Annotated in this window: 47 protein-coding genes and 3 pseudogenes (1 of these 50 running past the window's edge); 16 read left to right on the plus strand and 34 right to left on the minus strand. The window is 70.4% G+C overall.

Annotated elements, in window-relative coordinates; translation table 11 throughout:
- Positions 1-99 precede the first annotated feature (99 nt).
- Positions 100-2,397 carry an FAD-dependent oxidoreductase gene (locus ABT025_RS19805; protein WP_350995779.1) on the minus strand — a complete coding sequence of 766 codons (2,298 nt, stop codon included), beginning with the start codon at positions 2,395-2,397 and terminating at the stop codon, positions 100-102.
- Between the two features lie 433 nt (positions 2,398-2,830).
- On the opposite strand from ABT025_RS19805, the gene ABT025_RS19810 reads away from it, so the two are divergent.
- The 4 genes from ABT025_RS19810 to ABT025_RS19825 all read left to right on the plus strand — a co-directional run bounded on the left by ABT025_RS19810 (position 2,831) and on the right by ABT025_RS19825 (position 7,618).
- Positions 2,831-3,760 carry a carbohydrate ABC transporter permease gene (locus ABT025_RS19810; RefSeq protein WP_350995781.1) on the plus strand — a complete coding sequence of 310 codons (930 nt, stop codon included), beginning with the start codon at positions 2,831-2,833 and terminating at the stop codon, positions 3,758-3,760.
- Entirely contained in the window at positions 3,757-4,677 is a 921-nt protein-coding gene (locus tag ABT025_RS19815) for a carbohydrate ABC transporter permease (protein ID WP_350995783.1), read from the plus strand. The genes ABT025_RS19810 and ABT025_RS19815 overlap by 4 nt, the downstream gene beginning before the upstream one ends.
- 100 nt (positions 4,678-4,777) lie before the next feature.
- Positions 4,778-6,085, plus strand: coding sequence for a sugar ABC transporter substrate-binding protein (locus ABT025_RS19820; RefSeq protein ID WP_350995785.1), 1,308 nt, complete (start codon positions 4,778-4,780; stop codon positions 6,083-6,085).
- 231 nt (positions 6,086-6,316) lie between these two features.
- Positions 6,317-7,618 (plus strand): BNR-4 repeat-containing protein, encoded by a 1,302-nt coding sequence (locus ABT025_RS19825; protein WP_350995788.1) that lies wholly within the window; start codon positions 6,317-6,319, stop codon positions 7,616-7,618.
- A 28-nt stretch (positions 7,619-7,646) separates the two neighbouring features.
- Here the strand turns inward: ABT025_RS19825 and ABT025_RS19830 are convergent, their stop codons facing one another.
- Together ABT025_RS19830 and ABT025_RS19835 are read right to left on the minus strand one after the other, a co-directional pair.
- Positions 7,647-8,597 (minus strand): sugar ABC transporter substrate-binding protein, encoded by a 951-nt coding sequence (locus tag ABT025_RS19830; RefSeq protein ID WP_350995791.1) that lies wholly within the window; start codon positions 8,595-8,597, stop codon positions 7,647-7,649.
- A gap of 150 nt (positions 8,598-8,747) precedes the next feature.
- Positions 8,748-9,887 (minus strand): FAD-dependent monooxygenase, encoded by a 1,140-nt coding sequence (locus ABT025_RS19835; protein ID WP_350995793.1) that lies wholly within the window; start codon positions 9,885-9,887, stop codon positions 8,748-8,750.
- Positions 9,888-10,439: 552 nt separating this feature from the next.
- Here ABT025_RS19835 and ABT025_RS19840 point away from each other — a divergent pair.
- Positions 10,440-11,432: an Lrp/AsnC family transcriptional regulator gene (locus ABT025_RS19840; protein ID WP_350995796.1), complete on the plus strand. Its 993-nt coding sequence runs from the start codon at positions 10,440-10,442 to the stop codon at positions 11,430-11,432.
- Positions 11,433-11,526: 94 nt separating this feature from the next.
- On the opposite strand, the gene ABT025_RS19845 is transcribed toward ABT025_RS19840, so the two are convergent.
- From ABT025_RS19845 to ABT025_RS19870, 6 genes are read right to left on the minus strand one after another with little or no spacing between them, the layout of a single operon-like run.
- A complete protein-coding gene (locus ABT025_RS19845; RefSeq protein WP_350995799.1) occupies positions 11,527-13,266 on the minus strand; it encodes a CocE/NonD family hydrolase in 1,740 nt (579 codons plus the stop codon).
- Between the two features lie 13 nt (positions 13,267-13,279).
- On the minus strand, positions 13,280-14,221 hold the full coding sequence (locus ABT025_RS19850) for an MBL fold metallo-hydrolase (RefSeq protein ID WP_350995802.1): 942 nt from the start codon (positions 14,219-14,221) through the stop codon (positions 13,280-13,282).
- A gap of 43 nt (positions 14,222-14,264) precedes the next feature.
- A complete protein-coding gene (locus ABT025_RS19855; protein ID WP_350995804.1) occupies positions 14,265-15,188 on the minus strand; it encodes an alpha/beta hydrolase in 924 nt (307 codons plus the stop codon).
- A 4-nt stretch (positions 15,189-15,192) separates the two neighbouring features.
- On the minus strand, positions 15,193-16,308 hold the full coding sequence (locus ABT025_RS19860; protein WP_350995807.1) for an FAD-dependent monooxygenase: 1,116 nt from the start codon (positions 16,306-16,308) through the stop codon (positions 15,193-15,195).
- Between the two features lie 11 nt (positions 16,309-16,319).
- Positions 16,320-17,273: a phosphotriesterase family protein gene (locus ABT025_RS19865; RefSeq protein WP_350995810.1), complete on the minus strand. Its 954-nt coding sequence runs from the start codon at positions 17,271-17,273 to the stop codon at positions 16,320-16,322.
- Between the two features lie 50 nt (positions 17,274-17,323).
- Positions 17,324-18,298, minus strand: coding sequence for a phosphotriesterase family protein (locus ABT025_RS19870; RefSeq protein ID WP_350995815.1), 975 nt, complete (start codon positions 18,296-18,298; stop codon positions 17,324-17,326).
- A gap of 230 nt (positions 18,299-18,528) precedes the next feature.
- Here ABT025_RS19870 and ABT025_RS19875 point away from each other — a divergent pair, with 230 nt between their 5' ends.
- From ABT025_RS19875 to ABT025_RS19890, 4 genes are read left to right on the plus strand one after another with little or no spacing between them, the layout of a single operon-like run.
- Positions 18,529-19,701: a cytochrome P450 gene (locus tag ABT025_RS19875; protein WP_350995820.1), complete on the plus strand. Its 1,173-nt coding sequence runs from the start codon at positions 18,529-18,531 to the stop codon at positions 19,699-19,701.
- Complete coding sequence (locus ABT025_RS19880) at positions 19,698-19,886, plus strand: ferredoxin (protein ID WP_350995823.1); 189 nt, start codon at positions 19,698-19,700, stop codon at positions 19,884-19,886. The genes ABT025_RS19875 and ABT025_RS19880 overlap by 4 nt, the downstream gene beginning before the upstream one ends.
- Entirely contained in the window at positions 19,883-21,028 is a 1,146-nt protein-coding gene (locus ABT025_RS19885; protein WP_350995825.1) for an NAD(P)/FAD-dependent oxidoreductase, read from the plus strand. The genes ABT025_RS19880 and ABT025_RS19885 overlap by 4 nt, the downstream gene beginning before the upstream one ends.
- Positions 21,029-21,038: 10 nt before the next feature.
- Positions 21,039-21,965 (plus strand): LysR family transcriptional regulator, encoded by a 927-nt coding sequence (locus tag ABT025_RS19890; protein WP_350995828.1) that lies wholly within the window; start codon positions 21,039-21,041, stop codon positions 21,963-21,965.
- Between the two features lie 57 nt (positions 21,966-22,022).
- On the opposite strand, the gene ABT025_RS19895 is transcribed toward ABT025_RS19890, so the two are convergent.
- The 7 genes from ABT025_RS19895 to ABT025_RS19925 form a co-directional block, all read right to left on the minus strand.
- Positions 22,023-22,631, minus strand: coding sequence for a TetR/AcrR family transcriptional regulator (locus ABT025_RS19895; protein WP_350995831.1), 609 nt, complete (start codon positions 22,629-22,631; stop codon positions 22,023-22,025).
- 125 nt (positions 22,632-22,756) lie between these two features.
- Positions 22,757-23,440 carry a 3-oxoacid CoA-transferase subunit B gene (locus ABT025_RS19900; protein WP_350995834.1) on the minus strand — a complete coding sequence of 228 codons (684 nt, stop codon included), beginning with the start codon at positions 23,438-23,440 and terminating at the stop codon, positions 22,757-22,759.
- Positions 23,440-24,132 carry a 3-oxoacid CoA-transferase subunit A gene (locus tag ABT025_RS19905; RefSeq protein ID WP_350995837.1) on the minus strand — a complete coding sequence of 231 codons (693 nt, stop codon included), beginning with the start codon at positions 24,130-24,132 and terminating at the stop codon, positions 23,440-23,442. Before ABT025_RS19905 ends, ABT025_RS19900 begins: the two co-directional genes overlap by 1 nt.
- A complete protein-coding gene (locus ABT025_RS19910) occupies positions 24,129-25,484 on the minus strand; it encodes an FAD-dependent oxidoreductase (RefSeq protein ID WP_350995840.1) in 1,356 nt (451 codons plus the stop codon). The genes ABT025_RS19905 and ABT025_RS19910 overlap by 4 nt, the downstream gene beginning before the upstream one ends.
- Before the next feature lie 128 nt (positions 25,485-25,612).
- Positions 25,613-26,320 carry a maleylpyruvate isomerase family mycothiol-dependent enzyme gene (locus ABT025_RS19915; protein WP_350995843.1) on the minus strand — a complete coding sequence of 236 codons (708 nt, stop codon included), beginning with the start codon at positions 26,318-26,320 and terminating at the stop codon, positions 25,613-25,615.
- Positions 26,320-27,168 (minus strand): fumarylacetoacetate hydrolase family protein, encoded by an 849-nt coding sequence (locus tag ABT025_RS19920; protein ID WP_350995846.1) that lies wholly within the window; start codon positions 27,166-27,168, stop codon positions 26,320-26,322. Before ABT025_RS19920 ends, ABT025_RS19915 begins: the two co-directional genes overlap by 1 nt.
- On the minus strand, positions 27,165-28,334 hold the full coding sequence (locus ABT025_RS19925) for a cupin domain-containing protein (protein WP_350995849.1): 1,170 nt from the start codon (positions 28,332-28,334) through the stop codon (positions 27,165-27,167). The genes ABT025_RS19920 and ABT025_RS19925 overlap by 4 nt, the downstream gene beginning before the upstream one ends.
- 129 nt (positions 28,335-28,463) lie before the next feature.
- On the opposite strand from ABT025_RS19925, the gene ABT025_RS19930 reads away from it, so the two are divergent.
- A complete protein-coding gene (locus ABT025_RS19930) occupies positions 28,464-29,240 on the plus strand; it encodes an IclR family transcriptional regulator (protein ID WP_350995852.1) in 777 nt (258 codons plus the stop codon).
- Positions 29,241-29,753: 513 nt separating this feature from the next.
- Entirely contained in the window at positions 29,754-31,391 is a 1,638-nt protein-coding gene (locus tag ABT025_RS19935) for an MFS transporter (protein WP_350995855.1), read from the plus strand.
- Positions 31,392-31,581: 190 nt separating this feature from the next.
- Here ABT025_RS19935 and ABT025_RS19940 read toward each other — a convergent pair whose 3' ends face one another.
- The 10 genes from ABT025_RS19940 to ABT025_RS19985 all read right to left on the minus strand — a co-directional run bounded on the left by ABT025_RS19940 (position 31,582) and on the right by ABT025_RS19985 (position 42,329).
- Positions 31,582-32,691, minus strand: coding sequence for a peptidase C39 family protein (locus tag ABT025_RS19940; protein WP_350995858.1), 1,110 nt, complete (start codon positions 32,689-32,691; stop codon positions 31,582-31,584).
- Positions 32,692-32,796: 105 nt separating this feature from the next.
- Positions 32,797-34,899 (minus strand): iron ABC transporter permease, encoded by a 2,103-nt coding sequence (locus ABT025_RS19945; protein WP_350995861.1) that lies wholly within the window; start codon positions 34,897-34,899, stop codon positions 32,797-32,799.
- Entirely contained in the window at positions 34,896-35,960 is a 1,065-nt protein-coding gene (locus ABT025_RS19950) for an iron-siderophore ABC transporter substrate-binding protein (RefSeq protein WP_350995866.1), read from the minus strand. The genes ABT025_RS19945 and ABT025_RS19950 overlap by 4 nt, the downstream gene beginning before the upstream one ends.
- A 189-nt stretch (positions 35,961-36,149) precedes the next feature.
- Entirely contained in the window at positions 36,150-37,013 is an 864-nt protein-coding gene (locus ABT025_RS19955) for an ABC transporter ATP-binding protein (RefSeq protein WP_350995870.1), read from the minus strand.
- 166 nt (positions 37,014-37,179) lie between these two features.
- A complete protein-coding gene (locus tag ABT025_RS19960; RefSeq protein WP_350995873.1) occupies positions 37,180-38,055 on the minus strand; it encodes a helix-turn-helix domain-containing protein in 876 nt (291 codons plus the stop codon).
- 227 nt (positions 38,056-38,282) lie between these two features.
- Positions 38,283-39,437, minus strand: a complete 1,155-nt coding sequence (locus ABT025_RS19965; protein ID WP_350995876.1) for a serine hydrolase domain-containing protein — start codon at positions 39,435-39,437, stop codon at positions 38,283-38,285.
- Complete coding sequence (locus ABT025_RS19970) at positions 39,434-40,357, minus strand: DUF6895 family protein (RefSeq protein WP_350995878.1); 924 nt, start codon at positions 40,355-40,357, stop codon at positions 39,434-39,436. The genes ABT025_RS19965 and ABT025_RS19970 overlap by 4 nt, the downstream gene beginning before the upstream one ends.
- 49 nt (positions 40,358-40,406) lie before the next feature.
- Positions 40,407-41,435: a DUF6895 family protein gene (locus ABT025_RS19975; protein ID WP_350995881.1), complete on the minus strand. Its 1,029-nt coding sequence runs from the start codon at positions 41,433-41,435 to the stop codon at positions 40,407-40,409.
- Positions 41,432-42,142, minus strand: coding sequence for a hypothetical protein (locus ABT025_RS19980; protein ID WP_350995884.1), 711 nt, complete (start codon positions 42,140-42,142; stop codon positions 41,432-41,434). The genes ABT025_RS19975 and ABT025_RS19980 overlap by 4 nt, the downstream gene beginning before the upstream one ends.
- Positions 42,143-42,152: 10 nt before the next feature.
- Positions 42,153-42,329: a hypothetical protein gene (locus ABT025_RS19985; RefSeq protein ID WP_350995886.1), complete on the minus strand. Its 177-nt coding sequence runs from the start codon at positions 42,327-42,329 to the stop codon at positions 42,153-42,155.
- Positions 42,330-42,777: 448 nt separating this feature from the next.
- Between ABT025_RS19985 and ABT025_RS19990 the strand changes: the two are divergent.
- Together ABT025_RS19990 and ABT025_RS19995 are read left to right on the plus strand one after the other, a co-directional pair.
- Positions 42,778-43,169, plus strand: a pseudogene (locus ABT025_RS19990) (helix-turn-helix transcriptional regulator); the annotation flags it as partial.
- A gap of 301 nt (positions 43,170-43,470) precedes the next feature.
- Entirely contained in the window at positions 43,471-44,226 is a 756-nt protein-coding gene (locus tag ABT025_RS19995) for an Atu4866 domain-containing protein (protein WP_350995889.1), read from the plus strand.
- Positions 44,227-44,263: 37 nt separating this feature from the next.
- Here ABT025_RS19995 and ABT025_RS20000 read toward each other — a convergent pair whose 3' ends face one another.
- Together ABT025_RS20000 and ABT025_RS20005 are read right to left on the minus strand one after the other, a co-directional pair.
- The gene (locus ABT025_RS20000) at positions 44,264-44,566 is read right to left on the minus strand and encodes an SDR family NAD(P)-dependent oxidoreductase (protein ID WP_350995892.1); all 303 of its coding nucleotides are present in this window, start codon (positions 44,564-44,566) and stop codon (positions 44,264-44,266) included.
- 40 nt (positions 44,567-44,606) lie between these two features.
- Positions 44,607-45,446, minus strand: coding sequence for an SDR family oxidoreductase (locus ABT025_RS20005; RefSeq protein WP_350995895.1), 840 nt, complete (start codon positions 45,444-45,446; stop codon positions 44,607-44,609).
- A gap of 175 nt (positions 45,447-45,621) precedes the next feature.
- Between ABT025_RS20005 and ABT025_RS20010 the strand changes: the two genes are divergently transcribed.
- Entirely contained in the window at positions 45,622-46,530 is a 909-nt protein-coding gene (locus tag ABT025_RS20010; protein ID WP_350995898.1) for a helix-turn-helix transcriptional regulator, read from the plus strand.
- 81 nt (positions 46,531-46,611) lie between these two features.
- Here ABT025_RS20010 and ABT025_RS20015 read toward each other — a convergent pair whose 3' ends face one another.
- The 5 genes and pseudogenes from ABT025_RS20015 to ABT025_RS20035 all read right to left on the minus strand — a co-directional run bounded on the left by ABT025_RS20015 (position 46,612) and on the right by ABT025_RS20035 (position 54,895).
- Positions 46,612-47,334 (minus strand): hypothetical protein, encoded by a 723-nt coding sequence (locus ABT025_RS20015; RefSeq protein ID WP_350995901.1) that lies wholly within the window; start codon positions 47,332-47,334, stop codon positions 46,612-46,614.
- A 954-nt stretch (positions 47,335-48,288) separates the two neighbouring features.
- Entirely contained in the window at positions 48,289-49,047 is a 759-nt protein-coding gene (locus tag ABT025_RS20020; RefSeq protein ID WP_350995904.1) for a hypothetical protein, read from the minus strand.
- 13 nt (positions 49,048-49,060) lie between these two features.
- Positions 49,061-53,826: pseudogene (locus ABT025_RS20025) on the minus strand (putative T7SS-secreted protein).
- 2 nt (positions 53,827-53,828) lie between these two features.
- Complete coding sequence (locus ABT025_RS20030; protein ID WP_350995906.1) at positions 53,829-54,485, minus strand: hypothetical protein; 657 nt, start codon at positions 54,483-54,485, stop codon at positions 53,829-53,831.
- The gene (locus ABT025_RS20035; RefSeq protein WP_350995909.1) at positions 54,482-54,895 is read right to left on the minus strand and encodes an SseB family protein; all 414 of its coding nucleotides are present in this window, start codon (positions 54,893-54,895) and stop codon (positions 54,482-54,484) included. The genes ABT025_RS20030 and ABT025_RS20035 overlap by 4 nt, the downstream gene beginning before the upstream one ends.
- Positions 54,896-55,291: 396 nt before the next feature.
- On the opposite strand from ABT025_RS20035, the pseudogene ABT025_RS20040 reads away from it, so the two are divergent.
- Positions 55,292-55,660 (plus strand): annotated as a pseudogene (locus tag ABT025_RS20040) (ATP-binding protein); the annotation flags it as partial.
- A 65-nt stretch (positions 55,661-55,725) separates the two neighbouring features.
- Positions 55,726-55,893: an ROK family protein gene (locus tag ABT025_RS20045; RefSeq protein ID WP_350995911.1), complete on the plus strand. Its 168-nt coding sequence runs from the start codon at positions 55,726-55,728 to the stop codon at positions 55,891-55,893.
- 767 nt (positions 55,894-56,660) lie between these two features.
- Here ABT025_RS20045 and ABT025_RS20050 read toward each other — a convergent pair.
- A protein-coding gene (locus tag ABT025_RS20050) for a class I SAM-dependent RNA methyltransferase (RefSeq protein ID WP_350995913.1) crosses the window boundary here: on the minus strand, positions 56,661-57,671 show its 3' portion. Its footprint extends 423 nt past the window's final position; only the last 1,011 of its 1,434 coding nucleotides appear in the window; the start codon falls outside the window, past its right edge — the gene reads right to left on this strand; its stop codon occupies positions 56,661-56,663.

The raw sequence follows: 57,671 nt of genomic DNA on the forward strand, positions 1-57,671 counted from the left end.
GGGGCGCGCTCGGCCGCGCTCCTCGCCCCGCTCTCTCTCCCGGGGGGGTTCGGGCGGCGCCCGGCCCCCGTGAAGCCCCACCCCCTCTTCGCCGCGCTCCTACGCGCCGTACGCCTTGAACGCGACCACGTGCGCGTGCGGCGCCCCGTGCGTCGCGTCCACCACGAGACGCAGGGCGCCGGTACTCACGGGACCGCCGTCCGGACCGCGCAGCTCGTGCACGCGGTGGCGGCGGCGGTTGTCCGTCACCGTCAGCAGCGTGCGCCAGGTGCCGTCGGGCTCGCGGCTCTGGACGCGGTAGTCGCGGACCAGCTCCGGCATGACCTCGAAGGGGGTGCGATGGCGGTGCAGGTTGTTGAGGTACTCGTCGACGTCGTCGTCGAACACCACACGCGCCTCGCCGATCCGGCGCTCCTCGTCCCAGTCGAGGCGCAGCCACTGCTCCGCCCGGTCCGGGTCGGCCAACGCCTCCGACGACCACATCTGCGGCCCCCCGTAGGGGCGCTGGAACCCTCCGACGGCCCGCTCGGGCAGGAACGCCGCGGTCTCCGGGGCCGCACGGAATCCGAAGGTCCGCCGGCGCAGTCCGCGGGCCTGCCACTCCAGGACCAGCTGGCCGTCCTCCTCGGGAATGTCGTGGTCGACGGCCACATCGCCCTCGACCCTGCTGCGCAGCGCGAGAACACCGTCGGTGCGCACGGGGACGAGGACCAGTGCCGTGTCCGGACAGGCGCGCACGATCAGGACGACGTTCTCCGGGGCGTCCGGGCGGTGGCCGAGACGGGCCGTGACCCAGTGGGGACCGTCGGCCGGTACGGTCACCGCGGTCGTGAGCAGATGGTCGACGGGGACGGCGTTCTCGGGGCGGCCGGTGCCCCACAGCTCCACGGTGAGCTCTCTCGGCTCGCCCGGAGCGCCGTGGACCAGCAGGTCGACCGTGTCTAGCGCGGGGTCGACCGGCAGCAGCAGCGCGAGGTCGCGGGTGAGCGGGTACGGCTCGCCGGGCGCGTCCCGCGTCGGCTCCGCCGCCAGCCGGCTCAGGTACGAGGAGGCGCTCACCCGGGCCGCACGGGCCAGGTTGTGGGGGTCGTCGTCGCCCAGGCCGATCACCGAGGCGTCCTGCCGCAGCAGGGCGCGGCGCACCAGCTCGGGACGCTCGGCGGCGAGCTCGCGCGGGCCGATGCCCTCGGCGACGCACAGTGCGGCGGCCGTGCCCGCGGCCTCGCCGAGTGTGGCGCAGGTGGCCATCACGCGGGTGGCACCGAACGCGATGTGGGTGGCGGATATGTTGCGCCCGGCGAACAGGAGGTTCGTGACGTTCGCCGAGTACAGGGAGCGCAGCGGGATGTGGAAGATTCCGTCCGCGTAGCGCTGGCGGGCCCCGGGCTCGTCGGCGTACATCCCCTGCACCGGGTGGAGGTCGACGGACCAGCCGCCGAAGGCGACGCGGTCGTCGAACTGCCGCTGCTCCAGGACGTCCTGCTGGCTCAGCATGTGGTCGCCGAGGAAGCGGCGGTACTCGCGCTTGCCCGGGAGGCTGCCGACCCACTCCAGCGTCATGTTCTCGGCGTCGGGGAACTCGCCGGAGTTCTTGATGTGGTCCCAGATGCCCATGATCACGGCCTGGAGTTCGTCACGGATGCGTTCGTTGTCGTGGACGGTGTCGTGCTCTCCGCCCCACTCGATCCACCAGTAGTCGCAGCCGTTGTCGCCGGTGCGCAGCACACGGTTGCGCAGGATGGGCGTGGTCGTGAGGTCACGGGCGTACGCGGGCGGAACGAACTTCACCGGCCGGCCGGCGTCCTTGGTGTGGAACAGGATGGTCGAACCGAGCAGCGCCTCGTCCTTCTCCTCGGGCGCCCAGGGCTCACCGAACTCCTCGCGCGCCTCGCGGCCGATGCGGTGGTGGGCGCCCGCGAGGTGGCCGAGCAGGCCGTCCCCGGTGCAGTCGAGGAACTGACGGGCGTGGAAGGTGATGCGCCGCTCGGAGCCCATCATCCAGCCGGTGCAGGAGTGCACCTCGCGCGCGTCGTCCGGGCCGCTCGCGTCGACCTCCCGTACGTCGGTGTTGAGGTACAGGTCGATGCCCGGTTCCGCCCGGACCGCGTCGAGGACGACCTGGTCCCAGTAGTACGGGTTCCCCTCGGGGTTGCGGTACTGGTTCTCGGTGTACAGCTCGCCCATGATGCCGGTCTCCCGGGCCCAGCGGTGCACGCCGTGGGCGGTGGCTCCGCAGACCCAGACGCGGACCTCGCTGCTGGCGTTGCCGCCCAGCACCGGCCGGTTGTTGACCAGCGCGACGCGCCGGCCGAGCCGGGCCGCGGCGATGGCTGCGCAGGTCCCCGCCAGGCCGCCGCCGATGACGGCGATGTCGTAATGGACCTCTTCTTCCCGCACGGGGCGGCCTCCTCGGTGTGAAGCACGGATTCTCTCCGCCACAGCGGAGCGACCATGAACGTACATCACATCCATATTGTGCAACTACTGTTCAGTCAGTGGGATGTGTTGTAAGTTTCCGGCGCAGCCAACGATGCCGTCGGCAAGGGTCACCGCCTGAGCCCGCGGCAGGTCATCGACCTCGTCGGTTCTGCACAGAACCGACGATTCACCGACCAAAAGGGTTGACGTCTTCGCACCATATGGAGAACGATCCCGCATGCTGCAACTTGTATTCAGTGCGGCAGCATGACCTTCACACAGGGCCTCGGCCGGCGCACGGGACGGCGCGGCTCACGGCTCACGTCCGGCCGCATCGACTCCGCCCTGCGGAACGCAGCCACCGTGGCACGCCCTGCACCACCGCTCCCGCCCCGTTCGAGAGGACTGATCCATGAGTACGGCCGCACCTCCACGGAAGGCCGCTCCACGACGCGAGCGGACCGGTGGACGACTCTCCAACGGCGCGTTCGCACTGCTGCTGACCGCACCGGGGCTCGCCCTGTTCGCCGCGATCATCTTCTATCCGCTGCTGTCTGCCCTGTTCACCGGCTTCTTCAAGCAGGATCTGCGACTGCCGGGCCGTGAGTTCGTCGGCCTGGAGAACTTCGCCTACTGGCTGGACGGCGACTTCCTCACGATCTTCAAGCAGACGATGGTCTTCACCGTCGGCGCGACGATCGTCCCCTTCGTGCTCGGATTCGCGCTCGCGCTCGCGCTGAACTCCGGACTGAAGGGCAGCGGCTTCCTTCGCGGCCTGTTCCTGTTCCCCTGGGTGATCCCGGGCGTGGTGGTCTCCTTCCTCTGGATGTGGATCTTCAACGCGAACTACGGCGTGCTGAACGGCGTGCTCATGAAGGCCGGGTTCATCGAGGAGTCCGTGTCCTGGCTCGGCCAGCCGGGCACCGCCATGCTCGCCGTCATCGTGACCAAGACCTGGGCGAGCTTCCCCTGGATGATGGTGATGCTCCTGGCGGGTCTGCAGACCGTGCCCAAGGAGCTGCACGAGGCGGCCTCGATCGACGGGGCGGGCTCGGTCCGGCGCTTCTTCGCCGTCACCTGGCCGCAGGTGCGCGGGGTCGCCTCGATCGTGCTGCTGCTGGAGTTCATCTGGAACTTCCAGCACTTCGACACCATCTACGTGCTCACCGGCGGCGGCCCGGCCGGCGCCACCGAGACCTTCGCGACCGCCGTGTACCAGACCGCCTTCAAGGGCTTCGACATCGGCCGGGCGACCGCGCTGGGCGGTCTGTGGATGCTGCTCCTGCTCATCCTTGTCGCCGTCTACCTCAGGATCACCGAGCGGAAGGGCGACGCCCGATGACGTCCACGACCTCCACCCCGTTGCCCGGCACCGACCGGCTGAAGACGTCCGCCTCGTCCGCCGGACGCATCGCACGGCCCCGGATGCGCAAGGACCTGCTGCGCTCGCGGATCGTCGCCTGGACCGCCGTCGTGGTGATCGGCGCCTTCGGGCTCCTGCCGGTCTACTGGCTGCTGGCCACCGCCCTGAGCAGCCCCGAGCAGGCCTTCCAGTTCCCGCCGAAGCTGATCCCCACCGAGATCACCTTCAGCAACTTCACGGCGCTCGCCGAGAACGACCAGCTCATCAAGTACCTGCTCAACTCGCTCATCGTGGCCTCGATCACCGCGGTCCTGAGCGTGGTCGTCGCCACGTACATGGGTTACTCGTTCTCCAAGTTCCGCTACCGCGGCCGGCGCTCGCTGATGCACATGGTGCTGGCCTCCCAGATGTTCCCCCAGGCGCTCCTGCTGGTGACGCTGTACGCGGTGTTCTCCAGCTTCGGCCTGCTGAACACGTACACCGCCCTGGTGCTGTCCTTCACCACGTTCACGATGCCGCTGTGCGTCTGGATGCTGAAGGGCATCTTCGACACCATCCCGGACGCCCTGCTGGAGGCCGCTTCCATCGACGGCGCGTCCCGGTGGCGGACGCTGCACTCCATCGTGGCCCCGCTGGCCGCACCCGGGATGGTCGCCGCCGGGCTGTTCGCCTTCGTCCGCGGCTGGAACGACTTCATCTTCGCGGTGACGCTGGCCGACAAGGAGAAGCAGACCCTGCCGCCCGGCCTCGTCTCCACCTACATCGGCGAGTTCCAGGCCGCCTGGCCCGAGCTCATGGCCGCCTCGCTCGTGGTGTCCATCCCGGTCGTCGTCGCCTTCATGTTCCTGCAGCGCTACCTCGTCGGCGGCATGACCGCCGGCTCGGTCAAGAGCTGAGACCGCGGAACCCTCCGGCCCGGTCCTGAGCCGGGTCCGCGGTTCCCGCCCGCACCCTCCCCCCGCACCTCCCCGTCCGTACACTCCCCATGGAGACACCATGACCACCTCTGGCATCAGCCGCCGCGGCGCGCTGCGCATGTTCGGCATCGGCGCCCTCGGTGTGGCCGGCGTCGGCGCGCTGGGCGCCTGCGCGCCGTCCCCGGCCGGCTCCGGCAGCTCCTCCAACGGTGGCGACACGAAGTCCAAGGACTTCGACTTCACCTCGTGGTCGCTCAACGAGGAGGCCGCCAGACCCTCGATCGAGAAGATCGTCGCCGCTTGGGAGAAGGCCGAGAAGTCCAAGGTCCGCGCGGTCTCGTACCCGTACAACGAGTACCTGAGCCAGCTGACCCTCAAGCTCGGCGGCGGGGAGACGACCGGCGCGGTGCACCTCGACATCGCCTGGCTCGCCGCGGTGGCGCAGATGGGCAAGCTCGCCGACCTCGGTTCCGTGGCCCCGAAGGGCGGCTACACCGATGTGGCGCTGAAGAGCGGCGTGTACGACGGCAAGCAGTACGGCCTGCCGTGGAACACCGGCTCGATCGGCGTGATCGCCAACTCCAAGCTCCTGGAGAAGGCCGGCGTCAAGAAGCACCCCACCACCATCGAGGAGTTCGAGGACGCGCTGCGGGCACTGAAGGGGCTCGGCGGCGGTGTCGTGCCCTACGCTGCGGCCACCAAGGTCGCGCAGCTCAAGGACATCTTCCCGTGGATGCAGACCTTCGGCTGCACGCTGATGGACGGCGAGAAGGTCACCATCGGCGACGACGCGTCCGTGGACGCGGTCACCTGGTACAAGAAGCTGCACGACGCGAAGCTGATAGCCGCCGACGTGGACCGCTTCGACGCGCGCGCCCTGTTCGGCCAGGGGAAGGCCGCCTTCTACGACGACGCCGTCATCGGCAAGGGTGTGACCGCGGCCCAGTCCAAGGACAGGACACTGGCCGACGCGATGCAGCCGATGCAGCGCCCGGTGCTGCGCTCCGGTGACACGCCGCAGGCACTGCTGTGGGGTGGCGTGATCGCGATCGTCAACGGCAAGGGGCAGGAGGCGGCCACGCAGTTCGCGCTGCACACCACCTCCGACCTCGCCACCACCACCGAGTACTTCGCGTCGCGGGCCCTGCCGCCGTCCACCACGGCGGGCCTGGCCGACCCGAAGGTCGCCGAGGACACCTTCACCACCGAGTGGACCGAGAAGATCACCAAGACGGCGACGGGCAGCCCGTTCTGGCAGTTCGCCCAGAACGCGCAGATCGAGGAGGCCGTGGCCAAGCAGGTCCAGGCCGTCCTGGTCGGCAAGTCGAAGCCGAAGGACGCGATGAAGAAGGCCGGCGAGGAGGTCGCCGCGCTCATCAAGCGCTGAGACGGCGCAGGGCTGCAAGGGGCCCGGTGAAGGCGGAACGGCCTTCACCGGGCCCTTCGCCATGCCCGCAATTCCCGCACTCTGCTTCCGTCACGCGTATTCAGAATCCTCATTGTGCAATCTCTATTCACGATATGGGATCTGTTGTAAATTCCGGTGCGCAGCGGAGGAGCGGACCGGCCCGCGGGGCCGAACCGCTCCCCCACCATCCCGCCCGCGAAGGAGTTCACCTTGCGACGTCCCACGGCACGCGCGTACGCCGCCTCGGCAGCGGTCCTGGCCGCCCTGCTCACGCCCGGCCCGATCGCCCAGGCCGACAGCACGGACCGTGCGGCGGCAGCGGCGACGGTGATCGAGAAGGTCCCGTACACGATGGACACCTCGAACCAGGCCGCCTGGTGGACGCCTGCCGCCACCTACAAGGGCCGCGGCCAGTACACGTACTTCGCCTTCAACGAACCCGGCGCGACGGCCGCCACGCACCGCCCGGCCATCGCGCGGCGCGACCCGGACGGTGTGTGGAGCCGTCTGCCGCTGCTCGCCGGGAGCGGGCAGCAGGCCGAGTTCCCCGACGACAACGGCCACAACCAGCCGTCCGTCGCGCGCGACGGCAGCGGCCGTCTGCATGTGTTCACCTCCATGCACGCCAACCCCTGGCGCTACTTCCGCACCGAGGCCCCCGGCGGGGACGTCACGGACCACTCCGCCGAGCTGCCCGACCAGGGCGTGGCCATCACGTACCCGGTCGTGACCACCGCGCCCAACGGCGACCTGTACCTGGCCGCCCGCGTCGGCGCCGGGGCGGACCAGCGCCCCGGCCGGCTGTACCGCTGGGACAACGCCGCCGCACAGTGGAGTGTGGTCGCCACCTTCGCCGGCGCACTGAACCGCTCCGTGTACCCCGACGACCTGACGGTGGACGCCGCCGGGCGGGTGCACCTCCTGTACGAGTGGGCCAAGGCGCCGGCGACCGCCTTCCGGCACCAGCTCTCCTACCTGCGCTACGACCCGGCGACCGGCGCCTTCGCGGACAGCACGGGCGCGGCCGTCACCACTCCGGTGACACCGGCCACGTCCGATGTGATCCAGGAACTCACGGCCGGTGAGGAGTGGAGCATCGACAACGCCTACACGGGCCCGGCGGTACAGAGCGCCAAGCTCACCCTCGACGGCTCCTCCCCGAAGGTCGCCTACCGCTACCGCTCGGCCGACAGCGCCGGCGACTTCCGCGTGTACTACGCGTCCCCGAGCGGCGGCGACTGGGCCCGGCAGACCGTGTACGCCGGTGGCCAGACCGCTGCCGCCCTCGGCATCACCTGGGACGCGACGGACGCCGGGCGGGTGTACTACGTGACCGGCTCCGGTACCGACCGCGTCTTCGCCGCGACCGGTTCGGGCGGCACGTGGACCTCGCAGTCCGCCGCGCCGGGCGTGAGCGCGGACCGGCTCGCGGTGCGGCAGGACTCGGACGGGAAGGACGTACTGTACCTGCCGGACACCGCGCACAACTCGCTCTACTACGGGCTTCGTTGAGAGCTCGCGGGGCCTGACCTCCCAGGGTCTACGCGGAACAGTACGGGGGCGCTTCGTCCAGGTTCTCCTTCGTGATCAGGGCGAGGGGGATCTGGGCGATCCTGTCGGCCGGCTCGGTGCCCTTCCACTGTGCGAGCGCGTTCGTCACCGCCGTCTCGCCGATCACCTGGGGTGAGTTGGCCACGGTGGCGGAGAACCGGCCGTCCTTCACTGCGGACAGCCCCTTGTCCGTACCGTTCTCCGTCACGATTCGGACGTCCCGGGCACCGGCGGCGTCGAACGCCTTGCGGACGGCGAAGGCCATCTCCTCGTTGGCGACGAAGGCGTAGTCCAGGTCGGGGTGGGCCTCGATCATGTTCTCGGCGACGTCCTGGGCCTCCACCGGGTTGAACATCCCGGGCTGGTTCGCCACGACCTTCGCGTTGTCGGGCAGGGCAGCGGTGAAGCCGGAGACCATCAGGTCCGAGGCGGCCCCCGGCGCCCCCGCCACGATGCCCACCTCGACCTGTTTCCCGGCGGCGTCCTTCGCGATCCAGCCGGCGTCCAGCGCGCCGAGGCGCTCGAGGTCGACGACTGCCGCGCCGAGGATGCCGGAGATGTCGTCGGTGGCGACGGATGTCAGGAAGATGGGCACGTCGGCGGAGTCGGCCTTCGCGATGCCGCCTTCGAGCGCGTCGACGTTGACCGTCTGCACGACCAGCACGTCGACGTCGCGCGAGATCATGTCCTCGATGTTGGACAGTTCCCTGCCGGGATCCATCCGGGAGTTGGCGAGGTAGAGCTCGGCGCCCGCCGCTTTCGCCGTCTTCTCGACGGCCTTCTGCAGACAGGTGGCGAACTCGCTGGTGTCGCCGTTGACGAAGCCGAGGGTGACGGAGCCGTCGCCGCCGGAACCGGCACCGCAGCCGCTCAGTGCGACGGAGGTGCCGACGGCCAGCGAAGCTGCGAGGTCCCGGCGGAGACGGGCGGAGAAGGGCATGGTGAACCGCCTTTGCTTGCGGGTGAGCAGGTGGGGTGACGGCCCTGCCGTCAGGGGTGCGGGCGAACGCCGGCCAACTCACGCGGGGAGAAGTCCCTGCGCCGGTGGGAAGCGTGCCGGCCCGGCGGTCACCGGCCCGGCCTTCCGCGATCAGATCGGCCGGGCCATCGCCTCCAGAACGCGCTGGGTCAGTCCGGCATGGTCGAAGTCCGGGTGACTCGCGGGGTCCATCTCGTACTCGCCGATCTGCACCGACGACTCCACGACGAGCTTGCAGCGCTCGTAGCGGCGCTCGGTGTATGCCGCGAACGCCTCTTCATGACCGCTGTGGGACGACAGGCACTGGGCGAGAACGACACCGTCCTCGATGGCCTGCGCCGCCCCCTGTCCGAGGTGCGGGGTCACCGCGTGCACCGCGTCGCCCATGAGCACGATGCGGCCGTTGTGCCACGGCCCCGGTGCGATCAGCCACTCCTCCGGGCGGAACACGATCTGGGAGGAGTCGTTGACGTACTTGTCACGGACCCGCCCGGTCAGACCGCCGAACGGCGCGAGACGCTTCCGCAGTTCGTCCGCCATGCTGTCCTGGTCCAGCCAGCGGCCCTCTTCCCACGTGGTGTTGTAGAAGAGGTAGGCGAGGTCGGGACCGATCGGCACGAACCCGGCGAGGCCTTCCGGACCGTGCTGCAGGATGATCCGGTCGATCTCCGGCTCCCGGGGGATGTTGAGCCGGAAGGCCGACTGGCCCAGATAGACCGGCTCGACGTCCTCCGCCAGGACATAGGGCCGGACCTTGGAGTAGACGCCGTCGGCACCCACGACGAAGTCCACGACGTTCGCGGAGCCGTCGGTGTAGGTGACCTCGACACCGCCCGGCCCGTCGGTGAGCGTCGTGAAGGTCTTGCTGTAGTCGATGGTGACGCCGGATCCGAGGGCCTTGTCCGTCAGGATCCTGTGCAGCTGCGGCCTGGTGAGGCCGTTCATGGGCGGCAGTTCTGACCCGGGGATCCTGGCTCCCGGCATCTCGCGGACGAGGTTGCCGTCCACGTCGAGCATCTGGCCCCAGGCCGTGGTCGCGTACCCGACGGCCATGCACGCCTCGGCGCAGCCGATCGCGTCCAGCGCCCGCAGCGCGTTCACCGGCTGGATGATTCCCACGCCGTAGACCGACGAGTGGAGGTCCTCCTGGATCTCCACGACATTGACGTCGTAGCCCGCGTCACTCAGCGCGATGGAGGCGGACAGCCCACCGATCCCGCCGCCGACGATCAGAACAGTGCTTCCGTTCATTGCAACCACCCGGGTTCGTCGCCTTGGCCCCGGTGCGGGAACGCACGGGGGCCGGATTCGAGGTGAACGTAACGGCCTTTTCACAGAGCGGGAACCAGGCAGGAACGCACCTATAGCTTGCGTACCCGGATACTTGCGCCCTCGCGGAAAATGCTCTCTCGGAGAACGTCGATTCCCGACGACCCTTTCGTCTGGGATCGACGGATACGGGGAAGAGGAATCGACACCGGATCGATTCCGGACGCCGGAATCCCTCACTCACCAAACGGCCATGAGCTGGCAGTTCACCGAATCGAGGCCCTCCCGTCAGCGAACGCGTGACGGGAATCCATTATTTGCCCGATGCCGATGTCGGATTTCCCCGGCCGTCGCATTATGACCGGCCGACGGCAGGGGACACGACCCACTTCGGGGCGAAGAGAATCAATCACCGGGCCGCCGGATAATTTCCCTGAAACCTTGGGGGCGGAATGGGAGGACGCCCCGTACGATGTCATCGCCCAGCCGCGTCACGGGATGGCGCCGCCCCTTCAGCTCACACGGGAGAACCCTGTGGCGCACCAAGCCCTCGACGTACTCGACCTGAAGCTGCTTCAGGCGCTGGAACTCGACGGGCGTGCGCCGTTCAGTCACATCGCCCAGGTGCTGGGCGTCTCCGACCAGACCGTCGCGCGCCGGTTCCGTCGGCTGCGCGGCACCGCCCGTCTGCGGGTGACCGGCATGATCGACGACAGCCGTCTCGGCCGGACCAGCTGGATCGTCCGGCTCGGCTGTGCGCACGACACGGCGGCGCAGCTGGCCGCCGCGCTCGCCCGCCGGCCGGACACCCACTACGTCGACCTGGCGGCCGGCGGCACCGAGGTCGTGTGCGCGATCAAGCCGCACAGCAGGCAGGACCGTGACGAGCTTCTTCTGGAGCGCCTCCAGCGCACTCCTCACGTCACCTCGGTCAGCGCCCACTGCATCCTGCGTGCCTACTACGGCAACTCCCTCAGGTGGCTGCGCAAGATCAGCGCGCTCGGTCCGGAGGAGGAGAGCGCGCTCCGCGCTCCCGCCTCCGCGCCCCCTGCGGCACCGGTCGTGCTGGACGCCGCCGAGCAGACCATGCTCCAGGTGCTGCGGCGGGACGGCAGAGCCCCGCTCACCGAACTGCAGGCCGCAACCGGCCTGTCCGAGACCGTGGTCAAACGGCGCCTGGAACGGCTGCGCGCCACCGGCGTGCTGTATCTCGCCGTCGAGTACGACCACGAACCGCTCGGCCAGGGGGTCGAGGCCCTGTGCTGGCTGACCGTCGCTCCCCACGCGCTGGCTCGGGCCGGCCAGGAGGTCGCACGCCACCCCGAAGTGCGTTTCGCCGCGGCCGTGACGGGCCGGACCAATCTCGTCGTCTCCGCGCTCTGCCGCACCACGGACGACCTCTACGGCTTCCTGACCGAGAAGATCGGCGCCATCGGCGACGTGCAGACGGCGGAGACCGTCCTCACACTCCGCCGGGTCAAGGCGCTCACCACCGACCCTGCGCCGGCCGCCCCAGCCATCGGCTGAGCGGGCCGGGTCCGACGACAGCAGTGCCCCCACCGGGGGGTGGGGGCACGTGCCGGCCGCAGGGGCCGCCCCTTCGAGGGTGCCGCGCCGTGTCCTACCGCGCCGCGTCCGCCGCCGCGGTCGTCGTGAACGGCAGCACCAGCCGGGAGGGGTGCGCGGCGTCACGGTAGATCTTGTGGGTGACGGGCCGGCCCACCGGCAGATGGAAGGCGTCCGGAGGCAGCAGGGCGTTGTGCTCGTCGGCCAGCGGCTCGTCGTTGGACAGCTCCACGACCAGCTTGTGCCCGGGCAGGAACGTCGCCGCGAACGGGTAGACGCGCAGCACGTACTCCTCGATCCTCCCCGGCTCGACCGGCACCGCGCGGGTGTGCGGGTGGTAGGGGTCGCCCTCCGTGGTGCGCGCCTCGTCGAGCTCGCGGTGCGACGCCTTGAGGTAGGCGGTCGTGATGAGCTGACGCTTGCCGGTCGGGGCCTCGTCCCACATGCGCAGGATGAAGTTGGTGTCCGGCTGGTCGATCTCCGCGAAGATGTGCGCCGCGCCCTGGCCGATCAGCTCGGTGGGCTCGGTGAACGGGGCGGTGCTCCAGTTGAGGATCTCCACCTTGTCGGTCACCGTCAGCGGCGCCTGGTAGAAGCCGTCGGGCGCGGCGTGCTCGGCACCCATGAGTTCCGGCTCGAAGGAGAGCTTGCGGCGCGGACGCAGGTAGAGCGACTTGTACGCCACGTCCTTCGGCGGCCACTGCGTACCGGTGACGGTCTCGCGCGAGCCCTCGACGTGGACGGTGACGGGCGGCTCGTCCATGATCCCGTTGTCGATGCCCTTGAGCCAGTACTCGTACCAGCGGAACATCTTGTCGTGCTCCTCGATGAAGGGGCGCGACTGCATCGGCGGGTAGGGGCCGATGTCGAGCTTCTTCGGACCCTTCAGCGCGTGGTAGGTCTCGATGGTGCCGTCCATCGTCCAGCCGCGGCCCTGGTCGATCTGGAGCCAGACCGGGATGTCGATCCGGGGCGCGAGCGTGATGGGGTTGCGCTCCTCGTACCACTCGCTGTCGACCTCGTTCATGACGATGTCGAACCAGGCCTCGTGGTTCTTCGGGTAGTTCAGCACGTGGAAGAGGTTCGGCCAGGCGGCCACGTCCGGGTCCTGGAGGCGCTTGGCGACGCGCTCCTTGATCTCCTCGGGCGAAAAGGTCTCCAGCATGCGGGACTTGACGCCGTCGGTGAAGGCCCAGCCCGAGTCGCCGCCGCGGCCCTCGCGCGCGGCGCGCGGCATGAACCACATGACGCCGCCGTGGTAGGTGGTCTCGTAGAAGTCGTAGTGGCCGCCGCTGACGAAGATCGCCTTGAGGCTCGGCGGCCGTTCGGCTGCTGCCAGCACCTGCATCGAGCCGAAGTAGGAGATGCCGATCATGCCGACGTTGCCGTCGCACCACGGCTGTGCCGCGACCCACTCGATGAAGTCGTACGCGTCCTGGCCGAGCGAGACACCACCGGCGTTGTAGTTGCCGATGTGTTCGCCCTCGGAGGCTCCGGAGCCCCGGAGGTCGCCGATGACGTGCACGTAGTCCTCCTGGACGACGCGTGCGATGTCACCGGCCTCGATGCAGCCGTCCCACATGGGGCTCGGGCGCCGCTGCGGCGGGGTGGTGAGGGCGAGCGCCTGCAGCTCCTTGCCGTACGGGCTGAGCGCCACGAGCGCCGGCCGGGGCTTGTCGTCGACGCCGCTGTAGGTGTCGGCGGCGAGCACGACACCGTCGCGCATCGGCACTCGGAGATCCTTGCGGACGGTGATCTTCTGCCCGCCCGCCTGGATCGTCTGGAAGTCGGTCATGAGTGCTCCTGTGCTACGAGTTCTGGTGGTGCTGCATGCGGTAGCCGTGCATCGACGTGAAGAACGGCGACGGTTCGAGCGCGGGGTCGCCGGTGTAGCCGAGCTCCTCGGCGGCCGGGGCGAACGGGGAGTAGGGCGAATCCGTCTCCCGCAGACCGGCCCGGAGGCAGCCGCAGGCGGCCGCGCCGACACGGCCCTCGACCTCGAGGCTCTGGGTGAGGGCTTCCTGGGCCTGCGCGGCGTCGAGTTCGACGCCGTACGGGGTTCCGTCGGTGCGGCGGTACGGGTGTCCGAGGTACAGGTGCCGCGGGCGGAGTTCGTCGCGCACGTACTCCAGGCCGGTGCGGTAGGCCGCCGGGTCCATGTAGCCGGGGAAGCCGTTGGCCGCCCCGTGGACCTGCACCGCGTCGCCGACGAACACCGAGCGCTGTCCGTCGATCGAGTAGGCGACCGATCCGGGTGTGTGCCCCGGGATCGCGTGCACCGAGACGGTGACGTCGCCGCCGAGGGAGAGGGTCTCGCCGCCGTTGACGAGCAGTGAGGGCTCCATCTCGCCGGAGATGACGGTCTGCGTCGCGGCCGTGACCTTCGCCTCGCCCTCGGGGTCGCCCAGGTATCCGCCCCGGCCCGCGAGGTACTCCTCCACATGGGCGCGCCGCGAGCGGAGCATCGGGGCGTCCGCCTCGTGGATCACGACCTGGGCGCGCCGGCCGGTGAGCTCCCAGAGGGCGTGCGCCCCGCCGACGTGGTCGATGTGACCGTGGGTCAGCAGGATCCAGCGCACGTCCTCTATGCGCCGGCCGATCGCCTCCAGCGCGGGAGCCATCCCCTCGGCGGGCGAGGAGGCGATCCCCGTGTCGACGATGGCCGGCTCGGGTGCGTCGATGTAGAAGCTGTAGAGGCCGAACCGGCCCCACGGCGAGAACAGGGGATGGACGTTGACTGTGTGCGACATGGTCTTCTCTTTCCGGACTCGTACGTGGGGCGGAGCGGCCGGGTCAGTTCCGGTCGAGGAAGGCGCGCGTCTCGGCGAAGACGCGGTGGTATTCGGGGATCCAGGAGAAGTGCTGGACGAACCCGTGGCCCGCGCCCTCGTACCGGCTCACCGTCGCGTCCACGCCGGCTTCCCGCAGCCGCCGGCCGTAGAGCTCGCCCTCGTCGCGCAGCGGGTCGTGTTCCCCGGTGACGACGAGGGCCGGCGGCAGCCCGGTGAGGTCGGTCCGCTTGAGCGGCGAGACGAGCGGGTCCGCGGGGTCGGCGCCGCTGTCGAGGTAGAAGGCGTTGAAGGGCTTCAGCCCGGCCGTCTCCAGGCCGTAGCCCACGGCGTTCTCGCGCAGCGAGGCGTAGCGGTCGACGTCGAAGTCCAGGTCGAGGGAGGGGTAGTAGAGGACCTGGTGGGTGATCCGGTGGAAGCCGTCGTCGTGGGCCCTGGCCACGACCGCGGCGACGAAGTTGCCGCCGGAGCTGTCGCCTGCGACGACGAGGGGCGCGTCGTCCCGGGCGAGGCTCTCGTCCTCCTCAGCGGCCCAGCGCACGACCGCGTAGCAGTCGTCGAGTCCGGCCGGGAAGACGGCCTCGGGCGCCAGGCGGTAGCCGACGGATATGACCTTGAGGCCGGTCTCCTTCGCCAGGGAGCGCGCGACGTGGTCGTGCGTGTCCAGGCTGCCGAGGAAGAACGCGCCGCCGTGGAAGTAGACCAGCGCGCCGCGGCCGGCGGTCTCGGCGGGAGTGTAGATCCGCACCGGTACCTCGCCCGAAGCGGTCCGGGCGGTGACGTCCTCGACCGCGTGGAGCGGCAGGCGCTCGTCGAGGGGTGCGACGTGTGTCTCGTCGCCGGCGCGCATGGCGACCGGGTCGAGCGGGCCACCGGCCGGAGCCGGCAGGCCTGCGACGAACTTGGCGATCTCGGGGTGCAGGCTCATGGTGTCAGTCCTTCACGCCGGCAGCCGCGGGCTTCTGACCGGGGAAGACCTCGTCGATCTCGCCCTCGCTCCAGCCCTGGCGGGAGACCGCCTGCAGCTTGTCGGTCACCGGCTTGCGAGTGGCCTGGAACAGGGCCAGCGCCTCCTTCACGGAGTTCGCGTCCCGCAGGGCGTCGGCGAGCGCGCCGGCGTCCTCGACGGCCGAGTTCGCACCCTGGCCCTGGTGGTGCAGCATCGAGTGCGCGGCATCGCCCATCAGGACGACGGAGTCCGAGTGCCACGTGTCGATGGAGTCGATGTCGTAGACGGCCCGGATGTTCACGGTGTCCATGTCGAGTTCGCGCGTGATGTTCACGAGGCGCTCGTCGAAGCCCTCCACGGTCGCCAGAAGGTCTTCCTTGGAGACCTCGGGCACCCAGGTGCCGTCCGGGCACAGGGCGGTGATGTCGAAGGACACCTGGTTGCGGTGGCGCAGCGGCAGCAGATAGATCTTCGTGCCGCGGCCGATGTACATCCGGAGGTTGTCGTCGACGACAAGCCCGTGGGCGTCGTCGGCCGAAATGACGGCGCGGTAGGCGTGCTCGCCGGAGAAGACCGGCTCCTTCTCGCTGAACAGCTCCCGGCGGACGACGGACTTGATGCCGTCGGCGCCGATGACCAGGTCGGCCTCGACGCTCGCACCGTTGGCGAAGGTGAGGACGGCGCCGTCGCCCGTGTCCTGGACGCTCTCCAGTTTGTGGCCGAGGTGCACCATGCCCTCGGGGAGCACGCTCAGGAGGGCGTCGATGAAGTCACCGCGGTGGATGAGGTGGGTGTCGGTCTGCTCTCCGGCGACCGGCCACTCCTCTTTCATGATCAGCTCGCCGGTGGGCGTGAGGATTTCGAAGATCTCGCTCGGCGAGCTCACCTTCGCGATCGCGTCGAAGATTCCCCATTCGCGGAACCGGTTCATCGTGGAGGGGCGCAGGCCGATGCCGGCACCGGCCTCCCGGATCTGGTTCGCCTGCTCGTAGACGTTGACGTCAGCGCCGAGCAGGCTCAGCGCCTTGGCTGCCGCAGCACCGCCGTACCCGGCTCCGACGATGGCGATCTTGAGGTTCTTGAGGTCTGAGAGCTGCATGGTGGTTCTCTCTACTTCTGGATGGTGAGGAAGTCGGCCGGGTTGTCCACGAAGATCGTCTTGATCGCGGCCTCGTCGAGACCCGCGGCGCGGAGGTCCGGGATGAGGTCGTCGAAGATGTAGTTGACGGTGTGGCCCTTCACGCCCGGCCAGCCCAGCGGGGAGCAGTTGGCGTCGGCGGAGGCGAGGACCTGCTTCAGCCGCCCGTCACCGATGAACCGGAGGAAGTGGTCCAGCCGCTCCTTGCGCGGGCGGGCCCAGAACGGCGGGTCCGGCAGCTCGGTCTCGTAGCCGAAGGTGTCGAAGCCGATGCGGCCGCCCTGCTCCGCGATCCAGACGTCACGCGTCTTGTCGGCGTTGACGCCGTCGTCGACGTGTCCGAACAGGACGCGGTCCAGCGGGAGTCCCTCTTCGGCGAAGATCGCGATGGCGTTCTCGGCGTCGATCGCGAGGTGGGTCAGGATCGGTACGCCGGTGGCGAGCGAGGCGCGGGCAGCGGCGCGGTAGATGCGCTTGTCCAGGTCCGTCATGCGGCCGCCGCGGCTCACGCCGACCTTGATGACTCCCGCGAGACTGCCGGTGTTGCCGATGCCGACGGTGATCTCGTGCACGAACTGGCGGGTCAGGTAGTCCACATCGGCCCGGGCGAAGTGCGGCAGGGCGGTGTCGCCGCCGACGAAGCCGGTGCAGGCGACGATGTGGACGCCGGTCTTCGCCGACAACGACTTGTAGTAGTCGACGTCCCGCCCGTTGCAGATCCCGGTCGCGTCGACGAAGGTCCCGCCGCCGCTCTCGTGGAACGTGCGCAGCTTCGGGACGGTCTCCTCGTACCGCTGCTCGGGGGTCTTCCACCACTTCGTGTCCAGCTCGGAGCCGGGCATGCCGTAGCCAATGTGCTCATGGATGGCCACGAGGCCCAGTTCCTCGGCCGGGATCGTCCCGAGGACGGTGTTCACTCTCGACACAACACTCACCTTTGAATGAAGAGACTTGATGGTCGTGCGTGCCGGTGCGCTCAGCGCACCGACAGCAGGTCGCGCGGGTTGTCCACGAGAATCCGCTGCGCGTCCTCGTCGCTGAGACCCTGTGCCTTCAGGAGCGGGACGAAAGTGGTCAGGACGTAGCTGTACGGCACGTCGTTGCCTGCGTGGCCCTTGGCCACCCCGGTCGCACTGCTCGACAGCAGGATCCGGTCGCCGTAGCCGGCCCGCACGAGGTCGGTGACCAGTGCGGCGCGCTCGGCGTCGGTGATGTGGGCCTCGTCCTCCACGCCGACGTGGTCGAGTGCGACGTAGGCGCCGCGGCGGGCGACCTCCTGGGGTGCGCCGGCTTCGACGGCGTCCTTGCGGTCGAGTCCCGCGACGACGACGCGGTCGGCCGGCAGGTTCTCGTCCAGGGCGACGCCGAGGTCGTGGAGGGCGTCGCTTCCGTAGCGGACGGAGACCGCGACACCGGTGCTCAGGGCGGTCCGGGCCGCGCCGCGCAGCAGGCTCTCGTCGGTTGCCGTCATGCCCTCGGGGGTCGCGACGGTGGCGACCAGACCGGCGGCGCCGCGACGCTCCACGCGGGGAACGACCATGCCCTCGGTGACCTCCTCGGTGAAGAGGTCGGCGAACTTCTCGGCCGGCCAGGGCGTCGGGGGGTTGGTCTGCGGCGTGAGGAAGTAGCCGCCCAGCAGTTCCTCCGGGCCCTGCCCCGTCGAGGCGACGATGTGCACGCCGGTCGTGCGGGAGAGGGCCTCGTACAGCCGGACGTCCCGGCCGTGGAACATGCCGGTGCTGTCGACGACGGTGCCGCCGCCATGGACCCGGAAGTCCGTCAGCTTCGCGGCGAGGGTCTCGAAGATCTCGGCGCGGTCGATGGTGATGTCGAAGGCGTACTCCGCGCCCGGCACCACCGACAGCAGGGCCTCATGGACCGAGACGACGCCCAGATCCTCGTTCGGCACGGGCCCCAGGACGGTGTTCACGGTGTTGCTCTTGACGCTCATGCCTGCCCTCACATGTACGGGTGGGGTGCATTGCACCTTGTGGCTGGAGTCACCGTAGCCATTCGCTTTACACGACGTCAATGAAACAGACACCTAGAAAAAATATTCATCTGAGGGTGTGTTGAGGGTCGAGGAAGGAGGGCCGAGGGAGCGATTCATCAATCTTCTGCATGCAGCTGCATGCCAATCATTCATTTGTTGGATGTGATGGCAGCCACTTCACTGGGCGCATGACCACCCCATGCACCTCCGATATCGACCTCTTCGCGGACGAGGTCGTGCTCGACCCCTATCCCGTCTACGCCGAGCTGCGGGAACAGGGATCCGTCGTCCATCTCCGCAGGAACGACGTCCATGTGCTGACGCGGTACGAAGCCATCCGCAGCGCGCTCGCCGACTGGCAGTCGTTCTCCTCGGACTCCATCGGGTTCAATCCGGCCGTCAACGAGGCCCTCAGCGGCACCTCGCTCGCGTCCGATCCGCCGGTGCACACGCAGCTTCGGGCCACGCTCACCGAGAACCTCTCCCCGCGCGCGCTGCGCGGGCTGAAGGGGCGCATCGAGGCCAAGGCCGACGCCCTGGTCGCCCAACTCGTCGAACAGGGCAGCTTCGAGGCGATCGACGCCCTCGCCCGGGCCTTCCCCCTGGAGGTCGTCGCCGACCTGATCGGCTTCACCGGCCAGGCGCGCGACAACATGCTGCGCTGGGGACAGGCCGCCATGCAGGTCATCGGTCCGATGAACCGGCGCACGACGGAGAACTTCCCGATCGCCGGCGAGCTCTACGCCTGGTGCTCCCAGGTCCGGGCGACCGATCTGGCCGAAGGGTCCGTGGGCCGGTGCATCTTCGACGCCGAAGCGCGCGGCGCCGTCGCGCCGGGTTCGGCCGGTGCCATCATCCACCAGTACCTCGGTGCGGGAGTCGACACCACGGTGGCGGCGATCGGCAACATCGTCGCCCTCTTCGGCTCGCACCCCGGCCAGCTCGACCTGATCCGCAAGGACCCCTCGCTGGTGCCGGCCGCGTTCAACGAGGTGCTTCGCTTCTGGGCCCCCGTGCACGCCTGGGGCCGCCGCGCCACCACGGACGTCGAGATCGACGGAGTCGTCATCCCCGAAGGCGCCCAGGTCGCCGTCCTGTTCGGCGCAGGCAACCGCGACCCCCTGCACTTCGAGGACCCGGACACCTTCCTGGTCGAGCGCAACCCCGTCGACCACCTCTCGTTCGGCTACGGCCCGCACGGCTGCGCGGGCCAGGGGCTCGCCCGGCTGGAGGCCCACGCGGTGATCGACGCGCTGTCCCGGCGCGTGAAGCGCCTCGTGGTCGGGCCCGAGGTCCGGATCCCCGGCAACATCACCCGGAGCATCGAGGAGCTCCCCGTCCTGGAGGTGATTCCGGCATGAGGATCGTTCTCGACCGACCCCGCTGCGAGGGCCACGGCCTGTGCGAGGAAGCCGCACCGCAGCTCATGCACCTCGACGACGACGGCGAGCTCGTCCTCGACCGCGAGGAGATCGAGGGCGCCGACGCCGCCCCGGCGAACGCCGCCGTCCGTGTGTGTCCGGTCGCCGCGCTGAGGCTCGCATGAGCGGCGCGACGGTGGAACGCGTCGTGGTCGTCGGCAACGGGATCGCCGGGCTCACCGCCGCCGACACGCTCCGTGAGGCCGGCTTCGACGGCGAACTGACGATCGTCGGCGACGAACCGCACCCGGCGTACAGCCGCCCGGCACTGTCCAAGGCGCTCCTGCTCGACGACGCCGACCTGACGTCGCACGAGCTGCCGCCGGCCGGCCACGGGGCGAAGGAACTCCTGGGCGTACGTGCGACCGGGCTGAACCTCGACCGCGGGCTCGTCACGCTCGACGACGGCACCGCCCTGCCGTACGACCGCCTCGTCCTCGCCACCGGCTCCCGGGCGCGACGGCTGTCCGCCCTGCCCGGGGAGCTCACCCTGCGGGGACTCGACGACGCCCTGGCCCTGCGCAGCCGGCTGGCGGGCCGGCCCTCGGTCGTCGTGGTCGGCGGCGGACCGCTCGGGATGGAGATCGCCTCCGGGTGCCTGGCCGCCGGCTGCCGGGTCACCCTCGTCTCCCAGGGGGTTCCCCTGGCGGTCCAGCTCGGGCCGTACCTCGCAAGCGTCTTCGTCGGGGCCGCGCTGGACCAGGGGCTCACCCTCGTGGAGACCGGGTCGGCGCGGATCGCAGGGTCCGGGGACAGCGCCCGGGCCGTACTCGACGACGGCACGGTCCTCGAAGCGGACCTTCTCGTGTCCGCCGTCGGCGACATCCCCAACACGGAGTGGCTCGCGGACACGGGACTTGTCGCCCAGGGCGGCGTCATCCCGGTCGACTCGCGCGGGCTCGTCCGTTCCGATGTCGCGGCCGTCGGAGACCTCGCGGCCTTCCCCACCCCGTACGGCCTGCGCCGCCTTCCCCTGTGGAGCAGCGCGATCGAGCAGGCGAAGGCCGCCGCGCGGGCACTCCTCGACGGCGAGGACGCGCCGCCGCTCCGGCTCCAGCCGTACTTCTGGACCGAGCAGTTCGGACTGCGCCTCAAAGCGGTGGGCTTCCTGCCGCTGGAGGGCGAACCCGTCTACGTCGACGGAGGCCCGGGTGGCGAGCCGGCGCTGATGCGCTGGTCCCACGCCGACGGCACCGGTGCGGCCGTGGCGCTCAACTACCGGATCCCGATCCCCCGGCTGCGTCGCATGACCCGGGCGGGCTCGTAAGGTCTACTCCATGAGCGACGGCGAAGAGGGCACCACAGGCTCGGGGTTGGACCGGCTGGCCTCGGTCAACCTCAACCTGCTGGTGCCCCTTCTCGCGCTCCTGGAGGAGGGTTCGGTGACCAGGGCGGCGGAACGGGTGGGTCTGTCGCAGCCGGCGATGAGCCACGCCCTCACGCGCATGCGGCGTCTGCTGGGTGACCATCTCGTCGTCCGGCAGGGGACCGGCGTCACGCTCACCCCGCGCGCGCTGGAGCTGATCGCGCCGCTGCGCAGTGCCCTGGAGCAGACGGCACGCATCGTGGACTTCCCGTGCTTCGACCCCGCCACGGACCGGCGCGTCATCACGGTCGCCATGACGAACAGCACGGCGTTCGTCGTCGGCCCCCACCTGACCCGGCTCGTCGCCGAGCGCGCCCCGCACGCCACCTTGCGTGTGCGCACGATCACGGTGCCGACCGAGGCCACCTTCACCGACAAGGGCGTCGATGTCGTGCTCGTCTCCGAGGGCCACTTCTCGCCGTACCCGCGCGAGCGCCTGTACAACGACCGCTGTGTGGTGGTGGCCTCACCGGACACGCCGCCTGAGGCGAGCGCGCTCGAACTCCTGACCACGCAGAGGCACATCGTCGTCGACACCGAACGGCGCGTCTTCCCGTACTCGTTGCTGGAGGAGAACGGGATCACCTACCGGGTCGGCCAGTTGATCTCCGACTTCCTGCTGGTGCCGTTCCTGGTCGCCCGTGCCGGCGGCGGCGTCGCGCTGCTGCGCTTCCAGGTGGCCACCGCCATGCGGGCGCTCACGGACCTGCGGATCGAGGAGTTCCCGTTCCCGCTCCCGGGGCTGGGGATCGACATCGTCTGGAACCCCCGCCTGAGCGATCAGTACTTCACCGAATGGCTGCGGGCGCTGCTGTTCGACGCCGCCGCGAGCCTGTGACCACGACCGCGGACGACGCTGTACGGCACCGGCCACCAACCGGCACCGCGACCGCGGTCAGTGCAGCAGGCGTACCCAGCTGGTCCCGAGCTCCTCGATCATCTGGTCGCGGGTGAGCTTCCAGTCGGCGCGGTGCCAGTTCTGGGCGACGAAGTCGAGCTCGGCCATCGCCAGCACGCCCCGGAAGTGCCGCTGATACGGCTCCAGGCGCCCGGCCGCCGTCAGCCCGTCCTTGATGTCGCCGATGGCCTCCTCCATCCACTGCTCGACCAGGTCGGTGAGCTCCGGGTCAACCACCGCGGCGTCGCGGCCGATCCGGATGAGGGGCCAGATCGCCGGCCAGCTGTCGGCGGTGCGGCGCAGCCAGTCCGTGATCGCCTCGGGCGACCCGTCGGCGACGGTGGCCACGAGGCCCTGCGCGGTGGAACCGTGCTCGGGAGAGCCGACGCGCTGCAGCACCTCGTTGAGCTGCTCGTCGATGAGAGCCTGCATCAGCTCGCTGCGGGAGGAGAAGTACGCGTAGAAGGTCGCCCGCGTCGTACCCGCCGCGGTCGCGATGTCGTCGACCGTGGTGGCGGCGTACCCCTTCGTCTTGAACTGCTCGATTCCCGACTCCAGAAGCAGACGGCGGGTCATCTGCTTCTGTGCCTCACGAAGGTTCGCCATGACCGGATCCTAACGCGCTGCCGTACGTCGATCGCACGGACCGGCTGCACACCACACACACCGCACCGAATCCTGACGCGCCGTACAACGACTTGCCGGCGCTCACTCCGCCCCCTCCGGGCGGCTCATCCGATCAGGTCGACCGCGAGCCGCTTCCGCAGCTCCGCGACCGTGGTCCCGTACGTCTCCAGGACGCGGACCCCGTCCGGACCGGGGGCGAAGATGCCGTGGTCGGTGTAGACGCGGCTGACGCAGCCCGCGCCGGTGAGCGGGCAGGTGCAGACGGGGACGAGCTTGGGGGCGCCGTCCCGGGTGAACAGCCGCATCATCACCAGGACCTCCCGGGCCCCGACGGCGAGGTCCATCGCTCCGCCGACGGCGGGGATGGCATCGGGATCACCGGTGTGCCAGTTGGCCAGGTCACCGTGGGCCGAGACCTCGAAGGCCCCGAGGACGCACACGTCGAGGTGGCCGCCCCGCATCATCGCGAAGGAGTCGGCGTGGTGGAAGTACGCGGCCCCGGGCAGTTCGGTGACCGGCACCTTTCCCGCGTTGGTGAGATCGGGGTCGATCTCGTCCCCGGCCGCGGCCGGGCCCATGCCGAGCATGCCGTTCTCGGTGTGCAGCACGATCCCCGCGTCCGCCGGCAGGTGCTCGGCGATCCTGGTCGGCTGCCCGATGCCGAGGTTGACGTAGGAACCGGGGGCGATGTCGAGGGCGATGCGGGCCGCGAGTTCGTCGGTGGTGAGCGGGCCGCGGCCGAGGTGCTCCACGGGCCCCGTCCCGAATGTGGTGTTCGTGGCCGTCATCAGCGGGCTCCCTGCACGGTGAGTCGTCGGGCCTCGGCCCGGACGAGACGGTCGACGTAGATTCCGGGCGTGACCACGGCCTCCGGATCGATCTCCCCGGCGGGCACGATCTCGGTGACCTGGGCGACGACCGTCGTGGCCGCGGTGGCCATGACAGGGCCGAAGTTCCGGGCGGTCCTGCGGTAGACGAGGTTGCCCATGGTGTCGGCGCGGTACGCCGAGATCAGGGCGACGTCCCCCTTGATCGGGTACTCCAGGACATGGGCGCGCCCGTCGATCTCCCGGGTCTCCTTGCCCTCGGCGAGGAGGGTGCCGGCGCCGACGGGGCAGTAGAAGGCGCCGATTCCCGCGCCTGCGGCCCGCAGCCTTTCGGCGAGGGTGCCCTGGGGCACCACCTCCAGCTCGATGCGCCCGGCCCGGTACAGCTCGTCGAACACATAGGAGTCGCTCTGCCGGGGGAAGGAACAGATCACTCTGCGGACCCGGCCCGCCCTGAGCAGCGCGGCCAGGCCCGCATCGCCGTTCCCGGCGTTGTTGGACACCACGGTCAGCTCGCCGGCCCCCTGCCGGATCAGGGCGTCGATGAGGTCGAACGGCATGCCCGCCAGACCGAATCCGCCCACCAGGACCGTCGAACCGTCCTCGACACCCGCGACGGCCTCGTCGACCGTCGCAGCGATGGTCGTGATCATGCCTGGGCCACCTCGTGAGCGACGGTCCCGGCCTGCTCCTCGATCCGTGCCGAGGAGAGCGGGATGGGCGTGAACATCTCGGGTTCCTCGTCCGGGGACAGCGCGGTGGGGCCGTACACCCAGTCGGTGAATCCGTAGTCGTGGTCGTCCCGGCCTCGCATGATCGCGTTGCGCTGCAGCCGGCTCTCCCCGTCCAGGTGCCACAGCTCGCCCCAGGCGCGGGCGGTCGTCTGCACCCGGCGGCAGTGCTCGACGCGGACCGCTTCGTAGGAGGCGAGGACGGCGTCCCAGTCCGGCGCTCCGGCGTTCGCGGCCGCCCCGGTGTTCACGTCTGCGCCCTCGTCCGCCCCCGCGTTCGCGGCGGTCTGGCGGGCGACGTGCCGGGCGAAGACCCAGCCGTCCTCGATCGCCATGATCGCGCCCTGCGCCATGTACTGGAGCGGCGGGTGGGCGGCGTCGCCGAGCAGGGCGATCCTGCCGTGCACCCACGTCTCGATCGGGTCCCGGTCGAGCATCTGCCACCAGCGGTCGCGCCACATCAGGGGGATGCCCTTGCGTACGGTGTCGCAGGTGGCGGCGAAGGCCGCGTCCAGCTCGTCCGGCGTACCCCAGTCGTCCTTCCCCGCCAGCGCCTTCGGCGACTCGAACACGGCGACCTGGTTGAACATGTCGCCGCCGCGCAGGGCGTACTGAACGAAGTGGCAGCGCGGGCCGACGTACACGGTGACGTCCTTCTCCGCGATGCCGTTCTCGCGCACCTGGTCGATCGGGACGGCCGCGCGGTAGGCGACGTAGTCGGAGCTGACCACGTCGTCGCCTACCAGCTTGCGCCGGGCCACGGAGTGCAGTCCGTCGGCGGCGATGACCACCGGCGCCTCCTCGGTGCTGCCGTCCGCGAGGTGGACCCTGGCGCCGCCTTCGGTGTGCTCGTAGTCGGTCACCGTCCGGTCCGTCAGCAGCTCCACACCGGCCCGCCGGCAGGCGCGCAGGAAGATGCCGTGCAGGTCGCTGCGGTGGATCACCATGTACGGGAAGCCGTAGCGCCGCTCCACGTCCCGCAGGTCGAGCCGGGTCAGCTCGCGGGAGTCGAGCGCGTCGCGCATCACCATGTTCTCCGGGAGCACACCCAGCTCCTTGGCCTCGTCGAGCAGACCGTACTCGTCGAGGATGCGGGTGCAGTTGGGCGCGATCTGAATACCGGCGCCGACCTCGCCGAACTCCGGAGCCCGTTCAAGGACACGCACGCGCAACCCCTGCCGGGCGAGGGCGAACGCGGAGCTGAGGCCACCGATGCCGCCTCCGACGATGATCACGTCAGGGTTTTCGCCGGTGGGAGGGGTCGCAGGATTCATCGTCTCTTCCTCGAATCGCGGGAGTCGTCGAGTGGCAGAAGTGCTTGGGACCATCGGGGCTTCGCGCACCCGCGGCCGTGGTGGGGCAGGGAGGGGCCCGACCGCCCGCCCCTGCCCGGTCCGGTGGATCAGAGCCAGCGGGCCAGGGCGGGCACCGGCCCGCCGCCGGGCGCCGCGAGGGCATGGGCACGCCCGGTGAGATACGCGGTGATCTCATGGAGGTCACCGACGATCACGGTCGGCTCGCCGTCCCCGGGGAGCTTCCAGAACGCGCCGCTGCCCGTCGCCTCCAGAACCAGCGCAGGTCCGGATTCCTTGGCGCGCTTGGCCACGACGTCGTCGCAGAGCGCGGCAAGGAATCCGGCGGGCAGGTCCGCGAAGGCCAGGCCGGTGCCCAGGTCGATCGCGTGGACGCACACCTCGCGGGAGCGCATCCACGGCAGCTCGGTGGCGGGCACGGTACGGCCCTGCGCCGTGACGACCGGGGCCTGCCACTGCGCGTCGCCGAGCGCGGCGGTCGCCCCCGCCAGCTCCTCCGCGCTGCGGCGCAGCCAAGCGGTGAGCTCGGCGGCCGGCATCCCGGCGCCCCGCTCGATACCGGCGGCGCGCTCCTCCGGGGAGGCGTACATCGGTGTGGGTTCACCGGTGGCGGCCCAGCGGACGAGGTTGCCCAGGGCGTCGGCGTTGGCCGCGACGTGCGCGACCAGGTGCTTGCGGGTCCAGCCGGGCAGCGCGCTCGGCGCGTCCAGTCCGGCGTCCGCGAGGTCCGCCGCCTGCACGAACAGGGCGGTGCCGAGCTGCGCCCAGCGGCGGGCGTCTTCGAACGTACGGGACATCAGGCGGACTTCTCCTTGACGACGCGGTTCTCCAGGCGGCCGATGCCGTCGATCTCGGCGACGACCGTCTCCCCGCCCAGCAGATAGCGCCCCGGCTTGCGGGCGTGCCCGACACCGCCCGGGGTACCGGTGGCGATGATGTCGCCGGGGTTGAGGCGCGTGATCGTCGAGACGTACTCCACCAGCGCGACCGGGTCGAAGAGCAGGTCGGCCGTGGTGTCGGACTGCATGACCTCGCCGTCCACGGTCAGGCGGACGTCGAGCGCAGGACGTACGCCGCCCGGCAGTTCGTCGGGGGTGACCAGCCAGGGACCGACGGGGGTGCTGGAGTCCCACATCTTGCCCTGGAGCCACTCACGGGTGCGGAACTGCCAGTCCCGGCAGGTGATGTCGTTGAGGACGGTGAACCCGGCGATCGCCTGCTCGGCCTCCTCGCCCCGGGCGCGGCGCACCTGCTTGCCGACGACCACCGCGAGCTCCACCTCCCAGTCGAACTGGTCGGTCTCGTCCGGCCGGAGGATGTCGTCTCCCGCGCCGATCAGGGAGTCCGCGAACTTCGCGAACAGGGTGGGGTGCTCGGGCAGGTCCCGGCCCATCTCCGTGATGTGGGTCCGGTAGTTGAGCCCGACGCAGATCACCTTCGAGGGCTGCGGGACGACGGGCGCGTACTCGGCACCGTCCACGGGGTACGTCCCGGAGTTCCCGGCGGTGGCCGCGGCGGCGTGCTCGGCCCAGTCGTCCCGGCCCAGCAGGGTGCCCACGTCGGGGACGCCGAGGTCGATCAGGACGTCGCCGTCGACCCTGACGGCCTTGGTGGTGCCGCCGGTACGGAGGGTGGCGAGCTTCATCGGGTGGTTCCTTCCACATGGGTGCGGTCGAGCCGGAGGGCCTCGAAGATCGGGGAGTCGCTGAAGCGGAACAGGTCCAGGGCGCCGGAGTCGGAGTCGGTGGTGCCGGCCTCGGACCGCACGGACAGGGGCTGCCAGGAGGGGACGACGAAGAGGTCGCCGCGCGTCACGGTCCAGGTCCTCTCCCCGACGGTGACGGTGCCGGAGCCGTCGAAGACCTGGTAGACCGACGAGCCGGTCTCGCGCACCGGGGCCGTCTCGGCGCCGCGCACGACGCGGTGCATCTCGGCGCGGATGGTCGGCAGCACATCGGCCGCGGTCGCCGGGTCGGTGAACCGGACTGCGGCGTGACCGGGCTCGACGGTGCCGGCGAAGCCCTCCGCCTCCAGGGCGAGCTGGTCGTCGAGGGCGCGGTCGGTGTGTTCCCAGCGGTACGCGAGCAGCGGCGTGCCGGGGGCGGATCCGGTGGCGGCGACGGGGCGCAGCCCGGGGTGGCCCCACAGGCGCTCGGCACGCGAGCGGTCCGGGGTGGTCCGCTCGGCCTCGCTGATCTCGTCCCGGCCGAACTCGAAGAACTGGGTCTCACTCGCGTACTGGAACGGGATGTCGAGTCCGTCGATCCAGGCCATCGGCTCGGTGGTGGCGTTGTGGTGTGCGTGCATGTTCCATCCGGCCTGCGGCAGGAAGTCGCCGCGCCGCATGGCCACCGGATCGCCGCCGACAACCGTCCACACGCCCTCGCCCTCGACGACGAACCGGAACGCGTGCTGCGTGTGGCGGTGCTCGGGGGCGTCCTCCCCCGGCATCAGGTACTGGATGGCGGCCCACAGGGTGGGCGTGGCGAACGGGCGGCCGCCCAGGGAGGGATTGGCCAGCGCGATGGCGCGGCGCTCACCGCCGCGGCCGACCGGGACAAGCTCTCCGGCCTGCGCCGCGAGGGCCCGCAGCTGCTCCCAGCGCCATACGTGCGGCACGGCGTGCGAGCGGGGATGGGCCGGCATCAGGTCACCGATCTCGGTCCACAGCGGGACGAGAAGTTCCTGTTCGAAGCCCCGGTACAGCTCCTCGAGTGCCGGGGTGACCTTGGGCTGTCCTGCTGCGGAAACGGCCTGCAGCCGGACGGGTGAGCCCGTGGCGATGTCTTGAGCGAGGGAGGACTGAGTCACGGCCTCAGCGTGCGCCGGTTTCGCATACAAGACATGTAGATTCTGGAGAGCAGAATCGATGATCGGCCCACGACCGGAGCGGCAGGCCGCCGCACGGACGACGGCCGGGAGCCCGCCCGAGGAGGCACCGTGGACAAGCCGCTCAAGACGCCGCCCCCGTATCCCGTGGCGAGCGTCGACCACGCCCTCAGGGCGGCGACCATGCTCCAGCTTGAGGGCCCCGCGACCGTCTCCCGGATCGCCGAGCGACTGGGGGTCGCGCGGTCCACCGCGCACCGGCTGCTGGCGATGCTCGTGTACCGGGACTTCGCCGTGCAGGACGAGAACCGCGTCTACCGGGCGGGGCCCGTCCTCGAACTGGCGGCGCACTCGCAGTCCCAGGTGTCCCGACTGCGGGCGGCCGCCCTGCCCCACCTGCACCGGCTGGTCGGCCTCCTGGACGAGACGGCGAACCTCACCATCCGCACGGGTGACACGACCAGGTTCATCGCCAGTGTCGAGAGCGGGCAGGCGCTGCGGGTCGGCTCCCGGGAGGGAATGGTGTTCGCGGCCCACCGCACGACCGCAGGTCTGCTCCTGCTCGCCGGTCTGGACGACGCCGAACTGGCGGAGATCTACTCCGCCGCGCGCTACCGCGACCGCCCCGCGGACCGCCCGGATCTCGCACAGCTGCGGAGCGAGCTGCGGCGCGTCGCCCGCAACGGGTTCGCCGTGAACCAGGAACGCTCCGAGCGCGGGCTCGTCGCCGTGGGCGTCCCGGTGCACGACCGGGACGGGACGGCGCAGGCAGGCCTGTCGGTGTCGATGCCCAGCGTGCGCTACGACTCCCACCACCTCCCGTCACTGGTCGCGACGCTCAACGCCGCGGCGCGCGCGGTGGAGACGGACCTGGCCGCGGCGCACTGACCGGGCGACGCGGCGGGGCGGCGTCCGGGGGCCGGTGAGCCTGCCGGGCGCACGCCGGCATGCCGGTTCGCCCTGTCGTGCGGCCACGCCCGGCGCGCCGCCGTTCCGCACGCTGCCGTCCCGTACGCCTCTCTTCCGCCCTCTTCCGCCCTCTTCCGCGCTCCTCCGCCGGAACAGCTCCACATTACGTCGAGCCAATTTACCTTAAGCAACGTACATTTCATTGACATGCTGTATGGCGAAGTGCCATTCTCCACGGCACTGCGCCGGACACGAGCCGCGTGTCCCCTCCCCCACTGCCGCGATCACGGCAGCGGCTCGCCGCACCTGTCCCCAGGGGGCAGGCCCGTGGCACCCGACGACGACCTCATCGGCGTGCCCGGATCCGGAGAACCGGCGTGAACGGAGAGCGACACGCAACGCTCCCCGCCCCCCTCCCCTCGCTACGGCCGTCGGCCGGAGCCCGTCCCGCCCGATGGCGGGGCGATCACCTTCCCAGCCAGGGAGAAAGCAATGACGCTCAACAAAGGGACAGCGACGTCCCACGGCCCAACCGCGGGGGCTGCCCGGAAGCCGGGCTACGCGGGGACGCTGGCTGCAACCAGCTGTGCGGTGTTCGTGGCGCAGGTCGCCAACGCACTGCCGGCATCGCTCAACGGGCTGTTCCAGGAGGACCTGAACACCCACGGCTCCCAACTGACCTGGATCACCGCGGCCTTCATGGTCGCCGTGGTCTGCTTCGAATTCACCTTCGGCGTGCTCGGCGACCGGTTCGGCCGCAAGAAGCTGATCACCGCGGGAGCGGGGCTCGTCGCCATCGGCAGCGCCGTGGCCGCCGTCGCGCCCAGCGTGCAGGTCCTCTGGATCGGCGCGGCGCTCAACGGCCTCGGCGCCGGCGCGCTGTTCCCCGGCTCGCTGACCATGCTCGCGTCGGTCACCCGCACCCCCCGGGAGCGGGCGCAGGCCGTAGCGCTGTGGAGCGGGTTCCTGTCCGCCGGTGCGGCCCTCTCCCCTCTCCTCGGCGGAGTGTTCGCCGAGGTCGGCTCCTGGCGCGGCTCCTTCTGGGTGCTCGTCGCCATGGCCGTCGCGAGCATGGTGCTCACCCTCTCGATGACCTCCGAGTCCAAATCCCCGGAGGGCCGCGAGCTCGACATCCCGGGCCAGATCACCTTCGCCATCGGTCTCATCCTGGTCCTGTACGCGGCCGTCGAGGGACCCGAGTCCGGGTGGACCACCCTTCCCGTCCTTCTGTCCGGCATGCTCGGCCTGGTCTTCCTCGCCGGTTTCGTCCTGGTCGAGGTGGGCGCCAAGTCCCCGATCTTCGACCTGAGCCTGTTCCGGAACCGGGCCTTCACGGTGTCGTCCGTCGTCGCGGTGATCGGCATGCTCGCCTTCCTCGGCGCGTGCTTCGCGACGAGCATGTGGCTCGGTCCGGTCCAGCACCAGGACCCGCTGCGCGTCGCCGTGCCGTTCCTGCTGCTGCAGGGACCCGCGTTCGTCCTGATCCCGGTCGTCTCCCGGCTGCTGCACCGGGTAGCCCCGACCTGGCTGCTGACGTCGGGCTTCGCCCTGATGTCCATCGGCTGCTTCCTGTGCACCGGGCTCGACGTCACGGACCCCGGTCTGACCGCCTTCGTCGTACCCGACCTGCTGATCGGCATCGGCTTCGCGCTGTGCGTGAGCTCGGTGACGGCCGTGGCGCTGGACAGCGTGCCCCCGCAGCTGGCCGGTATGGCGAGCGCGACGACCAACATGCTCCGCGATCTCGGTTTCGCGCTCGGTCCCGTCGTCGTCGGTGCGGTCGCGCTGAGCAAGGCGGCCTCGGCGTTCTCCTCGAACCTGAGCGGGGCGGAGCTTCCGGCCGACCAGCTCGGAGCCGCACGCGGGATCGCCGCCGAGGGAGGACCGATCGCCGTGAACAGCGTGCCGCCCGGCACGCCCGGATCGGCGGCTCACGACCTCGCCCTCGACGCGCTGGGCAGCGGCTTCGGCAGCGCCTTCCTGATCTGCGGCATCGCCGCCGCCGTGGCCGCGGTCCTGACCGCCGTCGGCATGATCGGTGTCCGACGCCCCGATCACTCCTCCGACCAGCTCCCGGCCGAGTCCGCGGCAGCCGGGCGGAACGAGGCCCGGGAGGCCGTGGCCAGCTGAGGCGTTTCGCTTGGATCAGGGCGGCTCAGGGGCCCACGAGCCCGGCCTGATCCGAACGAGAGGCCCTGGGGCCTGTCGTTCGGATCGGGCCGGATCAGGGCGCGGGGGCCGGTCTGTGCGGCTTCACCGCGGAGGCCCGAGGCGTGGTGAACGGGCACCCGCCGGCCCGGCGTGATCCGAACGGCCGGGGTTACTCGTCCGCAGGACCGGCGCCGGACTCGCTGCGCCCCGGCGGGCGGCCGATGATCACGGCGCCCCGGAAGCGGTCCGGCGCGAGGGTCGACATCGTGTCCAGCGACGCGTCGGGGACCGGCAGGAGATGGGCGTCGACCCAGGTGTCCCCCGTTGCCGCGTTGGCCCACGGGTCCTCGATCACGACAGCGCCGGGTACGACGCCGTGGCAGAGCACCCAGTGCGGCACGTCGAACCCCTGCATGTCGGCGAGCGAGAGCAGGAGCAGCACGTGTTCGCGTCTGCTGACCGCATCCCGGACCGCGGTCATGGAGAGGTGTCCCGGGTCGACCGGGACACCGATCCGTCCGGCCTCCGTACGTGACGCGCGCTGGAGCACGGCACGCCATTCCTGTTCCTTCTCCGGGTGGTGGTCGAGCAGGACGGGCCGTTCCGTGTCGAGGTGGACCGCGACGGGGGACGACGGCCAGGCCCGGCGCAGGGCGACGCCCAGTCCGACGGGCTCGCAGGCGAGGAAGTTGGTCGCGTCACGCCACAGCGTCAGCTCCGCCTGACGGTCGAGGGCCTCACGCGGCAGCGTCCCCGCGTGCGCCTGCGCCACCAGGGCGGTGACGGCACCGCACGTGAAGTGTGTGGTCTGCCCGTAGTACGGGGGTTCGGCGACCACGCCGTCGCTCAGCCAGCGGACGTAACCGGCAGCGGGTCCGGCCGCACCCTCCGGCTGCGTGAGCGGAGGGCTCAAGGGAGTGAAGCCCGCGGCAGCCGCATCCTCGGGGTCCGCCGTCCAGCCTTCCCACTTGACCTGCGCGAGGTCTCGGAGGCGTGCGTGGGCGACCACTGCCGCCACGGCTGCCCGCACATCTCCGACGGCGTCGACGATCTTCAGATAGGCCGTGTTCGGGCGTGCCGTCACGAGCGCGGCAGCGCTCCAGCCCTCGCCGCCGTCACCCGGAACGGCCACGAGGTGAGGGGCGTGGGCGGAGCGGTCGACCGCCTGCCAGCGCTCCGGCACCTGGCGGTCTCCGAGCCGCCTCAGCAGGCTCGGCGCATCGTCGGGCACGAACGGGACGACGATGCTCTTCACGGGCGTTTCCTGCTGGGACGGCATTCCGGTACTCCTGGCGGGACGGAGAGGGAGGGGGAAGGACGGGAGGCGGGACGGGTCATTCGTCGGCGGTCGTACGGCTGTGCGCGCCCGGGCCGACGCCCGGTGTCATGCGCGCGACTGCCGGAGTATCCAGACGAAGTACGGGGCACCGACCAGGGCGATCATGAGGCCGGCCGGCACCTGGGAGGGGGCGACGACGGTGCGGCCGAGGGCGTCGGCCACGCACACCAGCAGCCCGCCGAGCAGCATCGCGACCGGGATCGACCGCCCGTGCCGAGCGCCCACCAGTGACCGGGCGAGGTGCGGGGCGACGAGCCCCACGAAGCCGACGACACCGACGGCGATCACACTGAGTGCCGAGAGCACCGCGGCGATCGCCAGGGCGGCGAAGCGCACACGCACCGGCCTGACGCCGACGATGCGCGGAGTGTCCTCGTCGACGGCGAGCAGGTCGAGCCGGTCACGCATGGCGAGCAGTACGGGGAGCGCGAGCACCAGGGCCACCGCGACCGGTACGACGTCGGGGAACGTGCGCCCGTAGGTCGTACCGGAGAGCCAGGTGAAGATCCTGGGCGTGTTCCACGGGTCGGCGCGCAGCAGGAGGAAGGTGGTGACGGAGCTGAGGCCGTACCCGCAGCCGATGCCGATGAGCACGAACCGGTCGGGCAGGAAGCCGCCGCGCCAGGACAGCAGGGCGATCAGCCCGAACGTGGCGAGCCCCGTCACGACGGCGGCCACGATGAGCAGCGGCCGGCCGCCGGACAGCCCCGACGTGACGATGGCGACGGCGCCCAGCCCGGCGCCGGCCGTGATGCCCAGGACACCCGGCTCCGCGAGCGGGTTGCGTACCGCGCCCTGTACGACGCATCCGGCCAGTCCGAGTGCGGCACCGGCGAGGATCGCGGCGGTCACACGCGGGACCCGGTCGTCGAGCGCCTGTCCGATCAGGTCGGGGGCGGCGCCCTGGAACCAGAGCGCGATGTCCCCCGTCCGCAGCCAGAGGCTTCCGGCCAGGACCGCCACGACGGCCGCCACGACCAGGAGTGCCACCGCGGCGAACACGACGAGGAGGAACGCGCGACGCGACCGTGCCGCGACCCGCGCGTGCGGCGGTTGCCGGAGCCGGCCCGTGTCACGGAGACGGAGCGCGAGGACCACGATCACGACGGAGCCGAGCAGCGCGGTCGGCACGCCGGTGGGAATGGAGGCGGCCCCGTCCGCACCCTGCACCGCGCGCAGTGTCGCGTCGGCGAGCAGGATGAGCAACGCGCCGAGCAGCCCGGCCGCGGGCACCAGGAAGATGTGGCGCCGCAGCGCCCGGACCCGCCCCGCGATCAGCCGGGCGAACACGGGGGCGCCGAGTCCGACGAAGGCGATCGGGCCCGCGAGTGTCACTGCCGAGCCGGTGAGGACCACCGCGCAGATCACGGCGATCACACGGGTCGTCCGGATCGGTACGCCGAGGGTGGACGCGGCGTCATCGCCGAGGTTCATCACGTCGAGCCGCCGGGACAGCGCCAGGGCGACGCACAGCACCACGGCCACGACGGGGAGGGCGCGTACCGACGCGTCGATGTTCATCTGGGCGAGCGAACCGCTCCCCCAGGCGAAGAGACCGGTCGTGTTCTGCTTGAAGAGGATGAGGACCATCGCGGTCGCCGAGTCCAGGGCCATCGCTATCGCCGATCCGGCGAGGATGAGGCGGGTACCCGAGGTGCCCGCGGCCCGGCCCGCGAGGAGCAGCACGAGTGCCGCCGCGGCCAGGCCACCGGCGAAGGCGACGGCGCCCGACGCCCAGAGCGGGACGGTGAGACCGAAGGCTGCGACGAGCGAGAGCGTGAAGTAGGACCCGGCCGTGACCGCGAGGGTGTCCGGGGAGGCGAGCGTGTTGTGCGTGACGGACTGCAGCAGCGTGCCGGCCGCTCCGAGGGCGAAGCCCACCGCCACGCCCGCGAGCAGGCGCGGCAGGCGCGAGCCGATGAGGATCTCACCGACCGGCGCTCCGCCGGTGTTCTCCCGTTCCCCGGTGAAGTACCTCACGAGGTCGCCGACCCCGACTCCGGACGTCCCCTGCGTCAGGTGCCACATGCCCACCAGGACGGTCAGGACGGCCAGGACGGCCAGGACGGCCGCCCCGGTGGGACCGCTGCCGCGCTCGGCGCGCGGCAGCGCTTCCCTCCGGGGTACCGATGTCTGCGAGGTGCTCACTTCTTGTCGAGCACGTCGACGTAGGCGTCGATCGCCTGCTCGCAGGAGAGCGGGCCGCCGGCGCCCCACACCCCCGACGGGAAGGCGTGCGCGCGGCCTTCCTTCACGGCCGGGATGGTCTTCCAGAGCGGGTTCTTCGCCAGCGCGGCGACGTACCCGCCGGCCCCTTCGTCGTTGGCGTAGAAGAAGTTGGCGTCGCCCACCGCGGTGAGTCCCTCGACGTCGGTCTGCGCGAGGCCGTAGGAGGGGTCGACGCCCCCGTCACCGTGGGCCTTGTTGACGTCGTCCGTCCACACGGGCTTCATTCCGAGCTCTTCACCGATCTGCGTGAACAGGGCGCCCTTGCCGTAGGGGCGGACGGTGAGGTTGCCGCCCTCCAGCCATCCGTCGAAGAACAGGAAGTCGTTCGTCGGCAGATCGGCGTCGGTGACCTGCTTCTTCGCCTTCGCGAGGTGGTCGTCGAACTCCTTGAGCACCTGGTCGGCCCGCTCGGTGCGCCCCGTCGCCTTGCCGATCATGCTGAACACGTTCTTCATGTTCCCGATCGGGTCCTTCGGGTCCGCGCCCAGCGTGGCCATCACGGGGACGCCTCGCTTCTCCAGCTTCGCGAGGGTCTCGTCGTCGGCCTTGAACGCCTCCACGACGATGAGGTCGGGCTTCGCCGCGTAGAGGGTGTCGAGGTCGGGCTCCTCACGGGTGCCGATGTCGGTCACCCCGCTGGGCAGCTTCTCCGCGCTGACCCAGGTGCTGTACCCCTTCGCGTCGGAGACCGCGGTGGGGGTGACGCACAGGGTGAGCGCGTCCTCGACCTGCTGCCATTCCAGGACCGCGATCCGCTTGGCGGGCTTGTCCAGTTTCACCTGCCGGCCGACGCCGTCCTTGAAGGAGACCGGCTCCGTCGAGGTGGTCGTGGTGTCCTCGGCGCAGCTCGCCGACGCGGGCGACGCGCCGGCACTGTTCTCGGCGTCGGCCTTGTCGACGGTGGTCGTGCCGCAGGCCGTTGCGGCGAGGACGATGAGCCCCGCGGAGGCTGACGCCGCCAGGCGATGGGCACGGTTCATGAACGATCCTCTTTCTTGTGATGGGCTGCCGCGGCGGTTGTGCCGCTTCGGACGGGGTGGCGCCCGGCAGCTTCAGACGGTTGGGTTCCGGCCGCTTCGGACCGTTGAGGTCCGGCGGCCGCAGGCCGGTGGGATCCGGCCGCTTCGGACCGTTGAGGTCCGGCGGCAGGCCGGTGGGGGCCGGGTGCCTCAGACGGGGTGGCGCCCGATCGGATCGATGCGGAGGCGGCCCGTGCGAGGGTCGGTTCCGACCTCGACACGGATGTCGTAGACCTCGCCGATGTTCTGCGCGGTGAGGACGTCGGCGGGTGCGCCCGCCGCGTGCACGCGGCCTGAACGCATCAGGACGAGCGTGTCCGCGACACGGGACGCCTGGTCGAGGTCGTGCAGCACGACGCCCACCGCGATGCCGTGCTCCTCGACGAGATCGCGTATCAGGTCGAGCGTCTCGACCTGATAGCGGAGGTCTAGGTGATTGGTCGGTTCGTCCAGCAGTACGACGCCGGTGTCCTGGGCCAGACAGGCCGCGAGCCAGACACGCTGCATCTCCCCACCGGAGAGTTCACCGACCGGCCGGCCCGCCATGTCCCGCACACCGGTGACACCCATGGCGCGGTCGACGGCGCTCCGGTCCTCGGCGGTCGTTCCGGCGAAGCCGCGCCGGTACGGATGGCGTCCGAACGACACGACCTCCGTGACCGTCAGCCCTTGGGGAGCCGGCCTCGACTGGGAGAACAGTGTGACCTCGCGGGCGAACTGGCGGGCGCTGAGCAGGGACGCTTCGCGCTCGGACGGTCCGTCGGAGGCGCCGAGCGTCACCCGCCCGCCGTCCACCTGGTGCAGTCGCGAGAGCGCGCGCAGCAACGTGGACTTCCCGCTGCCGTTCGGCCCCACCAGGGCAGTCGCGCGGCCGGGTTCCAGGGCGAGCGAGACGCCGTGGACGACCGGCTTGCCGCCGTACCGCAGCACCAGGTCGTGCCCGTTGAGCCCGGCCGCCGGGGCAGCGGGGTCGATCGCGGGGCTACCGGCGTGCCGGAAGGGGCTTGTGAACATCGATGAGTCCGGACGTTCGAAGGGGCGAGGACTGCGGCACCCTCCGTCCGGCCTTCACCGGCCGGGCCTGGAGCCCACCCGCGCACGGACAGCACCGTCCACGGCGAGAGGAAACTAAGGGTTACCTAACTCCGAGAAGGTTATATTCCGCTCGCGATGTCGACAATCAGGAGTTCTGGACATGCGATACGGGATTCCGGACATTTCCCGAGTCCTCACGGGCTGCATCGAAGAACGCGCCCGGCGTGGTTCCCATGACCCGCCGGAATGCGGCGATGAAGGAGCTGGGCTGCGCATAGCCGAGCGCCTCGGAGACCGTCATCACATCGAAACCTTCGGACAGCAGCATCAGCGCCCGATGCACCCGCAGCATCTGGCGCCACTGCGCGAAGGAGAGACCTGTCGCCTGCCGGAACGCGCGCGTGATCGTGCGGTCGCTGATCCCCAGCCGCTGCGCCCACTCCTCCAGTGAGCCGCCGTCGGCGGGATCGTCCAGCAGGGCTTCGGCGATCGCGTCGATCCGGGGGTCACCGGGCAACTGCAACGCGAACTGGTGCCTCGACGGCTCGATCACGTCGAACACGACCGACTCCGCGCGTGCTCTGGCCGACGCGTCGAGATCCGTACGGGACAGATGGGCCAGCAGCGACTCGAGCAACGGCGTCATCGCGATCGCCTTCGGTTCCCCGAACGCGAACGGCGTGCGGTCAGGGGTGAAGAGGGCGTCGTGGAACTCCGCGCCCGCCGTGGCCCGCCCCGCGTGAACCACTCCCGCGGGCATCCACAGCCCGTGCCCCTCGAACACGGTGAAGACGCGGTCCCCCACCCGGGACGTCAGCGTCCCCCCGCGCACCCAGACGAGCTCGTGCAGAGGATGCGAGTGCAGCGCCCATTCCGTGGGAACGCGGGGAACCCGCAGCCTGGCGCTGATGGCGAACGGGGCTACCGCCTGCTCCGGAACGGCCACCGCCCGGCGCACCACGGTGCCCGCCTCGCGCCGCCACATCCCGGGGGCCGCCTCACCACGGGATGCTCGAACCATGCGGTCGAGTCTACGTGGCGCCGGCGCCTTGGCCCTGGCCCTCGACGACCGGCGAGCGGTCCGGCCGGTCGGCACACCGTCACGCTGCGGGATCCTCCACGTGAGGGGCGTTGCGTTCACCGACCATGGCTCCGTCATGGCGGAGCCATGGTCGGAGCCCTTCCCGGAGCCTTCCCGGAGCCCTTCCCGGAGCCCACGACGGCTGGGACGGGACCGGATACGTGGGGTCAGAGTTTCTCCGTCAACAGCTCGTGGACCGTCGCGATGAACGGGTCGGTCCTGTGCACCCGCCGTGTGCACATGGCTGCCAGGGCGGTGCCGGTGTCCGGGCGGAAGCCCAGGAACATCTGCTGCCCGAGCGTGGCTCCCGCGTGGAAGCAGACCGGCCCGCGCTGTGACGGATGGCGGAACCAGGTCAGGGTGTGGGTGTGCGCGTGCCGCAGGCCGCGCCGCAGCAGCGGGCGCCGTACATCCGCGAACGCGGCGGCGGGCGGCCGCGTGGGCGCAGCCGCGGGCGCAGCCGTTGCCCCTGTCGCTGTCGCATCCGCTGCCACTGTCGCTGCCGGGAGATGTGCCTCCAGGAACGTGAGCAGGTCGGACGGTGTCGCCCGGACCGCTCCGGCGGCGGTGAAGCCGCCGGTGTCCAGCGCGGGCAGCGGTCTGCCGTCACGTCGGTGCCCCACCGCGTCGCCGGCCGGATCCCCCGGGCTCAGGCGCGTTCCCTCGAGCCCTAGCGGGTCCAGCACCTCCCGCCGGAGCAGCACCTCCCAGGGGGTGCCGGTGGCGGCCGCCAGGGTGTGTCCGAGTACGGAGACGGCGAAGTTCGAGTAGTGCCAGCGGGTACCCGGGTGGCGGCGCGGGCGGGCGCGGAGGAACGCCCGGACGACCCGGTCGGCCGGGTAGCGGCTGTAGGGGGCGGTGGACCACCGGGGCAGTGCCTGCGGATAGAAGTCGGCCGGCAGCGCGGGGAGGCCCGAGGTGTGGGTGATCAGATGGCGCAGGGTGATGGCGCGCACGGCGGGGTGCACCGGGTGGCCCGGGGCCACCAGTTCGGCCGCGGAGTCCTCGTAGCGCACGCGGCCGTCCGCGACGAGTGCGGCCAGCAGCAGCCCGGTGAAGGGCTTGGACGCGGAACCGAGTTCGTAGCGGAGTCCGTCGCCGGGCCCACGGAGAGGTGCTTCGCCGGGCCCACGGAGGGATGCTTCGCCGGGTGGCCCGTCCACGCCGAGCTGGAAGGTGCGGTGGCCGCGGTGGCTGAGCGCGATCACGAGATCGGGCGCGTCGATGGTCCGCGCCGCCTCGGTCAGCAGCCGGGCCCGCACGCCGTCCTCCTGGGACCGACGGCCGGCGGGGGCCCTGCCGACGTGCTGCGCGGCCGTCATGCGGGGGCCGGGGCGGCGAGGTCCGACAGGGCGCGGGACAGGGCCAGCGCCGAGGCGAACGCCGCGACCAGTGTGGGGTGGTAGACGAGGTCGAAGACGGACTCCTCGTCCCCCTCCGGCATGGCACCCATCACCGGCATCGCCCCGTCCTCCTGCTGGGCCCCGGCAAATCCCTCCCAGGCCGCAGGGTCCAGGGTCGGTTCCGGCAGGCAGGCGTCGACGACGAGCAGCTCGCCCAGCAGGTCCCAGCGGCCCAGGTCGAGCCAGTCGTCCAGCCACACCGGCAGCCAGAGGGCCAGGTAGTCCGCGACGTCGGCGGGCAGCCCGGCCGGATCGGCGCCCCAGTCGGTCAGATGGAAGACGGTGTGGGTGATGTCGTAGCCGATATTGCCCTCGACGGTCCACGGCTCGGGCCGCCGGGACAGCCAGGTGCGCCGGTACGCCTCGTCGACGGGCATGCTCGGCTCCACCCCGAAGCGGCGCTCCATGGCGCTGAGTCCGAGCCGGCGCACCGGGACGACCTCCAGCGCGCCCCAGCTGCTCAGCCGGTGGTTCAGCCGGACGGCGGCCTCGAGGGACGGCTCCCGGAACCCCAGCTCACGGAACGGGACGTAGACCTCCATCGGAACGGGGCAGAGCGGTTCGCGCCGCTGACCTTCGACCAGTCGGCTCCCCGAGCCCAGCAGTTCGTGCCAGGCGTGATCGAGGAGCTTGCGGGCCAGGGCGGCCTGCCGGGACCCCGCGACGCCTTCGCGGAAGATGACCTTGCTGATGAGCGCGAGTTCACCGAGCGGCTTGAAGCGGTCCAGGACACCCACCTCGGGAGGCGGGTCGTCGTCCAGCCGGAAGCCGGACCGGTGCTCGTACAGCCATCCCAGGGCCCGCGCGCCCACGTCATGGATCTGCTGGATGCCGCTCATGCGGCAGCTCCCTTCGTGCGGCTGGTGCGGCACCTGGGGACGGTGCGGCTCATACGGCGGCCCCGGTGACATCTGCGGCGGCATCGGCCCGGTGCTCGGTGAGCCGCTTGAGGCACAGCGCGGCGGCGAACGCGGTGACCAGGGTGGAGTGGTAGCAGGCGAGGAACGGATACGGGTCAGGCTCCGCCTCCGGTCCCGGTCCCGCATCGCCCGGCGGGGCGGCCCGCACCGTGGGACCCGTCTCCGGCACGGCGCCGCCCGGGGCCTGCGCGGTGGCGAGCGCGGGCCAGGCCGCGTCCAGCAGGTCCGTGGGCGGCGGCCCCGGCAGGGCCGCCGCGACCGCGAGCAGTTCGCCGGTCAGGTCCCACTGCCGGCTCTCCAGACAGCCGTCGACCCAGGGCGGCAGCCAGGCCCGCAGATACGCGTCGATGTCGGCGGGCATCCGCTCGGGAACGCAGCACCAGTCCGTGACGTGGAAGACGGTGTGGGTCAGCGCGTAGCCGGAGGGGCCCTCGAACATCCACGGTTCGGACAGTCCGCCGAGCCATGTGCGGGCGAGGACCGAACCGGCGTCGGTGTGCGGGGCGTTGCCGATCCGCCGCTCCGAATTGATCAGCCCGAGCTCCCGGTTGGCCTGCTGCTCGGTGTGGGCCCAGCCCCTGGTCGCGGAGAGCGTCCCGGCGAGGCGCTCGAAGCCCTCGTTGCGCAGCCCGTATCCGGCGAAGGCGGCGTAGATCTCGTACGGGTACGCGGCGAAGGGTTCGCCGCGCAGCAGCTCCAGCAACAGGTCGCCGGCGTGCACCTGTTCCCACGCGAACATGACGAGTTCCCCGGCCGTCCCGTGTTCCGGGGCGTCCGGGGCGGTGCTGCGGCGGATCGTGGTGCAGAGCTGGGCCAGTTCGCCGAGGGGTTTGAGTGTGCTGTTGACCTGGGTGTGCGGTTCCAGGACGTCCGGGGGGAGCACGAAGCCCGCGCGGTGGGCGTCGGCCCAGCCGAGCGCCTGCCGCAGCACACGGGGCAGAACGGACAGCGCCGCACCCTCCGTACCGCCGGGGGCGGTGGCCGCCGGTGCCGTCACAGCGCCCGCCCCTCGGCCATCAGCCGGGCGGCCCGTACGTGCAGTGCGACCCGGGGGTCGGTGCCGCCCATGAGCTCGACGAAGTCGAGTCCGCGGTCCAGGCCCAGCGTGTCGGGCCTGCCGTCCAGCCCGGCCAGCCAGCGGCCGGCGCCCGCCGCCTGGAGCCAGTTGCGCCGCCGTACAGCACGCACGAATCCCCGGGACAGATCCACGACCCGGTGGGCGGCGGCGCGGTGCACGGCCGACGAGGCCGCCGGCACGGCGAGCGGTGCCAGCACGGAGAGCTGATGGGTGAAGGCCTGCCAGGGGGCTCCTTCGAGCCACGCCGCATCCGGCTCACCGGTGCCGGCGGCGGGCAGCTGCCCGGAAGTGGTGGCGGGCGCCGTCCGGTGGAGGGCGCACATCATGCCCCAGTGGCTCCAGGCCGTGGCGTCCGAGGCGTCGGGCCGGGGCGGGAACTCCCGCACGGCACGGTGGAGCACGGCGAGATCCCCGGGATGCGGATGGTGGCCGTGCAGAACACTGGGCAGCAGCAGATCGGCTCCGATGACGCGTACCGCGGCAATTCCTGTCCGGTTGTCCTCGTCGATTCCGGCCGCGCCGCACACCGTGGCGAGGTGGTCCCCGCTCCGAAGAGCGAGGACCACCTCTGTTGCCAGGTCATGCACGGCACCCGCGAGGGGGGACGAGGCATGTGACTGGTCCATGTGCTACCGACTAGCCCTTCTTCGGGCGCGGGGTCGGCGGCGAGAGCAGCAGCGCGGAGCCGCCTCCGAGGAGGGCGAGATACGCGCACTCGCGGGAGTCGCGGTAGAAGCCTTCGGCCTCGCCCGGGTTGAGCGCCGCGTCGAGGTCGATCTCGATGTCGGTGGCAGTGGATTCTGTGGTGTACATGGGTGTTGCCCCGTCCTGTGGGAAGTGGGGGTTGCCGTACGTTCCGAGTGAAATAGATGAAATGTTCGGCCGCAAATCAGACGGGACGCAAGATAATTTCGCCATTCAATTGAATGGTAAATTCACGCGACTCCACATACCGCGTTGACCTGCGAAAACACACTTTCCGACCACTCGAACGGTGAGTAGTGCGCGGGGCGCATTCAGCCGTTCAGGCGTGCATCCGGAGCCGTCCGAGAATCACCTTCTTCACGGCATCACCTTCTTCACGGTGAGAGCACCACCGGTAAATTCACCCCTCATACCGAAAGACCGCCAGGCTTCGACAACGCACGCAGAACCGGAAGAGGCGACGCTACAAGAGTCAACGCTCCAAGGGACGGCGCTCCAAGGGGCGGCGTGGCTTCCGCACGGCTGCCGGCTGGACCCTCACTCGCACACCCGGGGTCAGCTCGCCTACGCCGCCGAACAGCCCCTGCATCTGCCCGAACCCCGCGATGACCGGCTGCGCGCCGCCACCGAGCTCCTGCACGCGGATCCCCCCGGCCCGCCACACCGGCCGACCTGGGCCGAACGGCAGGGGCGAGCGAGCGCACCCTGAGCCGCCTGTTCCACACGGAGCTGGGCATGAGCTTCCACCGCCGGCGTACCACCCTGCGCATCCATCACGCGTTGGGACATCTCGCCGACGGAATGACCGTCACCGACACCGCGACGACGTGCGGCTGGTCCAACCCCTCCAGCTTCATCGACGCCTTCACCGAGGTCGTCGGCCAGACCCCCGGCCGCTACCGAGCGGACCTGCGGAATCACGGCAGGCAGAGCACGCGGGAGCGCTGACCCGGCGCAGGAAGCGCACGCGCGTGCCGGCACGGAGGCTCGCACACACATGCCGGGGAGTGTGATCACCGTTCCGTCTCCTGAGGGGTTCGTTCGGGCTGCTCCTCGCTCGCGACCTTGCCGGTGGCGCTCATCGTGGGTGCGGTGGACCTGGGGGGACGGCGGCCTGGTTGGGACGACGGGACGCGCCGAAGCTGATGGAGCAGAAGCCGCCCGGCGCCATCCCGCGCCCGCTCGGCCCACAGCGGCGCACTTCGCGCATCACCCACCGGAAAACCTGAACTCCTCCGAGGAGCGAGCCATGAGCACCACCGACACGGATATCGCGGGCTGGAATTCCAAGGCCCTCGCCGAAATCGTTTCGAACGACACGGGACGTCCCGTCCTGTTCACCAACGCCCGTATCCTGACGATGGATCCGCTGATCGGGACCATGACCGGCGCCGACATCCTGTTCGTCGGTTCCCTGATCGTGGCGGTCGGTCCGTCCCTGTTCACCGCGGCGGAGGACGACAAGGCGATCGTCGTCGACGCCACGGGCATGACCATCGTCCCCGCCGTCATGGACACCGTCGCGCTGGCCGGCGGCCGCGGCCAACGCACGGAACACGTCGCGACGCTGACCCCGGGCAACGCCGGCGACCTGCTGGTGATGCCCGACGAACTCGCCACCGACGTGCCCGGCGCGCTGGCCACACTGATGTCCCGGCCGGAGCAGGTCCGCGCACTGGTCGCGGCCGGCCGGCCCGTGCTGTGGGCGGGCAAGGACGCCCCCGGCCGGGCCACCGCCCCCACCGTGGGCATCCCGGCCTCCCCGGACCTGACCGGCAGCCCGCGGGTCGGGGTCTGGATCGACCAGGACGACTTCCTGTCCCAGGAACTCACCGCTGAAGGCCGCTACGACGAGACACGGGGCGGCCGGCCGCACGCCTACCAGGGCCGGTACTGGATCGACGGCGACCGGATCGACTACCTGGACGACCTCGGTTTCTGGGCCGTCGGGTACTTCCGCGGTCACGAGCTGCACCACGTCGGCTACCTCATGCACCTGGGCTGAACCCCGCGCCGCCACCGGGCCCGCCCTGTTCAACGGCTCACGTGACGTTCCGTACGCGGGCCCAGGTGGTGATGGTCCTGGCGGCACTCAGGACACCAGGGGTAGCTCTCAGGACGGCAGCCCGGTCGGTGACGTCGACGGACAGGCGCAGGGCGTTTCCGCCGCCCGCCGTGATGCCGGCGGCGAGGGAGGCGAGCCTTTCCCGGCGGCGTGCGATGACCTCGACAGAGGCTCCGAGTTCGGCGAGTCGGCGAGCGGTGGCCTCGCCCATGCCGCTGGAGGCGCCGGTGACCACGGCCACGCGGCCCTCCAGCGGCCGGCCGGTCAGCAGGTTCGTCATGATCGGAGATCCTTCCTGTTTCCCGAGGTCGTCGGGGTGGTCAGGCGGTGTCGTCGCAGGCCGTGGCTGCGGACTTGTCCTGCCAGGCCGCGAGGTCGTCCTGAACGCTGCGGATTTTGACCAGTTGGCGTTCGATCGCGTCCCGCCCGAGGGCCAGGTGCCCAGGCAGCTTGTCGTGGCCGGTCACCTCGTAGATCAGAGCAGCGCCCTTGACGGGGTCGCCGAGCTGGGTGTGGTTGGCGGTGCCGATCCAGTCCAGGGTGGTGTGGGCCGGCGTGCCGTCGTAGGCGGGGATGCGCTCGGCCGCGGTCGACAGGGAACTGGCGTCGAGGAAGTCGGTGCGGAAGACGCCGGGCTCCACGACCATGCTCTGGATTCCGAACGGCTCCAGCTCCACCGCGAGGGCCTCGCTGATACCAGCCACCGCGAACTTCGACGCGCTGTACATGCTCACCCCGGGCTCGCCCTCGAAGCCGGAGCGGGAGCCGATGTTCACGATCTTTCCGGTTCCGGCCGACCTCATTACGGGCAGGACCGCGCGGGTGACGTCGATCAGCCCGAAGACATTGAGATCGAACAGGGACCGCGCCTCGGCGTCCGTGATCTCCTCCAGCGCGCCGAGCAGGCCACGGCCGGCGTTGTTGACGAGCACGTCGATCGTGCCGAAGCGCTCCACGGCCGTCTCGACGGCGCCGGTGATGTCCTCGCTGCGGGTGACGTCGAGGGTGACCCCGAGGACGCGGTCGTGCCGGCGCAGCTCGTCCGGCAGCTTCCGTGGGTCACGTGCGGCGACCACGACGTTGTCGCCGCCGTTCAGCGCCGCCCGCGTGATCTCCAGTCCCAGCCCGCGGGATCCACCGGTGATGAACCACGTTGCCATGAGATGTCTCCAAGGCGTCCACTCGCCCGGCCACCCCTTGCGGTGGCGGGCTCCGACATCCACTGAACCAGGCCTGAACAGGCAAAAGAGGCCGCAAGGGGGCCCGCTCGATCGGGGGACGAAGTGGGCCCCCCAGCCGCCGCCGAATCATCGGCGTACGTGCGAGCCTGGTGAGATGGACCGTGAGCAGCGCGCCGACGTATCAATGGCAGATTTCCTCCGCTCCGCCCGTACGCGCCTCACCCCCCAGGAGGCCGGGCTCGACGACTCCGGCCGGGTACGGCGCCGGGTCTCCGGCCTCCGCCGGGAGGAACTCGCCCAGCTCGCCGGCGTGAGCGTGGACTACTACACGCGCCTCGAACAGGGCCGCAGCCGCAGCGCCTCCACCGAGGTCCTCGACGCGCTGGCTACCGCTCTCCGGCTGGACGACGCCGAACGCAGCCACCTGCACATCCTCGCCCGCCCACAGCCCGCCCGGCGCCGACGACGCCCCCGGCCCCAACGCGTCCACCCCGCCACCTGGGAGCTCCTGGAGATCCTGCAGGCTGCCGACCGCCCCGCCTTCGTCCTCGGACGACGCCTCGACGTGCTGGCCCACAACCCACTCGCCGGTCATCTGATCACCGACTTCCGCGCGCTCCCCGCGGCCGAGCGGAACCAGGCCCGCTTCGTCTTCCTCGACCCGCACGCCCGCGAGCTGTACCGGGACTGGCCCCGCGTCGCCGCCGACACCACCGCCATGCTCCGCCTCGACGCGGGGCGCCACCCGGACGACCCGGCCCTGAGCGCGCTCGTCGGCGAACTGTCCATACGCAGCGAGGACTTCCGCCGCTTCTGGTCCGACCACAAGGTCCACCGGCGCACGACCGGAACCAAGGACTACCACCATCCCCTGGTCGGCGATCTCACCATCAGCTACCAGGCACTCACCCCAGGAGACGACCCGGACCAGATCCTCTTCATCTACAGCTCCGAGCCCGGCAGCCCGTCCGAGACGGCCATGCGCCTGCTGGCCCGGTGGAACGCCCCCGCAGCCGGCACCTCCAGCGCCGAGGCCCAGGAAGTCGGACAGACCCGCGCGTAGGCGACGAGCTCCGAAGCGACTCACCCGTGCGTACGGTGGCCGACCGTCACCGGCTCCCGTAGTCCTCGACCAGTCCACCGGTCAAAGCGAGGAGCGCGTCAGCCCGGTGCCGGTCCTCACGCTGGTCGCGCAGCCTGCGGTCAAGCTGCCACAGGTCGGACAAGGCGGCCGGATCACGGCGCCGCACCGCGTCCAGCACGGCGTGGTGACGAGGTCCATGCACGTGGTGAACAGGTCCCGGGTCGACGACGGGGCGGGAGGAGCCGGGTCGGGGGCGGCGAACCCGGTGGTCACGTACCGGACCGGGTCGGTCAGGCTCCACCCGGCGACGGCACTGTCCTGAACAAGAAGTGCCACGTCCGGGGCGATCCCGACGCGAGCCTCCAGCGGCTCGGCCAAGACACCGAGGTCACGAAGACAGGTAAGTACGGCATCCTCTGGGGCACGGCAGAGCTCGGTGGTCACCTCCAGGCGGAAGTCCCGGACCTCTGCGGCGCGAAGACCTCCCGAATGGACCGCGGGAGCTGCGGACAGATGGGCGGAGTCCGCGGGGTCGGCGGCCTCACCGGCGACCTGGAACTCGGCGCCGACCAACTCCCGGCCTTCCCGATCGAACCGGAGTTCGTCAGGCGTGTCCCACAGCCACGGCCCACTGCCGAAGGTGTCCAAAAGGAACGCGCCGCGTTCGTCCACGTTCGAGTACTCCGCTACGCGTACGAGGAAGTCCCGGAAGTCGAAGCGCGGGGTGAGGCACAGCGGCCTACCCGTCACCAACACGGTCCCGTCGCCGACGGTGATTCTCATGGTGGACGCCTCTTCATGTGACCTGCTCCGCGGGGGCAGCCGTTCCTGTCTGGAGTCCTGCCCTCTGCCACGTCGATGTGCGTAATCGGCGCACCCGGGTCGGTGGCCACGGAACGCTTGAGATTGTCGGAGAACATGGGAATGGCTGGGGCCAGTTCGATCACCCGAAACCTTGCACCGCAGGCTGGGTGCGAGGTGCCGTAAGGCTCTCCGACAACGGCCCCGGCGAAGTCCCCCTCGGTCGCTGACCCGACGGCCACCCGCCTGCCGAGGGACGCCAGGTCGGTTCCGTCGCTCCAGCGCAGGAAATAGCGGAACAGGGGCCAGCCGGGACGTAGACGAATCATTATGCGGCGCACCCGGGGGTGGTCGGTGAGCAGGCGGTCCTCCAACTCATGCAAGTCGGGAATCGGTTCGTCAGCCGTGACCAGTTCTCCGGCCGGAAAATACTGCGTGTCCCACCTGTGAAACCTCACTGTCAGCCTGCGCACGGGTCCACCTTGATCACGTTGAGGATCAGGGCTTCGCTCCTACCTCTTCCGGGCACGCCCTGCCGGCGTCGTAGAGGCCGTTGTAGCCTCACATGCCGACGCCCCGAAGCCGACGCGCGATGTCGATGTCCCGCTGCGGTGCGCTGGACGGGGGCTCCTTCCGGCTAGCGCCGAAGGGGATCTCGCCGTCGGTGCGACGGTCTGGTTCGCAACGCGCAGCGCGAGATCGCGGGAAGTGTGAAACTGGTAGCCGTCGCACTGGTCCGGTTCCGCATCCGCACCAACTAGGCCGTCCGCCAGGGACCGTACGACGTTGTTGATGGACGAGGCCGGATCCGCCACTCGCCCGGAGTCAATCTCGCCACCGTGAAAGCGGCCTGCACCGCCGTGCTGCCCGGCGGCTTCGTGCAGCTCGGCCCAGTTGTCGAGTCGCAGCTCATGGAGCGCGACCATCAGCCGACCGTCACCGGGGCCCGTATTCCTCGACCAGTTCGCCGATCAAAGCGAGGAGCGCGTCGGCCCGACTGCAGTCCTCACGCTGGTCGCGCAGCCTGCGGTCAAGCTGCCGCAGGTCGAACAGGGCAGCTGGATCACGGCGCCGCACCGCGTCCAGCCACGGCGTGGTGACGAGGTCCATGCACGCGGTGAATAGGAGCCGGGTGGCCGGGGCGGGGGGAGCCGGGTCGGGAGCGGCGAACCCGGTGGTCACGTAACGGACCGGGTCGGTCAGGCTCCATCCGACGACGGTACCGTCCTGAACGAGAAGTGCGACGTCCGGGGCAATTCCGATGCGTGCCTCCAGCGGCTCATCCAGGACCTCGAGGTCACGCAGGCAGGTCAGTACGGCGTCCTCCGCGGCACGACAGAGCTCGGTGGCCATCTCCAGGCGGAAGTCCCGGACTTCTTCGGCGCGAAGTCCGCCCGGACGGACGGCGGGTGCGGCGGGAACGCGGGCACAATCCTCGGTGTCGGCCGCCTCGTGGGGCAGGCGGAACGCAGCACCGGCCAGTTCCCGGCCGTCCGGGTCGAACCGGAGTTCGTCGGGGTCGTCCCACAGCCACTCCTGGCTGCCGAAGGTGTCCCCGAGGGACTGTTGCCATTCCTGCACGTCCGCGTACTCCGCGACGCGCACACACTGGTTACGGAAGTCGAAGCGCGGGGAGATGCGCAGGGCGTTGTCCGTCACCGTCGCACTCCAGTCGCCGTCCAGGGTAAGTCTCATGGTGAATGCCGCCTCATCGAATCCGCTCCGCAGGAGCCATGTAGCCGCTTTTAGCTGGAATTCTTCCTTCCACCACGTCCGCGTGGGTAACCGGCCCCCCGGGGTCGGTGGGCAAGCCGCCGAGTGCCCTCGCACCAGAGTCGCCCCTGATGCCGGACGGGCCGTATGCCGTGATGGCATTGCCGGCCCCAGGGCCGCCGCCCTCCATCACCGCGATGTCCTCCCCTTGCCGGAAGATCAGTCTTCCGCTGCCCGCCGTCGAGTGGTACACGGCATCCGGGTTCTTGAGGATCTCCAGGACACGCTCGTCGCTGAACCTGTGCATGGTATACGCGTGGTAGCCCCCGGCCTTATTCATTCGGCCGCTCTGGGCTCTCTGGACGACCTCGTCCGCAGTCTCTATGGCCTTTTCCCTGGCCTTGGCGGCCTTCTCCTCCTTCGTGTACTTGGGCATGAGGCCCAGCGGGTCGCTCCCGCCGTGCGGGTTGTCCACGTACGCGACCGGGTTGCCAGTCCCAGCGGGTCGGGGGAGGCGTAACGGCCGGTCTCGGGGTCGTAGTGGCGGAAGACGTTGTAGTGGAGGCCTGTTTCGGGGTCGTAGTACTGGCCGGGGAAGCGCAGGGGGGTGTATGTGCCGCTGTTCCGGGACCAGGCGGTGGTGCCCCAGAGGGTGGCGCGGGAGCGCCAGGCGATGTGGGCGGTCTCGTCGATGAGTTCGGTGGGGGTGCCGATGAGGTCGGTGACGATGGCGAAGAAGCGGCGGTCGATCTCCGCCTGGCGGGCGTCGGCCGTGAGGATGCGCTCGGTCTGGGACAGGGGCGTGTGGCCGCGGTGGTCCCAGGTGAGGGCGACCGTGTTCGGCATGTCCGGTTGGTGGGTGGTCTGTTCGCACAGGGTCAGGCCGTCCCAGGTGAACCGGACCTCCTCGGCCACGCTTCCGTCGGCGGCGAGAAGGCGCTGCTTCGCGGTGCGGCGGCCGAGCGGGTCGTAGCGGTAGCGCCACCGGGTGCCGTCGGGGGTGGTGACGGAGGTGAGGCGGTTCTCCGTGTCCCACGTGTAGTGCCAGGTGTCGGGCTTGCGGGAGAGACGGGTCTTCTGGCGCAGGGTGACCCGGCCGAGGGCGTCGTGCTCGAAGCGGACGTTCCCGGCGCGGGTGATGCTGGTGCCGGTGTAGGCGCGGGGTCCGGTGGCCTCGGTGCCCGGGTGGCCGGAGGGCCAGGAGGCCGAAGTCTGGTTGCCGGCGTCGTCGTAGGCGTAGCGCTCCGTCCAGTCCTTGGCGTGGACGGCGGTGACGCGGCCCGCTCGGTCGAGGTCGAAGGTGCGGGTGCCGGAGTTCTGATCGGCGACGGATATGAGGTGGCCGTCGGCGCGGTACGTGTAAGCGCGGCTGGTGACCGGACGCACTCCGGCGGTGATGTGCTGGGCGGAGAGCCGTCCGGCCTCGTCCCAGGCCGATGTCACGGTGAGCGCGTCGTCGAAGGCGCGGGTGAGTTCCCGGCCGGCTGCGTCGTGCGTGAAGTCGATGCGGTGGCTGCCGGTGGTGAGGCGCTGGGCCCGCCCGTCCGTGCCGTAGGTGTAGGAGGTGACGTGACCGGTGGGTGTGGTGCGCCGCGTGCGGCGGCCGAGGACGTCGTATGCGTACGAGATGGGGTGGTCGTCGACCAGTTCTGTCTTGGTGAGTCCTCGGCGGTCGTACTGGTAGCGCAGTTCGCTGTCCGGACCGACGGCTTCAAGCAGTCGCCCGGCCCGGTCGTAGTCGTAGGTCGTCACCTGGCCGTCGACGTCCTTGCGGACCACCTGGCCGAGCCGGTCACGTTCGAACGAGATGGTCCCGCCGAGCGCATCGGTGCGGGAGGCCAGCCTGCCCACGGCGTCCACCCGGTAGCTGAGGGTGCGGCCGTCGAAGTCGGTCTCGGAGACGATGTTGCCGGCCGCGTCGTACGCGTAGCTCCAGGCCAGTCCCAGCGGGTTTGTGACGCGGGTGAGGCGCAGTTCGTTGTCGTGCTCGAACTCGTGGCGCACGCCGTCGGGTCCGGTGCGGGCGAGGGGCAGGTCGAAGTGGGTGTACTCGGAGCGGGTGACGCCACCGGACGCGTCGGTGTAGGTCAGGCGGTTGCCCTCGCCGTCGTACGTCCATGACTCCGTGGCGCTGTCCGGTGCGGTGCGGCGGGCGAGTTGGCCGTCGGCGTGCCACTCCAGGCGGGTGACACCGCCCGCCGGATCGGTGACGCGGACCGGTCTACCGAGGGCGTCCCGCTCCGTGCGGGTGACGGCGCCGGTCGGGCCGGTCACCTCCACGGGCAGGCCCGCCGCGTCGCACACCACGTGGATCGTGGCGCCGAGCGCGTCGGTGACCGAGGTGAGCCGGCCGGCCCGGTCGTAGGTGTAGCGGGTGGTGGAACCTGCCGGGTCCGTGACCGCTGTGCGGTTGCCGCGTTCGTCGAACTCGGACAGCACCCGCTTGCCGTCCGGTCCGACGACTTCCACCGGCAGACCGAACGGACCGCGTACGGTGCGTAGTTCGCCGCCGTCGGGGGCGGTGGTGGAGACGAGGCGGTCGTCTTCGTCGTAGGCGAAGGCGGTGCGCACACCCAGCGCATCGGTGCGGGCCAGGAGGTTACCGTGCGGGTCGTAGGTGAACCGGGTGGTGTGGCCAAGCGGGTCGGTGACGGCCAGCCGACGGCAGCCTGGGCCGAACAGATGGTGTGTGGCGTGGCCTTCGGCGGTGGTGAGTGTGGTGGTGCGGTGGCCCGTATCGGGGTCGGGTTCGGTGTAGGTCAGGGTGATCTGGACGTGGCCGGCCTCGCCGCATTCCGACACCACGCGGTCCTGGTTGTCGTAGATGTAGTCGTAGCGGCTGTTGTTGGAGTCGATCCAGGCGGTGACGCGGCGGCGGTCGTCGTAGACGAAGGTGGTCGTGGCGCCGGACGGCTTGGTGACGGTGGTCAGGTCGCCGTCCTGGTAGCCGTAACTCATCAGGAGCAGGTCCGTGCCGTTCTCGCCCCTGCCGGCCAGGGACAGGGTGGCAACCCTGCCGTCCTCGGTGGACAGATTCAGGTGGTGGCCCGCGGAATGGACCAGGGCCAGCGGCAGGCCGTCCTCGCCGCGGTCGATGGTGATGGTGTGGCCGTTGCGGTCGGTGATGTCCGAGAGCCAGGCGGTCCCGTCGCCTCCCGGCTCGGCGCCGGACGAGGCGTTGAAGTCGAGGACCAGGCCGCTGTCGGGGTCCGTGACCGTGTAGTCGCCTTTGGCGTCACGGGCCAGCAAGGTGCGGGTCCTGCCCGATTCCGGTGCGGTGGGTGCGCCCGGGGCTGGGTGCGGGTAGCGGATCAGGAGGCCATCGGCAGTGACGTGGATGATGCCGATGGCGTCGATCTGCAGGCGTTCGTCGACGGTTGACGTCCAGGAAGGCCCCAGGAAGCGGCCGATCGCCAGACCGGATTCGGTACGGCGGGTGAAGACCAGTGGCAGGACGCCGGGGATCATGACGTCGGTCTGGGGCAGGTACATCCGGCCGGTGGCGAGGTCCACCGGGTCGGTGTCCTCGGATATTCGCTTGGCGTCGGGCTGGCTGTTGGCCCCTTCCGGGGCATCGTCGACGAGCTTGCGCAGCCGCGCCGCCTCGGCGGCCTCGTCAACCACGCGCGCGCCCTTCACCGCGGCACCGCCGCCACCGGTGGCGATGGTCAGCGCGATGTCGGGGATCAGGCGGCCGAATCCCTCGGCCGGGTCCTTCATGAAGTCCTTGACCATCGTGGTGCCGGTGCCGACCGGGTCGTTGGCTGCGACCACCAGACCGGCGGCCAGGTTGTTGAGAGACGTGACGTACTCGGCCGGATGCGTCAGGTTGTACGGGTCCATCGGGTTGATGCCGCGGACGAAGTTGAGCGTGCCCGCCGTGGCCTTGATGATGCCGCCGTCCAGATGCATGCTCATGACCTGGAATTCCTCGACCCCGTCGCGCAACTGCTCGGCGTACGAGGGCTTCTGCGGCGCCATGTCACGCGCGGCACACACCGCCGTGCGCGCGGTCTGTGCCGCCGAGTTCCGCTGCTCGCGGGCCGCGGCGAGGAGGTCCTGCGCATCCTGCATCAGCTTCTTGCCGGGGTCCACGAACGTCGACGCGGGCCGGGGAGGCAGAGAGGACGGGTCACGCTTGTCGGAGGGCTGGGCGTTGTAGCGGTCGACCGCGCTGTTGAAGCCGTCGACCTTCTTGCGGTGGGCATCCGCGGCGTCCTCGGAGGCCTTGATGCCCTCCTTCCACTTGTCGATCGCCGTCTGCGCCTGCCCCTGCGCCCAGGTGACGGTGTCGGCGAACGCGTCGAGAGCCCCGATCGCCTTCGCACTCGCATCGGCCGCGGCGTACCACTTGGGCGGCTGGGTGCCCACCGCAGTGCGCAGCGCGTCGGCCGTCTCGCCCTTGAGCTGCCCGGAGTCCAGGCCCTTGAGACCGTCGCCGGTGCCGTCGAAGGCCGACTGGAAGGCGCGGAGCTTCGTGACGGTGGCGTTGAGCTTGCTCGGGCTGCCGTAGATCAGCTTGGTCTTGTCCTCGGTCTGCCCGAGGTCCATCTCGTCGACCTCCCCGCCCATCCGGTTGGCTACCGAACGGGACTGCTCGCGCACCCAGTCCGCACCGGAATCCCAGCCGACGTCATCCAGCCGGTCGGCGGTCCAGTTCCCGGCGTCCTCGACCCGGTCACCGGCCCACTCGACGCCGTCCTCGATCACGTCCTCGACCGAGTCGGGCGTGATGTCGCTCAGGAAGTCGCCTATACCCACGGTCAGTTCCCCCCGGACTGGCTCTGCTGCTGTGCCTGTTGGGCGCGTTCTTCCGGTGACGGGCCGAGCGTGTCGTCCAGTGCCTGGTCGAACTGGTCGTCGGAGATGCCGAGCGCGCTGTTGAACATGTCGGCCTGCCTGCCGCCATAACCCTCGGTGAGGACGGTGCGGCCGGTGTCCTTCCAGGTCTGCCCCGTGTCCTGGCCGGCCTTCTCGAACGACTCGGGGCTGTAGTCCGGGTTCAGATAGTCCGGTGTGAAGATGTCGCCCCAGTTCTGCTTGGCGATCTCCTCCTCACTGGCATGCGGGTTCCCGCCGAACAGGGAGTTGGCACCCACCTTGAGCGTGCCCGCGAGGTACTGGTCGTTCTCCCACTGGGTGCCCGCCGCCAGGTCCAGCCGGTTCGCGAGCCCACTGGCGTCCCGCACCAGGGCGCGCACACCCCACTCCCAGCGTTCGCAGAAGTCCTCGAAGTCGGCCGCGAGACCGTGGTGCCCGGCCTCCATCCCGGTCATCGCCATCTCCGAGAAACCCTTGCCCATCACCGACCCGGTGGCACCGCCAAGATCACCGAGCTCGTCAATCGTCGCGCCGATGCCCTTCGTGAACTTGGTGACCGACTCCTTGTCGAGATGCAGGTCCGCCCCGTCACCGCTCATGACCGCTCCTCCCCCGCCCCGCCCGCGTCGACGGCGACCGTCTCCGGAACGATGCCGACGACCGGCGGGAAGAGTATCGACCCGTCCTCGGTGGCGACATTGACCGCGAGACCGCCGGGCTCCCCCAGAGACGGCACGATCTCGTCGACGATGCGCGCACCCAGCAACGCCGCATAGTCCATGGCCTGATCACCCGGTGCGCGAAGCCGAGCAAACCGGGCCAGAGCTGTCTCGTCGGTGAACGCGTAGATCCACCGCACCCCGCCCAACCGCGCCGACCAGCGCCGTTCGCCCACGGTCGGCACCAGAAGAACCGAACGCCGCATCTCGCCTACCAGCGCCCACGGATCACCAACTCCGATTCTCCGGTCGGCAATTCGCTCGGCAAGCACTGTTCCGGGCTGATCCAAGACCCCTCCCCCACGCTCGTCTCAGGGGGCACACTGTAGGGCAAGCATTTGTGTTAGCAAAGCAGTTCGGGGTCACCGTCGGCTCAACCGGCTGCAACTGCGCCCGTGCCGCAGAACCGTCCCGAACTGGTGCGAGTTCACAGACAAGGGCGACCACGTCCCCGCTGTCAACCAGACTGGTCCATTGCTTCACCGGAGCCGGCCAGATCTCCGTACCGTCCTGCTTCGGTCCGGGCTGCATGCGGTCGAAGACCAGCCCGGCGAAACCAAGCGAGAAACCCGAGTCACCAGGGTCAGCGGTCGCCGCTCCGGCGGGAGTGCACACAGCAACTCGGTGCAGGAATCCGCCGGCAACTTCTCAACACGGCCCACGAGATGGTAGGTGCCTGACTGCCAACCGTCACCTGGTTCACTATCGAGGGCCTCGGGGCCCTGGTTTGGCGTGACCGCATCAATGACTCCGTGGCCAAAGCCGTCACTCGCATCACCCGCACCGACTTGATCAGCGTGGATGATATCGGCCTCCTGCCGATCTCCCCGGATGCCGCAGAAGGCTTCTACCGCTTGGTCGATGCCGCCTACGAACGGCGCAGTCCGGCCGTCAGCAGCAACCTTCACCCGGCCGGCTTCGACGAGATCATGCCCAAGACCCTCGCCAGCGACGGTCGACCGGCTCCTGCACCACACCACCGTTGTCGTCACCCAAGGTGACAGCCACCGCCTCAACGAGGCCACTACCGGTGCGGTGTCGTTCCCCTGAACTGAACCCACTCACTGTGGAGAAGTGCTGTCCATCCGGGGATCTTTGATGTCCACCAGCGGGAAGCCCGTTGTCCGCCAGCGGGGAGATCGAGCTGTCCCTTGCGGGTGAACCCTGCCCGTGCGGCGCGACAGGTTGCCTGGAAGTCATCGTCAGTGGTCCTACCATCACCCGGCACGCGCCTACGCATGGCTGGCAACCAACGCTGGCAGAAGACGCAGCGGCCCGAGAGTCGTAGAAGCGGCGACGCTCACCGGGTTCGACCGGGCAGCCCGCGCATTGGCGGCAGGCGTCGCTGCTACGGCGGCGTTGATCGAGCTCGACACTGCCGTGTGGGGGGGCGGTGTCGCTCGGTCCGGCAAGGTGTTCTTCGAGCCGCTCGTTCTCCACCTGCGGCGCCACGCGGCCATGCCGTTCATGAGGGAGCTGCGCACCGTGGCCGCTGGGGCCCGATGCCAGGCTGGACGGCGCCGCAGTGCTGGCATAAGCGGGAGTACCCACCGCTACGACCCGCGCTTGTCGATGACAACCAACCGGTAGGCACCGGCCACGCAGTGCCGAACCTGCTTGGCGCCCCCAGCCTTGGCACCCCGGGGGCGCGGACGTGCCATCGGCATGGGACCGGGGCCGTGGAGGGCCCGAGCGTCATGGGTGCAGATACGCACCGAACACGGCCCGGACAGGCCGCGCTCTCGGTCAAGGACTGTGGGTACGGGATGGCAGCACGTGCCGACGCCGGGGAAATGCAGCGGGACGCCCGTACCGGCGCACTTGCCCCCGTGCCGTTGCTCCGGTCCGCACGGCCCCAGCCGGAGAGGTCCTCGATTTCGACGCTTCCGCTTCGAGCGTCAAGAATCTCCGAACAAGCCCCTGAGGGCGTCGCCGCTGCAAGCGCCTGCCTCATGAATTCGCAGGTCAGACCGCCCAAAGGGTCAATCCGTCCGCTCGACTCGCTGCACGGAGGGAAACAGATCAAGCGACCCACCCGAACCACAAACCCGCAGGTCAGTCGTCCTTCTTCACCGGCTCAAGGATCGCCACGCACTCCACGTGGTGCGTCATCGGGAACAGGTCGAACGCCCGCAGCGTCCGCACCTTGTAGCCGCCCTCGGCGAAGTACGCCAGGTCCCGCGCCAGCGCCGCCGGGTCGCAGGCCACGTACGCGATCTTGCGTGCCCCGAGGCCCGACAGGCGCTTCACGACCTGCTTGCCCGCTCCCGCGCGCGGCGGGTCCAGGACGATCAGGTCGCACTCGGTGATGCCCGTGCGGGGCAGGATCTGGTCGACCTTGCCGTGCTCGATGCGGACCCGCTCCAGGTCCTTGAGGTTGTGGCGGGCGTCCTCGACCGCGCGCTTGCCGGACTCGATGCCGAGCACCGCGCCCTTCTCGCCGATGCGCTGGCCGATGGCGCCGGCGAACAGGCCGACACCGCAGTAGAGGTCGAGCGCCATGTCGTTCTTGCGGGGCAGCAGGCCCTGCATGACCGCGCGGACGAGGGTGTCCGCCGCCTGCGGGTGGACCTGCCAGAAGCCGCCGGAACCGACGCGGTACGTGCGGTCGTCGGCGCGTTCGCGGACGAAGCCGCGGCCGTGGACGCGGTGCACTCCGCCGTCGCGCTCGTCGACGCGCAGGACCGAGACCGGCTTGTCGAGCTCGACCAGCGGAAGGCGGCCGCCCTCGCGCGGAGTGAGGATGACCTGGCGGTCGTTGGAGCCGGTGGCGGCGATGGCCTCCACCGTGGCCATCTGGGGCCAGTCCTGCTTCTCGATGCCGAGCTCGGAGACGCCGGGCGCGGCGATCATGCACTGGTCGATGATCTCGATGTCGTGCGAGCGGTGCTTGCGCAGGCCGACGCGGCCGTCCTCGTCGATGGCGTACTGGACGCGGGTGCGCCAGGCGGGCACCTCGCCCGGCGGGAGCTTGTCGCCCTCGGCCGGCATGACGGTGCCGTCCCAGCCCGCCTCCTCCGGGGTGAGACCCGCGAGGCGCAGGAGCTGCTCGGCGATCACTTCGCC

The sequence above is a fragment of the Streptomyces sp. NPDC002809 genome (assembly GCF_040295435.1).
Taxonomy (GTDB): Bacteria; Actinomycetota; Actinomycetes; order Streptomycetales; family Streptomycetaceae; genus Streptomyces.

Coding starts and splice junctions, on each gene's coding strand:
- ABT025_RS19810 (WP_350995781.1), top strand. CDS start 2,831: ATGAGTACGGCCGCACCTCCACGGAAGGCCGCTCCACGACGCGAGCGG.
- ABT025_RS19815 (WP_350995783.1), top strand. CDS start 3,757: ATGACGTCCACGACCTCCACCCCGTTGCCCGGCACCGACCGGCTGAAG.
- ABT025_RS19820 (WP_350995785.1), top strand. CDS start 4,778: ATGACCACCTCTGGCATCAGCCGCCGCGGCGCGCTGCGCATGTTCGGC.
- ABT025_RS19830 (WP_350995791.1), bottom strand. CDS start 8,597: ATGCCCTTCTCCGCCCGTCTCCGCCGGGACCTCGCAGCTTCGCTGGCC.
- ABT025_RS19835 (WP_350995793.1), bottom strand. CDS start 9,887: ATGAACGGAAGCACTGTTCTGATCGTCGGCGGCGGGATCGGTGGGCTG.
- ABT025_RS19845 (WP_350995799.1), bottom strand. CDS start 13,266: ATGACCGACTTCCAGACGATCCAGGCGGGCGGGCAGAAGATCACCGTC.
- ABT025_RS19850 (WP_350995802.1), bottom strand. CDS start 14,221: ATGTCGCACACAGTCAACGTCCATCCCCTGTTCTCGCCGTGGGGCCGG.
- ABT025_RS19855 (WP_350995804.1), bottom strand. CDS start 15,188: ATGAGCCTGCACCCCGAGATCGCCAAGTTCGTCGCAGGCCTGCCGGCT.
- ABT025_RS19860 (WP_350995807.1), bottom strand. CDS start 16,308: ATGCAGCTCTCAGACCTCAAGAACCTCAAGATCGCCATCGTCGGAGCC.
- ABT025_RS19870 (WP_350995815.1), bottom strand. CDS start 18,298: ATGAGCGTCAAGAGCAACACCGTGAACACCGTCCTGGGGCCCGTGCCG.
- ABT025_RS19875 (WP_350995820.1), top strand. CDS start 18,529: ATGACCACCCCATGCACCTCCGATATCGACCTCTTCGCGGACGAGGTC.
- ABT025_RS19880 (WP_350995823.1), top strand. CDS start 19,698: ATGAGGATCGTTCTCGACCGACCCCGCTGCGAGGGCCACGGCCTGTGC.
- ABT025_RS19885 (WP_350995825.1), top strand. CDS start 19,883: ATGAGCGGCGCGACGGTGGAACGCGTCGTGGTCGTCGGCAACGGGATC.
- ABT025_RS19890 (WP_350995828.1), top strand. CDS start 21,039: ATGAGCGACGGCGAAGAGGGCACCACAGGCTCGGGGTTGGACCGGCTG.
- ABT025_RS19895 (WP_350995831.1), bottom strand. CDS start 22,631: ATGGCGAACCTTCGTGAGGCACAGAAGCAGATGACCCGCCGTCTGCTT.
- ABT025_RS19900 (WP_350995834.1), bottom strand. CDS start 23,440: ATGACGGCCACGAACACCACATTCGGGACGGGGCCCGTGGAGCACCTC.
- ABT025_RS19905 (WP_350995837.1), bottom strand. CDS start 24,132: ATGATCACGACCATCGCTGCGACGGTCGACGAGGCCGTCGCGGGTGTC.
- ABT025_RS19910 (WP_350995840.1), bottom strand. CDS start 25,484: ATGAATCCTGCGACCCCTCCCACCGGCGAAAACCCTGACGTGATCATC.
- ABT025_RS19915 (WP_350995843.1), bottom strand. CDS start 26,320: ATGTCCCGTACGTTCGAAGACGCCCGCCGCTGGGCGCAGCTCGGCACC.
- ABT025_RS19920 (WP_350995846.1), bottom strand. CDS start 27,168: ATGAAGCTCGCCACCCTCCGTACCGGCGGCACCACCAAGGCCGTCAGG.
- ABT025_RS19935 (WP_350995855.1), top strand. CDS start 29,754: ATGACGCTCAACAAAGGGACAGCGACGTCCCACGGCCCAACCGCGGGG.
- ABT025_RS19940 (WP_350995858.1), bottom strand. CDS start 32,691: ATGCCGTCCCAGCAGGAAACGCCCGTGAAGAGCATCGTCGTCCCGTTC.
- ABT025_RS19950 (WP_350995866.1), bottom strand. CDS start 35,960: ATGAACCGTGCCCATCGCCTGGCGGCGTCAGCCTCCGCGGGGCTCATC.
- ABT025_RS19955 (WP_350995870.1), bottom strand. CDS start 37,013: ATGTTCACAAGCCCCTTCCGGCACGCCGGTAGCCCCGCGATCGACCCC.
- ABT025_RS19960 (WP_350995873.1), bottom strand. CDS start 38,055: ATGGTTCGAGCATCCCGTGGTGAGGCGGCCCCCGGGATGTGGCGGCGC.
- ABT025_RS19965 (WP_350995876.1), bottom strand. CDS start 39,437: ATGACGGCCGCGCAGCACGTCGGCAGGGCCCCCGCCGGCCGTCGGTCC.
- ABT025_RS19970 (WP_350995878.1), bottom strand. CDS start 40,357: ATGAGCGGCATCCAGCAGATCCATGACGTGGGCGCGCGGGCCCTGGGA.
- ABT025_RS19980 (WP_350995884.1), bottom strand. CDS start 42,142: ATGGACCAGTCACATGCCTCGTCCCCCCTCGCGGGTGCCGTGCATGAC.
- ABT025_RS19985 (WP_350995886.1), bottom strand. CDS start 42,329: ATGTACACCACAGAATCCACTGCCACCGACATCGAGATCGACCTCGAC.
- ABT025_RS19995 (WP_350995889.1), top strand. CDS start 43,471: ATGAGCACCACCGACACGGATATCGCGGGCTGGAATTCCAAGGCCCTC.
- ABT025_RS20000 (WP_350995892.1), bottom strand. CDS start 44,566: ATGACGAACCTGCTGACCGGCCGGCCGCTGGAGGGCCGCGTGGCCGTG.
- ABT025_RS20005 (WP_350995895.1), bottom strand. CDS start 45,446: ATGGCAACGTGGTTCATCACCGGTGGATCCCGCGGGCTGGGACTGGAG.
- ABT025_RS20010 (WP_350995898.1), top strand. CDS start 45,622: ATGGACCGTGAGCAGCGCGCCGACGTATCAATGGCAGATTTCCTCCGC.
- ABT025_RS20015 (WP_350995901.1), bottom strand. CDS start 47,334: ATGAGAATCACCGTCGGCGACGGGACCGTGTTGGTGACGGGTAGGCCG.
- ABT025_RS20020 (WP_350995904.1), bottom strand. CDS start 49,047: ATGAGACTTACCCTGGACGGCGACTGGAGTGCGACGGTGACGGACAAC.
- ABT025_RS20030 (WP_350995906.1), bottom strand. CDS start 54,485: ATGAGCGGTGACGGGGCGGACCTGCATCTCGACAAGGAGTCGGTCACC.